44 protein-coding genes and 4 tRNA genes (1 of these 48 running past the window's edge) are annotated in these 57,671 nt (G+C 63.9%); 10 read left to right on the forward strand and 38 right to left on the reverse strand.

The features are described from left to right. Together CAG18_RS23965 and CAG18_RS23970 are read right to left on the reverse strand one after the other, a co-directional pair. Nucleotides 1-856 (reverse strand): IS5 family transposase gene (locus tag CAG18_RS23965; protein ID WP_085986357.1). Its coding sequence is split into 2 segments (ribosomal slippage), with 854 coding nucleotides annotated over them: nt 1-512 and nt 515-856; the frame shifts between segments, so codons are not numbered across the junction. This gene is flagged as partial in the annotation. 43 nt (nt 857-899) lie between these two features. Beyond that, nucleotides 900-4,847, reverse strand: coding sequence for an RHS repeat-associated core domain-containing protein (locus CAG18_RS23970; RefSeq protein ID WP_256573441.1), 3,948 nt, complete (start codon nt 4,845-4,847; stop codon nt 900-902). Nucleotides 4,848-5,154: 307 nt separating this feature from the next. Between CAG18_RS23970 and CAG18_RS23975 the strand changes: the two genes are divergently transcribed. Genes CAG18_RS23975 through CAG18_RS23985 form a run of 3 tightly spaced genes read left to right on the forward strand, consistent with a single transcriptional unit; the run spans nt 5,155 to nt 10,624 of the window. Continuing rightward, nucleotides 5,155-6,393 carry an exonuclease SbcCD subunit D C-terminal domain-containing protein gene (locus CAG18_RS23975; protein ID WP_085721696.1) on the forward strand — a complete coding sequence of 413 codons (1,239 nt, stop codon included), beginning with the start codon at nt 5,155-5,157 and terminating at the stop codon, nt 6,391-6,393. Continuing rightward, nucleotides 6,390-10,034 (forward strand): AAA family ATPase, encoded by a 3,645-nt coding sequence (locus tag CAG18_RS23980; protein ID WP_085721697.1) that lies wholly within the window; start codon nt 6,390-6,392, stop codon nt 10,032-10,034. The genes CAG18_RS23975 and CAG18_RS23980 overlap by 4 nt, the downstream gene beginning before the upstream one ends. Then, nucleotides 10,031-10,624, forward strand: a complete 594-nt coding sequence (locus tag CAG18_RS23985) for a glutathione S-transferase (protein WP_047932973.1) — start codon at nt 10,031-10,033, stop codon at nt 10,622-10,624. Before CAG18_RS23980 ends, CAG18_RS23985 begins: the two co-directional genes overlap by 4 nt. Before the next feature lie 121 nt (nt 10,625-10,745). Here the strand turns inward: CAG18_RS23985 and CAG18_RS23990 are convergent, their stop codons facing one another. The 11 genes from CAG18_RS23990 to CAG18_RS24040 all read right to left on the reverse strand — a co-directional run bounded on the left by CAG18_RS23990 (nt 10,746) and on the right by CAG18_RS24040 (nt 22,799). After that, nucleotides 10,746-10,925, reverse strand: coding sequence for a hypothetical protein (locus tag CAG18_RS23990; RefSeq protein WP_012271225.1), 180 nt, complete (start codon nt 10,923-10,925; stop codon nt 10,746-10,748). Between the two features lie 122 nt (nt 10,926-11,047). Beyond that, on the reverse strand, nt 11,048-12,178 hold the full coding sequence (locus tag CAG18_RS23995) for a lactonase family protein (protein ID WP_223998072.1): 1,131 nt from the start codon (nt 12,176-12,178) through the stop codon (nt 11,048-11,050). Next, complete coding sequence (locus CAG18_RS24000; RefSeq protein WP_015269450.1) at nt 12,144-12,434, reverse strand: DUF5629 family protein; 291 nt, start codon at nt 12,432-12,434, stop codon at nt 12,144-12,146. The genes CAG18_RS23995 and CAG18_RS24000 overlap by 35 nt, the downstream gene beginning before the upstream one ends. Nucleotides 12,435-12,585: 151 nt before the next feature. After that, a complete protein-coding gene (locus CAG18_RS24005) occupies nt 12,586-14,961 on the reverse strand; it encodes an RND family transporter (RefSeq protein WP_085721735.1) in 2,376 nt (791 codons plus the stop codon). A gap of 20 nt (nt 14,962-14,981) precedes the next feature. Further along, nucleotides 14,982-16,001 (reverse strand): YCF48-related protein, encoded by a 1,020-nt coding sequence (locus tag CAG18_RS24010; protein ID WP_085721699.1) that lies wholly within the window; start codon nt 15,999-16,001, stop codon nt 14,982-14,984. A 289-nt stretch (nt 16,002-16,290) separates the two neighbouring features. Further along, a complete protein-coding gene (gene pepN, locus CAG18_RS24015; protein ID WP_085721700.1) occupies nt 16,291-18,948 on the reverse strand; it encodes an aminopeptidase N in 2,658 nt (885 codons plus the stop codon). Between the two features lie 13 nt (nt 18,949-18,961). After that, nucleotides 18,962-19,792 (reverse strand): DUF2797 domain-containing protein, encoded by an 831-nt coding sequence (locus CAG18_RS24020; protein ID WP_015269447.1) that lies wholly within the window; start codon nt 19,790-19,792, stop codon nt 18,962-18,964. Next, nucleotides 19,789-20,049, reverse strand: a complete 261-nt coding sequence (locus CAG18_RS24025; protein ID WP_003260154.1) for a YeaC family protein — start codon at nt 20,047-20,049, stop codon at nt 19,789-19,791. Before CAG18_RS24025 ends, CAG18_RS24020 begins: the two co-directional genes overlap by 4 nt. A gap of 13 nt (nt 20,050-20,062) precedes the next feature. After that, nucleotides 20,063-20,941 (reverse strand): rhomboid family intramembrane serine protease, encoded by an 879-nt coding sequence (locus CAG18_RS24030; protein WP_085721701.1) that lies wholly within the window; start codon nt 20,939-20,941, stop codon nt 20,063-20,065. Then, nucleotides 20,938-21,909 (reverse strand): metallophosphoesterase, encoded by a 972-nt coding sequence (locus tag CAG18_RS24035; protein WP_013971625.1) that lies wholly within the window; start codon nt 21,907-21,909, stop codon nt 20,938-20,940. Before CAG18_RS24035 ends, CAG18_RS24030 begins: the two co-directional genes overlap by 4 nt. Beyond that, nucleotides 21,909-22,799 (reverse strand): NAD(+) kinase, encoded by an 891-nt coding sequence (locus tag CAG18_RS24040; protein WP_013971624.1) that lies wholly within the window; start codon nt 22,797-22,799, stop codon nt 21,909-21,911. The genes CAG18_RS24035 and CAG18_RS24040 overlap by 1 nt, the downstream gene beginning before the upstream one ends. Nucleotides 22,800-22,887: 88 nt before the next feature. On the opposite strand from CAG18_RS24040, the gene CAG18_RS24045 reads away from it, so the two are divergent. Both CAG18_RS24045 and CAG18_RS24050 read left to right on the forward strand, forming a co-directional pair. Next, nucleotides 22,888-23,820 carry a DUF1853 family protein gene (locus tag CAG18_RS24045; protein ID WP_085721702.1) on the forward strand — a complete coding sequence of 311 codons (933 nt, stop codon included), beginning with the start codon at nt 22,888-22,890 and terminating at the stop codon, nt 23,818-23,820. A 224-nt stretch (nt 23,821-24,044) separates the two neighbouring features. Next, nucleotides 24,045-24,590 (forward strand): cytochrome b, encoded by a 546-nt coding sequence (locus CAG18_RS24050; RefSeq protein ID WP_003260150.1) that lies wholly within the window; start codon nt 24,045-24,047, stop codon nt 24,588-24,590. Here the strand turns inward: CAG18_RS24050 and CAG18_RS24055 are convergent. Together CAG18_RS24055 and CAG18_RS24060 are read right to left on the reverse strand one after the other, a co-directional pair. Then, complete coding sequence (locus CAG18_RS24055; protein WP_085721703.1) at nt 24,581-25,471, reverse strand: 1-aminocyclopropane-1-carboxylate deaminase/D-cysteine desulfhydrase; 891 nt, start codon at nt 25,469-25,471, stop codon at nt 24,581-24,583. The genes CAG18_RS24050 and CAG18_RS24055 overlap by 10 nt on opposite strands. 153 nt (nt 25,472-25,624) lie before the next feature. Continuing rightward, a complete protein-coding gene (locus CAG18_RS24060) occupies nt 25,625-27,661 on the reverse strand; it encodes an NADPH-dependent 2,4-dienoyl-CoA reductase (protein ID WP_015269443.1) in 2,037 nt (678 codons plus the stop codon). A 191-nt stretch (nt 27,662-27,852) separates the two neighbouring features. Here CAG18_RS24060 and CAG18_RS24065 point away from each other — a divergent pair, with 191 nt between their 5' ends. Both CAG18_RS24065 and CAG18_RS24070 read left to right on the forward strand, forming a co-directional pair. Further along, nucleotides 27,853-28,971, forward strand: a complete 1,119-nt coding sequence (locus tag CAG18_RS24065) for a nitrilase-related carbon-nitrogen hydrolase (RefSeq protein ID WP_013971619.1) — start codon at nt 27,853-27,855, stop codon at nt 28,969-28,971. Between the two features lie 4 nt (nt 28,972-28,975). Beyond that, complete coding sequence (locus CAG18_RS24070; protein ID WP_015269441.1) at nt 28,976-30,016, forward strand: AraC family transcriptional regulator; 1,041 nt, start codon at nt 28,976-28,978, stop codon at nt 30,014-30,016. Nucleotides 30,017-30,366: 350 nt separating this feature from the next. On the opposite strand, the gene CAG18_RS24075 is transcribed toward CAG18_RS24070, so the two are convergent. Then, nucleotides 30,367-31,776: a PLP-dependent aminotransferase family protein gene (locus CAG18_RS24075; RefSeq protein WP_085721704.1), complete on the reverse strand. Its 1,410-nt coding sequence runs from the start codon at nt 31,774-31,776 to the stop codon at nt 30,367-30,369. A 121-nt stretch (nt 31,777-31,897) separates the two neighbouring features. On the opposite strand from CAG18_RS24075, the gene CAG18_RS24080 reads away from it, so the two are divergent. Next, nucleotides 31,898-32,767, forward strand: a complete 870-nt coding sequence (locus tag CAG18_RS24080; RefSeq protein WP_013971616.1) for a DMT family transporter — start codon at nt 31,898-31,900, stop codon at nt 32,765-32,767. Nucleotides 32,768-32,974: 207 nt separating this feature from the next. Here CAG18_RS24080 and CAG18_RS24085 read toward each other — a convergent pair whose 3' ends face one another. From CAG18_RS24085 to leuC, 22 genes are all read right to left on the reverse strand, one after another. Beyond that, entirely contained in the window at nt 32,975-33,814 is an 840-nt protein-coding gene (locus tag CAG18_RS24085) for a DUF2242 domain-containing protein (protein ID WP_085721705.1), read from the reverse strand. A gap of 200 nt (nt 33,815-34,014) precedes the next feature. After that, nucleotides 34,015-34,091: transfer RNA gene (locus tag CAG18_RS24090), tRNA-Asp, on the reverse strand. A gap of 141 nt (nt 34,092-34,232) precedes the next feature. After that, nucleotides 34,233-34,309: transfer RNA gene (locus tag CAG18_RS24095), tRNA-Asp, on the reverse strand. A 99-nt stretch (nt 34,310-34,408) separates the two neighbouring features. Next, nucleotides 34,409-34,485: transfer RNA gene (locus tag CAG18_RS24100), tRNA-Asp, on the reverse strand. A 65-nt stretch (nt 34,486-34,550) separates the two neighbouring features. Beyond that, nucleotides 34,551-34,626, reverse strand: a tRNA-Val gene (locus CAG18_RS24105). A gap of 229 nt (nt 34,627-34,855) precedes the next feature. Then, nucleotides 34,856-35,629: an SDR family oxidoreductase gene (locus CAG18_RS24110; protein WP_013971614.1), complete on the reverse strand. Its 774-nt coding sequence runs from the start codon at nt 35,627-35,629 to the stop codon at nt 34,856-34,858. Beyond that, nucleotides 35,626-36,837 (reverse strand): O-succinylhomoserine sulfhydrylase, encoded by a 1,212-nt coding sequence (locus CAG18_RS24115; RefSeq protein ID WP_085721706.1) that lies wholly within the window; start codon nt 36,835-36,837, stop codon nt 35,626-35,628. The genes CAG18_RS24110 and CAG18_RS24115 overlap by 4 nt, the downstream gene beginning before the upstream one ends. A gap of 16 nt (nt 36,838-36,853) precedes the next feature. Beyond that, the gene (gene purF / locus CAG18_RS24120; protein ID WP_013971613.1) at nt 36,854-38,359 is read right to left on the reverse strand and encodes an amidophosphoribosyltransferase; all 1,506 of its coding nucleotides are present in this window, start codon (nt 38,357-38,359) and stop codon (nt 36,854-36,856) included. Between the two features lie 42 nt (nt 38,360-38,401). Continuing rightward, entirely contained in the window at nt 38,402-38,959 is a 558-nt protein-coding gene (locus CAG18_RS24125) for a CvpA family protein (protein WP_013971612.1), read from the reverse strand. 228 nt (nt 38,960-39,187) lie between these two features. Next, on the reverse strand, nt 39,188-39,853 hold the full coding sequence (locus CAG18_RS24130) for an SPOR domain-containing protein (RefSeq protein ID WP_085721707.1): 666 nt from the start codon (nt 39,851-39,853) through the stop codon (nt 39,188-39,190). Continuing rightward, complete coding sequence (gene folC / locus CAG18_RS24135; protein WP_085721708.1) at nt 39,837-41,144, reverse strand: bifunctional tetrahydrofolate synthase/dihydrofolate synthase; 1,308 nt, start codon at nt 41,142-41,144, stop codon at nt 39,837-39,839. The genes CAG18_RS24130 and folC overlap by 17 nt, the downstream gene beginning before the upstream one ends. After that, nucleotides 41,144-42,037 (reverse strand): acetyl-CoA carboxylase, carboxyltransferase subunit beta, encoded by an 894-nt coding sequence (gene accD / locus CAG18_RS24140; RefSeq protein ID WP_013971609.1) that lies wholly within the window; start codon nt 42,035-42,037, stop codon nt 41,144-41,146. Before accD ends, folC begins: the two co-directional genes overlap by 1 nt. Before the next feature lie 221 nt (nt 42,038-42,258). Beyond that, nucleotides 42,259-42,879, reverse strand: a complete 621-nt coding sequence (locus tag CAG18_RS24145) for a phosphoribosylanthranilate isomerase (RefSeq protein ID WP_085721709.1) — start codon at nt 42,877-42,879, stop codon at nt 42,259-42,261. 61 nt (nt 42,880-42,940) lie between these two features. Further along, nucleotides 42,941-43,801: a tRNA pseudouridine(38-40) synthase TruA gene (truA, locus tag CAG18_RS24150; protein ID WP_085721710.1), complete on the reverse strand. Its 861-nt coding sequence runs from the start codon at nt 43,799-43,801 to the stop codon at nt 42,941-42,943. Nucleotides 43,802-44,013: 212 nt separating this feature from the next. Continuing rightward, nucleotides 44,014-46,737 (reverse strand): FimV/HubP family polar landmark protein, encoded by a 2,724-nt coding sequence (locus tag CAG18_RS24155; protein WP_085721711.1) that lies wholly within the window; start codon nt 46,735-46,737, stop codon nt 44,014-44,016. 71 nt (nt 46,738-46,808) lie between these two features. Further along, complete coding sequence (locus tag CAG18_RS24160; RefSeq protein WP_085721712.1) at nt 46,809-47,813, reverse strand: aspartate-semialdehyde dehydrogenase; 1,005 nt, start codon at nt 47,811-47,813, stop codon at nt 46,809-46,811. 80 nt (nt 47,814-47,893) lie between these two features. Next, the gene (locus CAG18_RS27030) at nt 47,894-48,034 is read right to left on the reverse strand and encodes a hypothetical protein (RefSeq protein WP_158090335.1); all 141 of its coding nucleotides are present in this window, start codon (nt 48,032-48,034) and stop codon (nt 47,894-47,896) included. Nucleotides 48,035-48,750: 716 nt separating this feature from the next. Beyond that, a complete protein-coding gene (gene asd / locus CAG18_RS24175) occupies nt 48,751-49,863 on the reverse strand; it encodes an aspartate-semialdehyde dehydrogenase (RefSeq protein WP_003260268.1) in 1,113 nt (370 codons plus the stop codon). A 63-nt stretch (nt 49,864-49,926) separates the two neighbouring features. Beyond that, nucleotides 49,927-51,009, reverse strand: a complete 1,083-nt coding sequence (leuB, locus tag CAG18_RS24180) for a 3-isopropylmalate dehydrogenase (RefSeq protein ID WP_015269433.1) — start codon at nt 51,007-51,009, stop codon at nt 49,927-49,929. Nucleotides 51,010-51,063: 54 nt separating this feature from the next. Further along, on the reverse strand, nt 51,064-51,828 hold the full coding sequence (locus tag CAG18_RS24185; RefSeq protein ID WP_015269432.1) for a class I SAM-dependent methyltransferase: 765 nt from the start codon (nt 51,826-51,828) through the stop codon (nt 51,064-51,066). A 147-nt stretch (nt 51,829-51,975) separates the two neighbouring features. Further along, the gene (gene leuD, locus CAG18_RS24190; RefSeq protein ID WP_015269431.1) at nt 51,976-52,620 is read right to left on the reverse strand and encodes a 3-isopropylmalate dehydratase small subunit; all 645 of its coding nucleotides are present in this window, start codon (nt 52,618-52,620) and stop codon (nt 51,976-51,978) included. Further along, on the reverse strand, nt 52,617-54,050 hold the full coding sequence (gene leuC / locus CAG18_RS24195) for a 3-isopropylmalate dehydratase large subunit (protein WP_054573330.1): 1,434 nt from the start codon (nt 54,048-54,050) through the stop codon (nt 52,617-52,619). The genes leuD and leuC overlap by 4 nt, the downstream gene beginning before the upstream one ends. Nucleotides 54,051-54,181: 131 nt before the next feature. Between leuC and CAG18_RS24200 the strand changes: the two genes are divergently transcribed. Beyond that, entirely contained in the window at nt 54,182-55,060 is an 879-nt protein-coding gene (locus CAG18_RS24200; RefSeq protein ID WP_015269430.1) for a LysR family transcriptional regulator, read from the forward strand. A gap of 62 nt (nt 55,061-55,122) precedes the next feature. Beyond that, nucleotides 55,123-57,671: the 5' portion of a PAS domain S-box protein gene (locus CAG18_RS24205; RefSeq protein ID WP_015269429.1), read on the forward strand. It continues 748 nt past the right edge of the window; the window shows 2,549 of its 3,297 coding nt (coding positions 1-2,549); its start codon is at nt 55,123-55,125; the stop codon falls past the right edge of the window.

Raw genomic sequence — 57,671 nt, forward strand, 5'->3', positions numbered from 1 at the left:
TAGGCTCTGTACGAAAAGAGATGTCGCAGACACCGCATGGAACAAGCCAGTGAGACCATGGCGGCATAGCTTTTCGCGAGCTTGTCGAAGCGCGTCACGATGCGGCGGTTCTCTTTCAGCCAGCCAAACATGCGCTCGATGATGTTGCGCTGTCGATATTTGGGCCGATCAAACAATCTGGGTAAGCCAGGCTTGGGTTTGCGCTTCATTGAGCGCATCGGGATGACGGGTTGCATGCGGTACTGGTCGCAGTAGCGGCGCAGCGCTTCGGCATCGTAGCCTTTGTCAGCAAGCAGCCATTTGCAGCGCTTGCGCGGACGACCTCGTTGGCTTGATGGAATGCTGACTTCGTCCAGCAGTGGCTGGGCGTAGCTGATGTCACTGGCTTGACCGCCAGAGAGAAGGAAGCGCAACGGTGTTCCGTTGGCGTCGCAGAGCATGTGGATCTTGGTTGTCAGGCCGCCGCGACTGCGGCCTAGAGCGTGATCGGCAGGCTCGTCAGGCCCCCTTTTTTCCCGGCGCCAGAAGAGGCTCGGGTTGCGCGTACAGCAGTTGAGTCGATCATCCAGGTTTGCAAATCGATCAAGCCTTGCTCATTCAATTTCAGGTGCAAGCGTTTGAGCATCTGATCGAACGTCCCCTGGTTTCGCCAGTCCCGGAACCGTTGATACACCGTTGACCACGGGCCAAATCGCTCCGGCATATCTCGCCACGCAGCACCCGAGCAGAGCACCCAGAGCACGCCATCGAGCATCAGCCGATCACTCAGGCGGGGCCGCCCCCGACCATGGGTTTCAGTGAAGAGATCGGCAACCAAAGCCCAAGCCTCATCCGAGAGTTCGTAACGCTTAGCCATCACAGAATTCCTTTCCGTAGATGGCGGATGACTCTACAAAATCTCAGCGTTCAAGGGGCAGCGATCGGGTTTCTCGGGATTTCGTACAGAGCCTAGATAGCTGCTGCGGGATAATATGATGCTTCTGGAAACCATCTATCGCAGGCATCGTATTATAGGTAATCCATCCCAAAGGATCCAGCCAGCTAACAGGGTTCGGCGCATATTGATATAAGTTTATTCCGCCTAACAAGCCTATTGGGTCATGCGATATATATTTACCGACCTCCGAATCATAGTAGCGGAACGTGTTGTAGTGCAGTCCCGTTTCGCTATCAAAGTACTGACCTTGGAAACGCAAATTCTGCTCGATCTCATTGATCGGCAGACTCTCTATTGCCCCCCACGAGCGATACGTCGCCTGCCAGACGATCTTACCGTCACTGTCCGTGACCTCCAGCGGCGTACCAATCTGGTCAGTATGGAAATAATAAAGCTTCTGCTCCTCTCCTTCCGCCTGATCAACCCGCGCCAACGGCGCATAGCTACCCGGCTCATACAGGTACAGGATGCTCTGCCCGGGCGTTTCCTCGCGCAGCATCCTCAGCCCTTGCCAGAGGAAGCGCTTCTGCTCGACCTGCCCATTGATCTCAGCCAGCTTGGCCACCCGCCGCCCCAGGCTGTCATAACGGTAGTGCCCGGCACTCTCCAGCTTGCCATTGCCCCATGTCTCCGCCCGCACCAGCCGGTTTTCACCGTCATAACCGAAGCGCTGCAACCGGTTGCCATATTCCGAGCATTTTTCGATCAGGTTGCCCCACGGGTCGTAACGGTACTCCTGGTCCCGCCAGTGTGTGATGCGGTTGTCCCTGGACTTGGCAAATTGCCGGGCATTGAAATCCAGGCGGTTGCCCGCAGGGTCGTAACGAAACTCTTCGCTGCCAACCAGCGAGCCCGTATCGCGGCTGCGCAACTGGCCGTTCGCTTCGTACTCGTACTTGATCTCGCCACACAGCTTGTCGAGCGTACGCACCAGTTCACCTGCCGGGTCGTACTGATAACGGCGGTGAATCGGGTTGTAGGCATGCTCCACCAGCAGCGAGGTATTGATGCCAGTGTTGTGCACTTGCGACAGCTTGTCGGCCGGCAGCATCGATGCGTATTGCCACGCCTTGCGCCCCATCGCGTCATAACCGAAACAACTGGTGAGCTTGCCTTGGGTCCGGTACACCTCCCGGTGCAGGTCGTCACGCTCCATGTCGCTGATCACCTGGCCATCCAGGTTCAGCTGGTGCAGGTGCCCGCTGCCGTAGTACAGGTGGTTGACCTTGCGGCCATCCGGCAGGGTCAGCGTAGTCAGGTTGCCGAGCGGATCGTACTCGTAGCCGAGCGTGCCGTCGGGGGTGATTTCTTTGGTCAGCCGCCCCAGCAGATCGTAGGCGTACTCCAGCTTCTCTTCCGTGATCCCTAGCTGCTTGCCGATCCCGGTCGGCTGCCGCTCGATGCTCAGCAACCGGTCTCCGTCGTCGTACGCGAAGGTCTGGCTCGCATCGCGGTTGATCTTGGCGACCAACCGGCCAATGCTGTCACGCTCGAACAGCGTATGCCGCTCCGGCCGCTCGGCATTTTCGCCATAACCAATCTCATCCAGCCGGGTCAGATGGCCGCCGAGGTTGTAGCTGAAACGCCGGGTCAGGTTATCCACCCGCACTTCTTCAGTCAGCCGGTCCGAGGCGTCATAGGCAAAGCGGTACGTGGCGTTGTTCTCGTTCACCAACCCGGTCAGGCGCCAAGCCTTGTCGTACTCGTAACGAACCACACCTCCTTTCGGGTCCCGGCGGTTACTCGGCAAACCACGGGAAGTGCGTAGCAGGCGGGTGATCTGGCCTTTGCCATCGGTGTGGTCGAGCACCTGACCAAGGTCGTTGTAGGTGAAAGTTTCCGCCGTGCCGTCGGGGTGACTGATGCGCAGCACCTCACCGTCAGGCTTGCGCTCCAGCGTGGTGGTCTGGTTCAGCGCATCGGTTACCGCGTCGAGGTGCTGGCGTTCGTCGTAGCGGTAGTAGGTGTTCTTGCCCGAACAATCCTGGTAACGCTCGACCTGGGCCAAGGTGTTCCACCACAGGTACTTGGACTTGTAGGTCGCGTCGATGATGGTGTGCGGCAGGCCGTCATCGCTGTTCAGGTATTCGGTCATTTGACCCAGGGCATCGAATTCGGCGAGCAGGTTGCCCTTGGCGTCGTAGCGCGCCCGCCAGGTGCTGCCATCCGGGTAACTGACCTGGGTCACCAGCGTGGTCAGGTGGTGATATTCGTAGGTGGTCTTGCGGCCCAGCGGGTCGGTCTCTTCGAGCAGACGGGAGAATTCGTCGTACTTGAATTGCAGGCAGCTACCGTCCGCCAAGGTCAGGTCGACCATGTTGCCATTGTCGTCCAACTCGGCGGCGTAGCGTTCGCCGCCGTAGTCGCGGCTGGCGATCACCCGGTGGTCGGGGTTGTACTGCACTTCCAGCTCGCGGCCGAGCACGTCGGTGGCCCAGCTGGTGCGGGCGTCGAGGCCGTAGCGGAAGTGGAAGCGTTCGCCATCGGTGGTCCAGTGCTCGACCACCCGCGGCTGGCCGCCGAGAGTTTCCCAACGGTAATGGCAGCTCAGGCCCAGTGCGTTGCTGTGGGTCACCATCAGGCCTTCGGCGTAGCTGAAACTGCGCACGGTGTGGCCGTTGCGGTTGATCACCGCGCTCAGCTGGCCGTGTTCATCGTAGCGGTACTGGGTGAGCGTTTCGACGGCCTGGTCGTTCACCACGCGCTTGATGTCGGTCAGGCGGCCCAGCGGGTGGTCGTAGTGCAGGTGCACGCGGGTACCGCCGGTGGCGCTGATGTCGGTCAGCGTACCATCGGGCGTGCGGGTAAAATGCAGGAAGTGACCGAGAACGTTCTCGATGCGTTGCAGCGGCACTTCGGTGTTGGTGTCTGGCACTTCGCCGAAGTAGAAGAACAGGTTGTCCAGCGTTTGCAGGATGTAGTGGCCGCCCTCGGTGCACACCAAGTACACCTGCTCGTGCGGGTTGTAGATCCGTTCGCCCGGTTGCAGGGTCACGAACGGGATTTCGCGGCCCTGGTTGTCGGTGAGGTAGATGAACGAGCCCTGGCGGCGCAGGGTCTGCTCCCAAGGCAGCACCCAGCCGCGCCCGAGCACGCTGTCGACGGTAAGGTCGCTGGCGTAGAAACGTGACCACTCGATCGGCATCAGCCCGGGCAGGCTGAAGTCGATCTCGTCGGGGATCAGCTTGCGACCGGTGGTGAGGTCGACCGGGTTGCCAACCAGTCCACCCAAAACCCTGCGTGCCATGGGTTCGACCATGTAGCGGGCGGCCACTTCGCCGGCAATGAAGCCGGCCGTGAATTTCAGGGCACAAGGTAGGGCGGCCTTCATACCGGCCTGGGTACCCATCTTGAGCACATTCGCGAGGCCACTGGCTGCGCCAGCAATCGCCATCAGCACATCCACGGTGGTGCGCAGCCAATCCGGGACTTCGTCATCCACGGGCAGGTAGCGGTAAGTGCCACCGCCGATGAAGACGTTGTTCGAACCCCCGGAAATGGTCGCGCCGCAGGTCAGCTTGTCGCCCTTGCGCGCCGCCGCGACGCCATTGATGAAGACATTGGTCGAGCCTTCGGCGATCTGCACCGGGCCAGGATGTTTGTCGCAGGCGCCGATGCTTTTTTCGACGCGGTCGGCCTTGCGGCTGTTGATGAACACGTTGGGTGAGGCAGTCGTTATCGTCCCTGAGGGGGATGAGAACAGACTTCCCAGTGCCTCGCCGGCAGCGGTCAGCAAGCTGCCCCCGAGACCTGCTGCGAGGCCGGCCAGCAAAGCCACGCCTAACCCGCAGGTGAAGGTGGCGATGGCCACCGTGGCCACCAGTGCGATACCCAGAGCAGCGCCCAGCAGGAAGCCGCCCAATGCGCCGGTGTGTGAAATCTCGTCGCCAAACCTGGCCGCTTCGAACATGAGGGGTTACTCCTGTTCGGCCAAGTTGTGCAACGTGAATGAACGACAAGACTGAAGCAGCGAGCGCTCGGTCAGATCCTTGATCATTGTTGCGTCCTTGAGGCTTGAAACCCAAGGACGCTAGGAAAACGCCGTTAGGCCGTCAATGAACAAGGCGTTCAGTGCGCGGACCTGCTTGTAGGAAAGCACTTACCCGCCAGGAGCGACTGCCTTGCCGCATAGGCTTGGGTTACCATACCGCCCTTGCGCAACACCCATCACCCAAGCCAAGCCCCCGCTTGCTCGACTCGACACCAACAGGTCATCCATGCGTCTGTTTCATACCTCCGACTGGCACCTGGGCCAAAGCCTGCACGGCCAGGAACGCGACTTCGAACACGCCTGCTTCCTCGACTGGCTGCTCGGCCAGCTGCGCCTGCGCCAGCCGGATGCGCTGCTGATCGCCGGCGATATCTTCGACACGGTCAACCCGCCGGTCAAAGCCCAGGAACGTCTCTACGACTTCATCGTCCAGGCCCACGAGCAACAGCCGAAGCTGGACATCGTGATGATCGCCGGCAACCACGACTCCGGCTCGCGCATCGAGCTGCCCGCGGCGCTGATGCGCCGCCTGCGCACCCATGCCCTGGGCCGTGTGCACTGGCTGGACGAGGGCCAGCTGGACGCCGAGCGCCTGCTGATTCCGCTGACCAACGGCCGCGGCAAGGTCGCCGCCTGGTGCCTGGCCCTGCCCTTCCTGCGCCCGGCCGAGGTGACCGGCCCGCAATTGGGCGACGACTACCTGCAAGGTATCACCCAGGTGCACCAGCAGCTGATCGCCGCCGCGCAAAAGAAGCGCAAGAAGGACCAGGCGCTGATCGCCATCAGCCACGCGCACATGGCCGGTGGCGCGGTGTCGGAGGACTCCGAGCGCAGCCTGATCATCGGCAACGCCGAGGCGCTGCCGGCCAAGCTGTTCGACAAGGCCATCAGCTACGTCGCCCTGGGCCACCTGCACAAGCCGCAGAAGGTCAACCGCGAAGAACGCATCCGCTACAGCGGCTCGCCGATCCCGCTGTCGTTCGCCGAAATCAACTACCCGCACCAAGTGCTGGAAGTGGAGCTGGACGGCACTGGCCTGGTCAGCGTCGAACCGCGCCCAGTACCGCGCGCCGTAGCCCTGCAACGGGTCGGTCCGGCACCACTGGGCGAACTACTGGAACAGTTGGCCGACCTGCCAGTGATCGACCTGCTCGAAGACCCCAACCGCCAGCCCTGGCTGGAGGTGCGGGTGATACTGGACGAGCCGCAACCCGACCTGCGCCAGCAGATCGAAACCGCACTGCAAGGCAAGGCCGTGCGCTTGATCCGCATCAGCGCCGAATACGCCGGCCGCAACAATGCCGAAGACGATGACCTGGCCTTTGTCGAACTGGCCCAGATGACCCCGCAGGACCTGTTCAGCCGCGCCTGGGAGCAAGCCTATGGCAACCCCGCCGACGAACAGGCGCTGGCCGACTTCGCCCTGCTGTTGCAGGACGTGCAGCAGGAAGAGGAACAGCCATGAAGATTCTTGCCATCCGCCTGAAGAACCTGGCATCCCTGGCCGGCCCGGTCGATATCGATTTCACCGCCGAACCGCTGGCCAGCGCCGGCCTGTTCGCCATCACCGGGCCTACCGGGGCGGGCAAAAGTACCCTGCTCGACGCCCTGTGCCTGGCGTTGTTCGGCACCGTGCCACGGCTGAACGACATTGGCCGCGAGGCCAAGGTGCCGGATGCAGACGGTGAAATCCCTACCTCCGACCCGCGCAACCTGCTGCGCCGCGGCACCGGCAGCGGCTTTGCCGAAGTCGATTTCGTCGGCATCGATGGTCGCCGCTACCGCGCCCGCTGGGAAGCCAACCGCGCCCGCGACAAGGCCAACGGCAAGCTGCAGCACAGCCGCCAGAGCTTCTACGACCTGGACAGCGAGCAGGTACTGGGCAGCGGTAAGAACGAGTACAAACAACTGGTCGAAGCCCGCCTGGGCCTGAACTTCGAACAGTTCACCCGCGCGGTGATGCTGGCCCAGAGCGAATTCGGCGCCTTCCTCAAGGCCGACGACAAAGAACGCAGCGAGCTGCTGGAAAAGCTCACCAACACCGCCATCTACACCCGCCTGGGCCAGCGGGCCTTCAGCAAGGCACGCGAAGCCGGCGAGGCCCACAATGCCCTGAAGGACCGTGCCAGCCATCTGCTGCCGATGGCCGCCGAAGCGCGCGCCGAGCTCGACCAGCGCCTGGAGCAGGCGCAACAGCAGTTCAAGGCCGACCAGGCTGGCGAGCGCCAGCTGGAGCAGCAACGCAACTGGCTGAACGAGCAGCGCCAGCTGCAGGCCCAGCACGCCGAAGCCGGCACCGCGCTGCAGGCCGCCGAGCAGGGCTGGCAACAACTGGCTGACCAGCGCCTGGACCTGGTGCGCCTGGAGCGCCTGGCCCCACAGCGCCACCAGTTCCACCGCCAGCAGGCACTGACCGCGCAACTGGCACCGCTGGCAGCGAAGATCGCCGAGCAACAGCAGCAGCAAGCCGAGCTGCAAGTGCGCACCAGCGAGCTCGAACAGGCGCTGGACGCCGCGCGTCAGGCACTTGCCGATAGCCTGGCCCAACACAGCGAGAACGCCCCTCGCCTGCGCCAGGCCTTTGCCGCCCAGGACAACCTGGCCCGCCTGGAGCAGGAGCTGGCAGCACAGCGCAGCGCAGGCCAGCAGGCCGAGCAGCAGGTCGCCGAAGGCCAGCAGCACCTGCAGCAGCTGGAAGACAACCAGCAGCGCAGCCTGCAGCAACTGGCGCAGATCGACACCGCGCTCGCCGACAGCCAGCACCTGGCGGGCCTGGCCAATGCCTGGCACGCCTACCTGCCGCAACTGAAGCAAGTGATGCTGATCGGTGGCCGCCTGGCCAAAGGCCGTGAAGAGCTGCCCGGCCTACAGGCCCAGGCCAGCCAGGCCAATGCGCACTTGCAGGCCGAGCGCGATGCCTTCGAGCTGCTGTTCCGCGAAGCCAAGGCCGAACCCCAGGCCCTGGCAGAACAGATCGACCTGCTGGGTGGCATGCTGCAGGACAACCGCAAGCAGCAGCGCGCCGTGGAGGAACTGTCACGCCTGCATGGCCGTGAACTGGAACTGCGCCAGCAGCTGGAGGCCGTGCGCCTGCGTCAGCAGCAGGCCATGCAGCAGCGCCAGCAGCTGATTACCGAAGGCACCGCCGCCAAGGCCGAGCTGGAGTCCGCCGAGCAAGCGCTCAACCTCACCCGCCAGTTGCTGGAACGCCAGCGCCTGGCACGTAACACCAGCGTCGAAGAGTTGCGCGGCCAGTTGCGCGACGGCGAACCCTGCCCGGTGTGCGGCAGCGCCGAGCACCCGTTCCACCAGCCTGAAGCGCTGCTGCAAAGCCTGGGTCGCCATGACCAGGCCGAAGAAGACGCCGCGCAGAAGCAGGTCGAAACCCTCAACAGCAAGCTGGTGGAGCTGCGCACCCAGCTGGGCGTGGTCAACGCCCAGCTCAAGGATTACCAGCAGCAACAGCAGCAACTGGGCGACCAGCTACAACCGCTGGTGGCCCAGGTGCAGGCGCACAGCCTGTGGCCCGCCCTGGCCCCGCAGGACGACAATGCCCGCAGTGCCTGGCTCGACAGCCAGCTGCGACGCCTGGACGAAGAAATCGGCCAGGACGAGAAACGCCAGAGCGCCCTGCTCGCCCTGCAAAAAGATGCAGCCCGTCTCAACCAGCAACTGCAGGCCGCCCAGCAGGCGCAACAGCAGGCCCAGCGCCACCTGGAGCAACAGCACCAGGCCCTGGCCAGTGACGAGCAGCAGTTGCAGCAAGGCCTTGAGGACCTTGCCGGCGTATTGCCCGAAGAGGCCCTCAAGGCCTTGAACGACGAACCGGCCAATGCCTTCCTCGCCCTGGACCAGCAGATCGCCCTGCGCCTGCAGCAACTGGAGCAGCGCAAGGACGAACAGGAAGAACAGCAAGCCCGCCAGGCCCAGCTGGACAAGCTGCGCGACCAGCAGCAGGCACGCGTGCAGACCCAGCAGCAGTTGCAGCAGAAACTTGCCGCCCTCGACGAGCAGCGCCAACAGGCCCAGGCTTCGCTTGGCGAACTGCTTGGCGGGCATGCAAGCGCCGAGGCCTGGCAACAGCATATGGACGCCGCGCTGGAGCAGGCCCGCGCCCTCGATGCCGACACTGCCCAGCGCCTGCAGGACTTGCGTACCCAAGGCGTGCAACTGGCCAGCGAACTCAAGGCCAACACCCAGCAGCAGCAGGCGCTGGACGCTGAGTGCCAGCAGTTGCAGGGCCAGATCGCCCAGTGGCGCGCAGAACACCCGGAACTGGACGACGCCGGCCTGGATCGCCTGCTGGGCATGGAGGACGCGCAGGTAAATGAGCTGCGCCAGCGCCTGCAAGGCGCCGAAAAGGCCATCGAACAGGGCCGCGTGCTGCTGCAAGAACGTGAACAACGCCTGCAGCAACATGCCGCGCAAATGACTGTGGACACCTCGGCAGACGCCCTGGAACAGGCCCTGACCGAACTGCGCGAACGCCTGGCCGGCCATGAGCAGCAATGCGCCGAACTGCGTGCACAGCAGGCCGATGACCAGCGTCGCCAACAGGCGCACCAGGCGCTGGCGGCGGAAATCGAACAGGCCCACCAGCAGTGGCAACGCTGGGCTCGCCTGAACGCCCTGATCGGCTCGGCCTCGGGCGATGTGTTCCGCAAGATCGCCCAGGGCTACAACCTCGACCTGCTGCTGCACCACGCCAACGCCCAGCTGCGCCAGCTGGCCCGCCGTTACCGCCTCAAGCGCGGCGGCAGCGCCCTCGGCCTGCTGGTGCTGGACACCGAGATGGGTGACGAACTGCGTTCGGTGCACTCGCTGTCTGGCGGGGAAACCTTCCTGGTGTCGCTGGCCCTGGCCCTGGGCCTGGCCTCGATGGCCTCCAGCACGCTGCGCATCGAATCGCTGTTCATCGACGAAGGCTTCGGCAGCCTCGACCCCGAGTCGCTGCAACTGGCCATGGACGCCCTCGACGGCTTGCAGGCCCAGGGCCGCAAGGTGGCGGTGATTTCCCACGTGCAGGAAATGCACGAACGCATCCCGGTGCAGATCCAGGTGCGCCGCCAAGGCAATGGCCTGAGTGACGTGGAGGTGTGCGGGTGATCCTCTACTCGTTCCGCCGCTGCCCCTGGGCCATGCGCGCGCGCCTGGCCCTGCGCTATGCGGGGTGCGAGGTGGAGATTCGCGAGGTAGCGATGAAGAACAAGCCGGCAGAACTGCTGGCCTTGTCACCCAAGGGCACGGTGCCGGTACTGGATACCGGCGCCGGGGTGCTCGAAGAAAGCCTGGACATCATGCGCTGGGCGCTGGCGCAAAACGACCCGCAGGACTGGCGGCTGCAGGCCGACCCTGCGGCGGCGCAGCAGGCTGAAACACTGATTGCGCGCAACGACAGCACGTTCAAGGCGCAGGTGAACCTGTACAAGTATGCCGAGCGCTACCCCGAGCATACCCGCGAGCATTACCGCCAGCAGGCCGAGGCCTGGCTGGCGGAGCTCGAAGGCCTGCTGGCGGGCAGGCCCTACTTGCTGGCCACGCACCCGAGCATTGCCGATGCCGCGTTGCTGCCCCTGATGCGCCAGTTTGCCGGGGTCGAACCGCAGTGGTTCGCCGAGGCGGCTTATCCGCGGGTGCGGAGCTGGCTGGAGGGGTGGTTGGCTTCGGAGCTGTTCAGGTCAGTCATGGCCAAATGAACGCTGTTTCCTGTACTGGCCCTATCGCCGGCAAGCCAGCTCCCACAGGTACGGCGCTGGACCTGAGGCCTGCTCAACCCCTGTGGGAGCTGGCTTGCCGGCGATAGGGCCAGTACAGGATTCAGTGGTTGTGTTTGCCACTCAATGCCGCATGGAAGTTGGCACTCTGGCGCAGGTACTGTTCGGTGTAGCTATGGGTAGCGGACGCCTTGCCGCTGCTGTCGGCATGGGCATGCGCTGGCAATACGACCGAAGCGGAAATGGCGGATGCGGCAATGACCGGGAAGAGATTGAAGTTCATCTGGGCTGACCTCGACGGCGGTGGTTTGACGTTGGCCCGTTTGGGCCTTGGGTCAAACTTACGCCGCCGAAGCCGCAGGCAAAAATTCATTGCGGCAGTATCGATTATCACGCCGATCGATATCACTCGATGAACTTCAGGTCCGACGGTGCCTCCTGCTTCAGCTTCTGCACCGTCTCCAACAACTTGCCGCTGCGCGGATCGCGGCGTATCACCACGATCTGGTTGCTCTTCTGGTTGGCCACCAGCAGGAAGTTGTCACTCGGATCGAGGGCGAACTCGCGGGGATGATCCCCCTCCACCGAACGGCGCTGCAGGAACGTCAGTTGGCCATCCTGCTTGCCCACGCTGAACGCCACGATCTCGTTGGCCGTGCCGCGGTTGCTCACATACAGAAAGCGCCCGTCTGCCGACAGGTGCAAGCCACCTGCCGCTTTCGCCGCAGCTTCCTTGCTCTCGGTCAGGGGCAGGCGCTGGCGTTCGACCAGGTTGCCCTCCTGCACGTCGAACATCACCACTTCGGCACTCATTTCCAGGGTCAGGTAGGCGTGACGGCCCTTGGCGTCGAACAACAGGTGGCGCGGCCCGCTGCCCGGCGGCAGGTCCACCGACGCGGGGATCGCTGGCGTCAACGGGTGGTCTGCGCTGGCACCGTCGTAACGGTAGATGAACACCTTGTCGGCACCCAGGTCGCTGGCATACAGGTGGCGGCCGTCCGGTGACAGCACCAGCGAATGCACATGGGCGCCGGCCTGGCGCTCGGGGTTGACCCCGCTCGCCTTGTGCCGGGCCTGTTGCACCACCGGCTTGAGCTTGCCGTCCTTGGCCACCGGAACTACCACCAGGCTGCCGCCGGGATCGGGCTTGACTGCGTAGTTGGCCACGAACAGATAACGCTGGTCCTGGCTGAGGCTGGCGTGGGTCGGTTGGTCACCTTGGCTGGTCACCTGGTTGAGTGCCTTGATCTCGCCTTTTGCACTGACGATGAAACTGCTGACATTGCCGTTCGGGGTTTCGTTGACCGCGAACAGTTGGCGTTGATCGGCCGACAGCACCAGCCATGAAGGGCTGACACTCTCCACCACCTGCTGCGGCGACGGGTCGATATGACCGGTCTTTTCGTCGAACCCGTAGCGGTAGATGCCCTCGCTGGCGCCATCGGTGTAACTGCCCACCAGCAAGGTGGCGGCGTGGGCATGGATGGTCAGGCTCATCAGGCTAGCGGTCAGCAGGCTCGTCCAGATCCGATTCATCTTCGTCATCATCCGGGGCGCGAAAGGCACTCATACAGACTAGTCGATGCGCGCCGTCGGCATCGTCGAGTTGCCACTCGTCACCCACGGCGATGGCAGCTGTGATCTGCTCGGGGGTGAAGGACCAGCGGCGGAGCTGGCGGCCGTCCATGCATTCGATGGTGAGGCCGGATTCATCGGAGGTGAAGTCGAAGGCGTGCAGGCCGTCGATCAGGAGCATGTCGCAGGACTGCAGGGCGGTGGCGAGGGGGGACATGGGGGTACCAATCTGAAATGAGTTGGCATTATAGCCTTGGGGCTGCCTTGCAGCCCATTCGAGCACAAGGCTGCTCCTACAGAAGGCTCGCGGTCCCCCCTGTAGAAGCAGCCTTGTGCTGCGAATGGGCCGCAAAGCGGCCCCCGGCAATTCAATGAGCGAAAATGGAGCCCCCCTCCTTGCCCACCATCTTCTCAGGCTTGATCAGGAACCTTGCCAGCGCCGGCAGCAGCCACAGCGCCCCGAACATGTTCCACAGCAGCATGAAGGTCAGCATCAACCCCATGTCCGCCTGGAACTTGATCGCCGAGAAAATCCAGGTGCACACGCCGATGGCCAGGCACAAGCCGGTGAACAGCACTGCCTTGCCGGTCGAGCGCAGGGTCTCGTAATACGCCTCCTGCAACGGCAACCCGGCGCGCAGGAAGCTTTCCAGCCGGCTGTAGATGTAGATGCCATAGTCCACGCCAATGCCCACACCCAGCGCCACCACCGGCAAGGTCGCCACCTTGACCCCGATGCCCATGTAGGCCATCAGCGCGTTGCCCAGCACCGAGGTCAGCACCAGCGGCAGGACGATACACAGGGTGGCGGCGAACGAGCGGAAGGTAATCAGGCACATCACCGCCACGCAGATGTACACCAGGATCAGGATGGTCAGCTCGGCCGACTTGATCACCTCGTTGGTCGCCGCTTCGATCCCGGCGTTGCCCGCCGCCAGCAGGAACTGCAGGCCTTCCTTGTTGTGGCTGTCGGCAAACGCCTTGGCCACGGCAGTGACCCGCTCCAGGGTTTCGGCCTTGTGGTCGTTGAGGAACACCAGCACCGGTGCCAGCGAGCAGTCGCCGTTGTACAGGCCATCGGCGCGGGCGATGGAGTTGTTGAGGATGTCCGGGTTGCGCGACAGGGTTTCCCATTTCAGGCTGCCCTCGTTCATGCCCTTGATCACCTGCTTGGACACGGTCACGAGGGAAATTGCCGACTGCACGCCTGGGGTGTTCTGCATGGTCCACATCAGCTCGTCGATCGGCGCCATGGTCGAGTGAATCGAGCAGCTTTCCGGCGGGGTCTTGACCATGATCACCAGCACATCGGAACTGGTCGAGTAGTTACTGATGATGAAGTTGTTGTCCTGGTTGTAGCGCGAGTCCGGGCGCAGCTCCGGCGCGCCCTGGTCGAGGTCGCCGATCTTCAGGTTCTGGCTGTACCACAGGCCACCGGCGAAGGCGACCAGCGCCAGGGCCACCGATACAGGCGCCACCTTGGCACTGGCGAAGTTCGACAACAGGCGCCAGAACGGGTGCTCGCGGGTGGCGTCCTGCTTGCTGCGCTCGACGGCCTTCTTGCTGATGCCGACGTAGGAGATGGCTACCGGCAGCAGGATGAGGTTGGTGAACACGATCACCGCCACACCGATGGAAGCACCGATGGCCAGTTCACGAATCACGCCGATGTCGATGATCAGCAAGGTGATGAAGCCCACGGCGTCGGCGAGAATGGCGATCATCCCAGGCAGGAACAGCTGGCGGAAGGTGCGCCGGGCAGCGGTCAGGGCGTTGTCGGCATCACTCGACTGCAGGGCGATACCGTTGATCTTCTGCACCCCGTGGGAAATGCCGATGGCGAAGATCAGGAACGGCACCAGCATCGAGTACGGGTCCAGGCCAAAGCCCACCGCATGCATCAGGCCCAGCTGCCAGACCACTGCCACCAGGGTGGTGATGAGCACGGCGATGGTGCTGCGGATGCACCAGGTGAACCAGTACAGCAGCACCCAGGTGATGGCCAGGGCGACGCCGAAGAACATCGCCACCATCACCAGGCCGTCGATCAGGTCGCCGACCTTCTTGGCGAAGCCGACGATGTGCACCTTCACGTTGGGGTTCTGCGCCTGGAACTTGTCACGGATCTTTTCTTCAAGCTGGTGCGAGAACTGCTGGTAGTCCAGCTTCACCTGCTTGCCCGGGTCCTGCGGGTCGGGGTAGCTCTCCAGCAGTGGCACATCGACGATGCTGGACTTGAAATTGTTGCCCACCAGGCGCCCCACCTGGCCCGACTTGAGCACGTTGTCGCGCAGGGTGTCGAGGCTGTCCTGCGAGCCGTTGTAGGTGTTGGGAATCACCTCGCCACCCGAGAAGCCTTCCTCGGTGACCTCGCTCCAGCGCACGCTGGGGCTCCACAGCGACTTCAACCCGGCACGGTCGACGCCAGGGATGTAGAACACCTCGTCATGGATCTGCCGCAGGGTCTCCATGTAGTCCTTGTCGAAGATGTCGCCATTCACGGCCTCCACCGAAATGCGCACGGTGTTGCCGAGGTTGGCCAGGTCGTTGCGGTGCTCCATCATCTGCTCGATGAACGGGTGCTGCAGCGGGATCATCTTCTCGAAGCTGGTGGACGGGCGAATCTGCGTGGCCTGCCAGAACAGGAAGATGCTGACCAGCACGCACAGGGCGATGACCATGGGGCGATTGTTGAAGATCAGGCGTTCGAGCAACGTGGCCTTGTCCTGGTGATGCGGATGCATGGTGATGCTCTCCCTGCTGGTCATGGACGCACCTCCTGGTCAGCACCCTGCGGGTCAGCCAGGTGCACGCCACCCTGCCCTACCAGCAGCAGGCCGCCATCGGCCAGGCCGCTGACGCCGGCCAGGGCAATGCGGTCGGCGCGGTTGTAGACACTGAAGGTCTGGCCGTCATCGGTACTGCGCAGCACGCTGCCGCCATTGCCGACCAGCACCAGGCTACCGTCCTCGACAAGCGTAGCGCCTGCCAGGCCGAATTCGAGGGTGCCACGTGCGGCCTTGAGCTCGATCGGTTGCCAGCTGTCACCGAAATCGGTGGAGCGGAACAGGTTGCCGCGCAGGCCGTAGGCCAGCAATGTGCGCGGCTGTGCAGTGCCGATCACGCCGAACAGCGATCCCTCGTAGGGGCCTTGAACCTTGGCCCAGGTCTGGCCGTTGTCGGCTGAGCGGAACATGCCGCCCTGCTCGCCGACAATGAACAGGCCCGCGTCACGCACCTGGGCGATACCGTTCAGGTGCAGCTGGTCGGGGTTGTCCAGGCGCTCGGCCACGTCCTGCCAGTGCTGGCCGCCGTCGGTGGTTTCCAGCAAGGCGCCGTAGGCACCTACGGCAAAGCCGTGCCGGGCGTCGAGGAAGGCGACATCGAGCAAGGGTGCTTCGCGGGGCAGGTCTTCGAACTGCTTGCTCCAGGTGGCACCACCATCGCTGCTGGCGAGCACCAGCGCATCGTGGCCGACGGCCCAGCCGCGCTTGTCGTCGAGGAAGAACACCGCGGTCAGCAGTTGCCGGGTGGGCACCCGCGCCTGGGTCCAGGTTCTGCCCTGGTCGTCGGAGAACAGGATATGACCGCGATCGCCCACTACCACCAGGCGCTTACCGGCATGGGTGGCGTCGATCAGCAGGCTTTGGCTGGCCTTGGCCGATTCGGTGGAATATTCGTCGGCGGCAGCGGCTTGCACGCTGTCAGCCCACACGCCGAGCCCCAGCGCCAGTACCGCGCTGGCTGCCAATGGCCAGGCAAAGCGCCTGTTCTGTTCCCTCATGACTGTCCCCCTGTTGTGTTCTTGTCTGGTGGGTCAATGCACTGCAGGTACTGCGAAAAGCCTGATCTAGAGGCCCGCAATAGCTTGAGGGGATCGTAGCGGGGATATTTGCGGGAACACAACGGGCGGGGTGTTATGTTTTGTTGTCGGCTGTAAAAAGCCGGGGGCCGCTGTGCGGCCCATCGCCGGCAAGCCAGCTCCCACAGGGACAGCACATGCCTTGACGGCAGTGGAGTACCTGTGGGAGCTGGCTTGCCGGCGATGGGCTGCAAAGCAGCCCCCTTGGCCCTTAAGCCAGGCTCTTGCTCACCACTTCATACACATCACTGGACAACTCACCAGAAGCCAGAATCCGCTCCAGCTCGCCCTTCATCAGGGCCTGACGCGCAGCGTCATACTTGCGCCAGCGGGTCAGTGGTGCCAGTTGCCGCGAAGCGATCTGCGGGTTCAGCGCATTCAGCTCGATCACCAGGTCCGCCAGGAAGCGGTAGCCCGAGCCATCCGCCGCATGGAAGTTGACCAGGTTCTGCCCGGCAAAGGCGCCGATCAGCGCACGTACCTTGTTCGGGTTCTTCAGGGTGAACGCCGGGTGCTGCATCAGCGCCTTGACCCGCGCCAGCCCGCCCGGCAGCGTACTGGCCGCCTGCACGCTGAACCACTGGTCCATGACCAGCGGGTTGTCCTTGAAGTGCTCGGCAAAGGCTTCCAGCGCCTTGGCCCGCTCGGCCTCGAACGGCGAGTTGACCAGCACGGCCAGGGCGGTAAGGCGCTCGGTCATGTTGTCACAGTGCTCGAACTGCTCCAAAGTCGCCTGCAGCACCTGCGGCTTGCCGCTCTGCATCAGGTACGACAGCGCGATGTTCTGCAGGCTGCGGCGAGCGAAATGCTCGGCCGAGGCCACGTAGGCGGTGCTGCGCGACACTTCGCGGTTGGCCTGGTAGCGCGCCCACAGGGCTTCGAACAGCTTCTCGGCGATCTGCTGGCGGGCGAACTCGCGGGCGGCGTGGATGGCGTCCACATCGGCCACCTGGCTGATTTCGGTGAGGTAGGCCTCACCCGGCAGCGAGAGCATTTCGGCAACCATGGCCGGGTCCAGCGACTCGTTGCCGAGCACGGTGCCCAGGGCGGTGATCAGGCGCTGGTCGAGCTTCAGTGCTTCGCCGCGCTGATGCTGGCCGATCAGCTCCTGCAGCACCTGCACCGACAACTGCTGCCCCGCCTCCCAGCGGTTGAAGCCGTCGCTGTCGTGTTGCATCAGGAACATCAGCTGGTCGCGGTCGTAGGGGAAGCTCAGCTTGACCGGTGCACTGAAACCACGCAGCAGCGACGGCAGCGGTTTGGCCTGGATACCCTGGAAGGTGAAGGTCTGCTCGGCCTCGGTCACCGACAGCACGCGGCTGGTGCCCTGCGCCGTATCTTCACCGGCCAGTTGCAGCGGCAGGTCGTTGCCTGCAGCATCCAGCAGGCCAAGCTCCACCGGGATCACGAACGGCAGCTTTTCGGCCTTGTCCGGGGTCTGCGGGCAGCTTTGGCGGAAGGTCAGGCTGTAGGTTTGCGCGGCCGCGTCATAGGCCTCGCTGACTTCCAGGCGCGGGGTGCCGGCCTGGTTGTACCAGCGCTTGAACTGGGTGAAGTCGACGCCGTTGGCGTCTTCCATGGCCTTGATGAAATCGTCGGTGGTCACCGCCTGGCCATCGTGGCGTTCGAAGTACAGGTCGCTGCCCTTGCGGAAGCCGTCGGCGCCCAGCAGGGTACGAACCATGCGCACCACTTCGGCGCCCTTCTCGTACACGGTCAGGGTGTAGAAGTTGGAGATCTCGATGAAGCTGTCCGGGCGCACCGGGTGGGCCATGGGGCCAGCGTCTTCGGCGAACTGGTGAGTACGCAGGTAGGCCACGTCTTCGATGCGCTTGACCGTGCGCGAGTTCATGTCGGCGCTGAACTCGGCATCGCGGAACACCGTGAAGCCTTCCTTCAGCGACAGCTGGAACCAGTCACGGCAGGTGACGCGGTTGCCCGACCAGTTGTGGAAATACTCGTGGGCAACCACGCCTTCGACGCGCTGGTGGGCGGCATCGGTGGCGGTTTCGGCACGGGCCAGCACACAGCTGGAGTTGAAGATGTTCAGGCCTTTGTTTTCCATGGCGCCCATGTTGAAGTCGTTGACCGCGACGATCATGAAGATGTCCAGGTCGTACTCGCGGCCATAGACTTCTTCGTCCCAGCGCATGGACTTCTTCAGGCTGACCATGGCGTGGTCGCACTTGTCGATGTTCTCGGGCTCGACATAGATGCGCAGGGTCACGTCACGGCCGGACTGGCGGGTGAAGCTGTCCTCGACGCACCACAGGTCACCGGCCACCAGGGCGAACAGGTAGGCCGGCTTCATGAACGGGTCTTCCCAGGTCGCCCAGTGGCGACCATCGTCTGCCGGCCCGCTGCCGATCGGGTTGCCGTTCGACAGCAATACCGGGTAGCGATGCTGCTCGGCGATCACCGTGGTGGTGAAGGTGCTCATCACATCCGGACGATCGAGGTAGTAGGTGATCTTGCGGAAGCCTTCGGCCTCGCACTGGGTGCAGAACATCTTGCCCGACTTGTACAAGCCTTCCAGCGCGGTGTTGCTCTCGGGGTGGATCTTCACGCTGGTGTCGAGGGTGAAGCGCTCGGCCTTGGGCTGCACGGTCAGGCTGTCGGCGTCGAGCTGGTAGTCGCCCGGCTGGAGTTCCTGGTCATCCAGCGAGGCGCGCAGCAGCTCAAGCTGCTGGCCATCGAGTACCAGTGGCGGCAGGCCGGCACCGCGTGCCGGGTTGCGGCGCATGACCAGTTGCGCGTGAACCAGGGTATGGTCCTCGAACAGCTCGAAGGTCAGGTGCGTCTCGTCGATCAGGTACTCGGGCGCCTGGTAATCCTTGAGGTAGATCACTTGCGGTTGTTCGGTACGCATGTGCAGGTCCTTTTTACTGGAGTACGGCCAACTGGTAGGCCGTGTACTTGCGAATATTGATCACACCGGTGTCGAAGATCAGGTACTGGCCCTTGATGCCCAGCAGCGTGCCTTCCACTACCGGGTCCTTGTCGAGGTTGAAGCTGACGATCTTCGATGGGTAGGCCTCGACCGGGTACTTCATCTGCACCACTTCGGCATCGGCCAGCGGCTGAACCGCCTGCAGGCCGAAACGCCCCTGCAGCTCGCGCAAGCCATCGGCACAGGCGTCGAAGACCTGTTCACGAATGGCCACCAGGTCGAGCTCCTCGGCATCGCCCTTGAGCAGGGCGCGCCAGTTGGTGCGATCCGGCACCTGGCTGCGCAGCAAGTCTTCGACCAGGCCGGACTGCTGGCGGGTGGCCACGCGCACGATCGGCAAGGCCTGGCTGGCGCCCTGGTCGAGCCAGCGGGTGGGCAGCTGGGTGGCGCGGGTGATACCGACCTTGATCCCCGACGAGTTGGCCAGGTAGACCACATGGTCGGTCATGCAGAACTGTTCGCCCCACGACGGTTCGCGGCAGGTGCCGGCGTCGTAGTGGCACTTTTCCGGGGCCATGATGCACACGTCGCACTGGGCCAGTTTGGTCATGCACGGGTAGCAGTAACCCTGGCTGAAGCTGGTCTTGGTGCGCTTGCCACAATGGCTGCAGTGAATGGCGCCAAGGTACTCAAGGCGCAGGCGCTGGCCGATCAGCGGGTTGACCGGCACCTGCGTGTCATCAAGGCGAAAGCTGTACTGCACCACTGGCGCCTGCAGGCTTACCGCCATCTTGCTCAACGAGCCACGAGCGAGTTCGATCAATGTACCGAGTCCGACTTGAACAGAATGTTGGCGATCGGCGCGGACTTCGAGGCGCATTCCTGCGGGCCCATGTAGCCGGTACGCTGGTCTTCGGGCAGGTTTTTCATCTCCCAGGCGATTACCGCCTGCAGCGACAGCTCTTTCTGCTCGGCAGTGAGCTTGCGGCCATCCGACCATTTGCCGATTTCCACGGCCAGTTTCAGGCTCTCGTAGATTTCCGGGGTGATGTTTTCGATCATTTGCGCGAAAGTGGACATAGTGTCTCCTGATTCAAGCCGACAGTTTACGCCGGGCCAGCGCCCCACCCAAGAGCCCGGTCAGGCATCCGATGAGCAGCCCGCCGACGTGGGCAGCGTTGGCGATCTGGCCAAGGCCCAGGGTGTCGATCACGCCGCTCAGGCACACCACCAGCCAGATCAGCATCATCACTAGCACGCCCTTGGGCAGGTTGAAGTAACGGTCGGGTGCCAGCCACTGGTACAGCCAGATGTGCCCGAGCAGGCCGTACAGCACGCCGGACAGGCCGCCGAACAGGCTCGGCCCGCTGCTGTAATGCTGGGCCAGGTTGGACACCAGGCTGAACAGCAGGGTCAGGCCCAGCAGCGCCCACGGGCCCTGGCGCAGTTCGATGCGTTTGCCCAGCTCCCAGTACCACAGGCTGTTCATGGCCAGGTGCAGCACGCCGAAATGCAGCAGCATGGGCGATACCAGGCGCCACCACTGGCCTTGGTCCAGGCTTTGCGCCAGCGGGTTGAAGTACAGGTAGTCGCCCTGGACGCGGAAATCGAGGAAGGTGAACCAGCTGATGGTGGTGAAATTGTCGCCAAGGCCGGTGAGGCCGGCGACGATGAAGCACAGCAGCAGGGTGATAGTGGTGACTTTGCAGGCTTTGGCCTGTTCTGCCAGGGAGGGCCCTTTCGCGGGCTCGCCCGCTCCCACAGGATCGGTGGTGGCCGGCAGGTCGGCGTTGCCGTCGGGGTAGCGCTGGTAGAGTTCGCGGACGTCTGCGGCCAGGGTGTCGGGGGCCCAGAGCACCTGGGCATCGCCCTCCTCGCTGACCCGGTGCGGCACCTGCAAGCGCTGCAGCAGGTGAACGAAGCCGCTGAGGTCGACCGACAGCGGCAGGCGCATCACTTCGATAATGTTCATTGGTTGGCCTGTGGGCGGTCGACGTCGACCCAGACGAACTTGTGCGGGTCGATGCGGGTTTCATCATCCAGCCGGTAGGCTGCCAGCTTGCCATAGAGCACGGCGCTGTAGTCCAGGCAGGCCAGGTTGGCGCGGATCGGCGCCGGGCGGCCGCTGCGCCAGTAATGGCCGACGAACAGCATGGGCTCGTCTTCGGCATAGCGCAGCAAGGCGTTCTTCTGGCTGTGACTGAGCGGGGTGCTGGCCACTTCCGCGGGCAGGGCGTCTGGCTGGAACACGATGTCGCCGTAGGTTTGCGGGTCTTCTTCCCAGAACTTGGTACGGAAGAAGGCACGGGTCAGGCCGTCGCCACCGGTGAGGGTCAGGCCGTCCGGCAGGCGCATGTCGGTACCGCGCAGCAGGCGGTTGCACACGGTGGCGGCAAAGCTGCCGTTCACCGCCGAGGCCTGGATGAAGTGTTCGTCGATGCGCCCGTCGGGGTACTGCTGGCGCAGCGGCTCGATCAGCCGCGGGTCCCAGCAGGCATGCACCAGGCGGAAACGCCCGGCGTCGACGAACAGCGGCAATTCGTAGAACCAGTTGACGAAGTCGTGCCAGTCAGCGGGGTGGTGGGCGAACTGGGTCAGGGTTTCGTCGATCAGCCGGGCGTGGCGTGGCGTATGCTCGCGCACAAAGGCCTTGCCGCTGCCAGGCAGTGCCGGGGTGACCCAGCCCAGCGCGTTGTACTCGTGGTTGCCCATGATGCAGAACGCCTGGCCGGCCTCGACCATGTCGTGGACGATGTGCAGCGCCTCGCGGATGCGTGGCCCGCGGTCGACGATGTCGCCAAGGAACAGCGCCTGGCGCCGCGGGTGGCGCCACACGCCTGCCACACGCTTGTAACCGAGGGCGTCGAGCAGGCGTTCAAGGGTCAGCGCACAACCGTGCACGTCACCGATGATGTCGAAACTACGCGCCGGATCGAGCATCAGTCGTCCCTGCTCCCCAGCCGGCTGCCCCAGCCGAGCTTGGTGCGGCAGACCTCGTAGTAATTGTGGTCCAGCGGGTGGATCAGGCGCAGCTTCTGCGGTTTCTTGCTCACCGTGATGGTGTCGCCGGGGGCACAGGTGAAGTGGTTCTGGCCGTCACAGGATACCTGCGGGTAGATCTGCAGGTCCTTGGACACCACGATCTTCAGTTCGCTGTTGCCGTCGACCACGATCGGCCGGCCTGACAGGGTGTGCGGGTACATCGGCACGATGACGATGGCGTCGAGCTTGGGGTGCATGATCGGGCCGCCGGCCGACAGCGCGTAGGCGGTGGAGCCGGTGGGGGTGGCGACGATCAGGCCGTCGGCCTTCTGGCTGCAGACGAACTGGCCATCGATGTAGATCTCGAACTCGATCATGCGCGTGGACTTGCCCGGGTGCAGCACCACATCGTTCAGCGCATCACCCTGGCCGATGGCTTCGTTGTGGCGGCGTACCTCGGCCTGCAGCAGGAAGCGGTTTTCCACCAGGTAGTGGCCGTCGAGCACTTCGGCGACCTTCTCTTCCAGCTCGTCGGGGCGGATGTCGGTGAGGAAGCCCAGGTTGCCACGGTTGATGCCCAGCACCGGAATGTTGTGCCGGGCCAGGGCGCGGGCGGCGCCCAGCAGGCTGCCGTCGCCGCCGACCACGATGACCAGGTCACAGACCTCGCCCAGCAGCTTGCGGGTGGAAGTTTGCAGGCCATGGCCAGGCAACACTTCGGCGATGGTGTCCTCGAGGATCACGTGCAGGTGGCGCTCGATAAGAAATTTTTTCAGTCGGCGAATGGTGTCGAGCACCTGGGAGCTGCCAAGGCGGCCAATGATACCGATATTGCGAAATTGCTCCATGGGGCTCCTGCGAGGCTCTGCGGCGGGTGACTATGCCGCGATTATGGGCGAAACCACCGGGTAGCGGCAAACCGGCTATGCTCGCAGGATGATGCCATTCGCCCTGCTCCACGACCTGCCCCGGCAGCTACGCCGCCCCAACGTGCGCGACCTGGCCTGGGCCCTGCTGTCGCCCCCGTTGCTCAGCGCCCCGCCCTGCCCCCAGCGCCACCCGCTGGCGGGTAGCCTGTGGGCGGACCAGCCACAGCGCCTGGCAGACTGGCTGCGGGCGCTGGATGACGATGATCGCCCACTGCGCGACTGGCTGGCGCAGCTAGGCAGCCGGCGCCTGGGGCACTACTACGAACGGCTGTGGCAATTCGCCCTGGGCCAGGCCCCGGGCATCGAACTGCTGGCGGCCAACCTGGCGATTCGCGAAGGCGGGCGCACCCTGGGCGAGCTGGATGTGGTGCTGCGCGACCGCGATGGTGTGCACCACCTGGAACTGGCCATCAAGCTGTACCTGGGTCCGGAACACCCCGGGCACGACCCCGACACCTGGCTAGGGCCAGGCTGCCATGACCGACTGGGAAGCAAACTGGCGCACCTCGCACGGCACCAGTTGCCCATGTCGGCGGGGGCGCACAGCCGCGAGGTGCTGGCCCGGCTGGGGGTGGAGCAGGTGCAGGCGCATGTGTGGCTGGGTGGCTATCTGTTCTACCCGTGGCCCGGGCATGCGCAGCCACCACAGGGCGCCAACCCGCAGCACTTGCGCGGGCGCTGGCTGCGGCGGCGGGACTGGGTCATGGGCGAAGGTGAGCAATGGCAGCCGCTGCAACGGCATGCCTGGCTGGCGCCGGCGCGGGTCGAGGCGCATGAGTGCTGGGCGGTGGAGCAGTTTGCGGCGTGGCTGCATTTGCTGGAACGGCAGGCTCCGGCGCAGTTGCTGGTGAGGTTGGAGCAAGAGGCTGACGGGGCGTGGCAGGAGGCCGAGCGGGTGTTTCTGGTGGCTGACAGTTGGCCATTTACATCCAAGGCATGATGCAGGCTGTTCCGGCCTCTTCGCGGGCTTGCCCGCTCCCACAGGTACTGCACAGGTCTCTGGCTCAGCGCTGTGCCTGTGGGAGCGGGTTCACCCGCGAAAGGACCGGTGCAGACAACACAATTTTCACAGACCTGGCGCAAAGATTTGTTACCCCGTAGCCACTACAGTACTTCCTGAGCGCCGGCAAGAGCGCTATTCCGACCTGATGACGAGGACCGATCATGGTTTCATCCACCCCCGCGACCCATTACGCGCGCCTGTCCATCGCCCTGCACTGGCTGATGCTGGTGCTGCTGGCCGCTGTCTACGCCCTAATCGAACTGCGTGGCCTGTTCCCCAAGGACAGCGTCGAACGCAACCTGATGAAGGACCTGCACTTCATGCTCGGGCTCAGCGTGTTCGTGCTGGTCTGGTTGCGCCTGGCCATCCGCCTGAGCCGCCCGACTCCACCCATCGTGCCCAAGCCTGCGGCCTGGCAGACCGGCCTCGCGCACCTGATGCACCTGGCATTGTACCTGCTGATGATCATCCTGCCGCTGGCCGGCTGGCTGATCCTCAGCGCCGCCGACAAACCAGTGCCGTTCTTCGGCCTGGAGCTGCCGCACCTGATCGGCCCGAACCCGGATCAGGCCAAGTTCATCAAAGGCTGGCATGAACGCATCGGCAGCTGGGGCTACTGGCTGATCGGCCTGCACGCGCTGGCCGGGCTCTATCACCACTATGTGCAGCGCGACAACACGCTGCTGCGCATGCTGCCCTACAAGTAACCGCGCCGGCCCTGCAGGCCGCCGGTGTGCACCACGATCAGGCGGGTGCCGGGCGCGAACAGCCCGGCCTCGACCTTCTCACGCAGGGCCAGCAGGGCCTTGCCGGTGTAGAGGGCTTCGAGCGGCACGCCGGTGTGCCGCTCGCAATCAGCGATGAACGCCAGCAGATCAGCGTCGAATTTGCCGAAACCGCCACGGCAGGCGTCGTGCAGCTTGTAGCCATGCGCGCCGGCCAGTGCTGCTACCGCCTCCGGCACGCCATGGTCCCTGGGTACCGCCAATGCACCATGCACCACATGTGCGCCCGCCTCGGCCATTACCAGACCGGCCAGGGTAGTCCCCGTTCCGGCAGCCAGCCACCAGGCGTCGTAGCCCGACCAGCCCAACGCCGCGATCTGTGCCCGTGCCTGCTGCATGATCAGCGCGCAGCCCTGTGCACCGGCAAGCCCGCCTCCCCCTTCGGAGATGCAGTGCCAACCCGGGTAGCGTGCCTGCCAAGGGTCCCAGAAACCCGCTTGGTTTCGTGCGCGGTAGCCGCCATAGCCCAGCCAGTGCAGTTCCATGCCCAGCGCCTGCAGGTCACGCACGGTTGGCGTGTCCTGGGCGTGACCACGCAGCAGGCCGGCGGTGGCGAAGCCGAAGCGCTTGCCGGCAGCGGCCAGGGCGTGCAGGTGATTGGAATGGTTGCCGCCGAGGCTGATCAGGCCCGAGGCGTTGCTGGCGCTGGCCTGTTGCAGGTGATGGCGTAGCTTGAACCATTTGTTGCCGCTGATCAGCGGATCGATCAGGTCCAGGCGCAGGATGGCGGCTTCTACCTGGGCTTGTTGGAGCCAGGGCAGGGTCAGGGGCTGCAGGGGGGGTTGGGGGAGGTCAAATTGCATCGCGCGAGTTTACCAGTGAACGCCTGGGGGCTGCTTTGCAGCCCATCGCCGGCAAGCCGGGCTCCCACAGGTACAGCGCCAACCTCAAGCATCACGCTGTACCTGTGGGAGCCCGGCTTGCCGGCGATGGGCCGCAAAGCGGCCCCGGCGATCTCAGAGCTCAGCCGCCAATCTCGAACCCTGGTTGATCGCCCGCTTGGCATCCAGCTCGGCCGCCACATCGGCCCCACCAATCAGGTGCACCGACTGCCCCGCCGCCACCAGCCCGTCCTGCAGCTCGCGCAGCGGTTCCTGCCCGGCACAGATCACTACGTTGTCCACCGCCAGTACCTGCGGCTCGCCATCGGCCACGCGAATGTGCAGGCCCGCATCGTCGATGCCCAGGTACTCGACGCTGTTGAGCATCTGCACCCGCTTGTTCTTCAACCCGGTGCGGTGAATCCAGCCAGTGGTCTTGCCCAGGCCGTCACCCACCTTGGATTTCTTGCGCTGCAACAGGTACACCTGCCGCGCCGGGGCATGCGGCTCGGCCTTGATCCCGGCCACGCCACCACGCGCCTGCAGATGGGTGTCGATACCCCACTCCTTCCAGAACGCCTCTCGGTCCTGGCTGGTGGCAACGCCCTGATGCACCAGGTACTCGGAAACGTCGAAACCGATGCCACCCGCGCCAATCACCGCGACAGCCTTGCCCACCGGCTTGCGCTCGAGCAGCACGTCGAGGTAGCTGAGCACCTTGGCATGCTCGACACCGGGGATGGCCGGTGTGCGCGGGGCGATGCCGGTGGCCAGGATGATCTCGTCGTAGCCACCGTCCACCAGGGACTGCACATTGACCCGGGTGTTCAGGCGCAAGTCCACGCCCGTGCTTTTGACCTTGTTGCGGAAGTAACGCAGGGTTTCATGGAACTCTTCCTTTCCCGGTACCCGCTTGGCCACATTGAACTGCCCGCCGATCTCGCTGGCGGCATCGAACAGGGTCACCGCGTGGCCGCGCTCGGCCGCCACCGTGGCCGCCGCCAGGCCGGCCGGGCCTGCGCCGACCACGGCAATGCGCTTCACGGTGCGCACAGGCAGGTAGTTGAGCTCGGTCTCGTGGCAGGCACGCGGGTTGACCAGGCAACTGGTCAGCTTGCCGCCGAAAGTATGGTCCAGGCAGGCCTGGTTGCAGCCGATGCAGGTGTTGATCTCGTCGCCGCGGCCAGCAGCGGCCTTGTTGACGAAGTCCGGGTCGGCCAGGAACGGACGTGCCATCGAGACCATGTCGGCATCGCCTTCGGCCAGCACCGCCTCGGCCACCTCCGGAGTATTGATGCGGTTGGTGGTGATCAGCGGAATGTTCACCACGCCGCGCAACTTGGCGGTGACCTTGCTGAATGCCGCGCGCGGCACCTTGGTGGCAATGGTCGGTATACGCGCTTCGTGCCAGCCGATGCCGGTATTGATCAACGTCGCGCCGGCCTTCTCGATGGCCTTGGCCAGCAGCTCGATTTCATCCCAGGTGCTGCCGCCCTCGATGAGATCGAGCATCGACAGGCGGAAGATGATGATGAAATTCGGCCCGACCGCGCCGCGCACCCGGCTGACGATCTCCACCGCCAGGCGCATGCGGTTTTCATAACTGCCACCCCAGCGGTCGGTGCGGTGGTTGGTGTGGGCGGCGAGGAACTGGTTGATGAAGTAGCCTTCCGAACCCATGATCTCGACGCCGTCGTAACCGGCGCGCTGGGCCAGCACCGCGCAATTGACGAAGTCGGCGATCTGCTTCTCGATACCCGCCTCGTCCAGTTCCTTGGGCTTGAACGGGTTGATTGGCGCCTGGATCGCGCTGGGCGCCACCTGGCGCGGGCTGTAGGCGTAGCGCCCGGCATGCAGGATCTGCAGGCAGATCTTGCCGCCGGCAGCGTGTACCGCCTCGGTGACGATGCGGTGCTTGTCGGCTTCTTCCTCGGTGCTGAGCTTGGCCGCCCCGGAATACACCCCACCCTCATCGTTGGGCGCGATGCCGCCGGTGACCATCAGGCCGACGCCACCGCGGGCGCGCTCGGCAAAGTACGCCGCCATACGCTCGAAGCCGCCCGGGCGCTCTTCGAGGCCGGTGTGCATCGAGCCCATCAGGGTGCGGTTGCGCAAGGTAGTGAAGCCCAGGTCCAGCGGTGCGAGCAGGTGCGGGTAGCGGTCGGCGGCCATGGAAAGGTCCCCAGGTGGCGTATTCACGGAATGCGGGTGCCTCACCGGCTGGCGGACCCCGTCGTTTGTCTGCCTGCGACATTAAACAGACGTTTGAACGGGCTCAATGATCGAAACTGACAAGTTATTGATCCTCGCGCACAGCGCGACTACCCTAGGAAACTCTTGTTTCCAAGGCGCTGTCCTGCTTCATGCGAAAACTCCTGGCAAGCGCCCTGGCGCTGGTGATGATCGCCGCCCTCTGCGGCTACGGTTTCTGGACCCAGCAGCGCCCGGAAGGCCATTACCTGTCCGACCTGCGCATCGAACTAGCGCTGAACCATGGCGTGCCGGGCGAGCACGGCAACCTGCTTGGCGTCGAACCGCTGCTGTTCCCGGGCGACTACCAGAACCTGCAGCGCCTGCACCGCAAGCTCGCGGCCTACCTGGAGCAAGCCCGCACCCAAGGGCTGGTCGGCCCGCGCACGGTGGTGGTGCTACCCGAGCACATCGGCACCTGGCTGTGGGCGCGTGGCGAAAAGAACGAGCTTTATCAAGTCACGCAAAGCCGCGAAGCCCTGCAATGGCTGGAACTGAGCAACCCGCTGCGCTATGGCCTGGCCATGCTCCGTGCCGACGGGGACGACTGGCGCGCCGACGCGCACCTGCGCATGAAAGCCGAGCAGATGGCTGCGGACTACCAGCAACTGTTCGGTGGCCTGGCCAAGGAATTCAATGTCACCCTGGTGGCCGGCTCCATCGTACTGCCCGCCCCCTACGTGAAACAGGGCGTGCTGCATGCCGGCAGCGGCCCGCTGTTCAACAGCAGCGTGGTGTTCGCCGGCGACGGCTCGCTGCTGGGCCAACCGCAACGCCAGCAGTTCCCCGACAGCGAAATGCGCCGCTATGTACATGATGGCCGCCAGCACCCGCTGCAGGTATTGCAAACCCCTGCCGGGCGCCTGGGCGTGCTGGTGGGCAGCGACAGCTGGTACCCGGAAAACCACCAACAACTGGCCCAACAGGCAGTACAACTGATCGCCAACCCGGTGTTCCTCAGCGGCAAGGGCAGCTGGCAAGCGCCCTGGCGCGGCAATCGCCATCAGGATGCCAGCGCCGGGCTGCCCTTGCGGCGCGGCGAAGTCAGCGAACAGGCTGCATGGCAGCGACTGACCCAATCGGCCGGAACCAGCGTCAGCAGCATGAGCGTGTTCATGCGTGGGCAGTTCTGGGAACAGGGCAGCGACGGCCAGGGCTTTGCCCGCCAGGCGGGTGAATTGCTGGCAGGCACCCCCAGCCCTGGAGCCCGCCTGTTGAACCTGTGGTTGTAAGCCCATGGCCCGCCCCCGCGTGCGCCTGGGTGACCTGTCGGTTGGTTTTGTCCAGCCGCTGACCGAGGCCCTGCGTGAACTGGGCCACGACCCCGAGCCGCTGCTGCGCCGCTATGGCCTGGACGCGGCACGCCTGGGCGAAGCCGGTGCGCGCTTGTCGATCCCGCGCTACATGCACCTTGGGCACGCTGCCATCGAGCTGTGCGGCGAGGCCGCACTGGGCCTGCACATGGGGCGCCTGAGCCGCCTGGCGCATGCCGGCCTGGCCGGGGTCACCGCTGCCCAGGCACCGAACCTGGGCGAGGCGGCACGTACCCTGTTGCGCTTTGAGCCGCTGTATGCGGCCAACTACCGAGGCCACTCCAGTTTTCAGGAAGATGCCCAGGGCGCCTGGCTGCGCTTCTACTCCATCAGCCCCTACAACGCTTACAACCGTTTCGTGGTCGATTCGCTACTTGCCGGCTGGCTCGCCCAGCTTGCCGACCTGGCCGGTACGGCGGTGCAGGCCGAACATATGGACATCGAGTTCGCCGCACCCGCCTATGCCGCGCGCTACCAGCCGCTGTGCAGCACACCCGTGCAGTTCGCGGCCGCTGGTAACCAGCTGCGCCTGAGCCGGGCCACGCTGCAGCTGGCCAACCCCAGGCATTGCCCGAGCACCTGGCAGCACCTGCTACAGCTGTGCGAGGCGGAAATGCTGCAGCGTACGCGGGTGCGCAGCCTGGGTGAGCGCATTACCCACCTGCTGGGCCCGTTGCTAAATGGTGGCCGTGAACCGGACCTGGAAGAAGTGGCGCTGCACCTGCAACTGCCGACCTGGACCTTGCGCCGCAAACTGGCCGAGGAAGGCACGCGCTTTCGCGACCTGCTCAGTGAAACACGGCGCGACCTGGCCGAGACCTATATTCGCGATACGGAGTTGGCCTTCGGCGAGATTGCCTATCTGCTGGGGTTTGCGTCGGCCGAGGCCTTCCAGCGCGCGTTCAAGCGCTGGACGGGCCTTACACCGGGAGAGTTTCGCCGCAGCCAGCGGCGGGCGGGCTAGAGCTCTGTAGCGTCGTCAGCCGGTTCCGGGGTGTCCAGTTCATAAGCCTGGAATTCGAGAAGTTCTTCTTGGTATTCGTCCATAGCCCTAAGCCCTCTTCACTCATTTTTCCTGGTAACTGTCGCCTCACCCTAGGCAGGAAGGATGAAGGAATCATGACAAGCTTATGATCCGGTGCCCAGCAATCGTTAGCCCCGTGCTACTTGATATTAGCCGTTTGTAGGTCATGCAGGCTTTATACGGCAGGCCCAAGCCGAACTACGCGTGCGCAGTGCTGGCTGCGCTCCCTCGTGCAGTGCGCAAGCATGCCATAGCCATTTCTGTCGCCGCAGGTGTGCCCCATGACAAGCTCAGCCAGGCACTAAGTGCTCTGGCGACTGCGCACTCAGCGCCCTTTTCAACACTTCGTAGAGTTTGCCGTCACCCGATTGAGCAACGTTGAAGCGCAGGAAATCCCCCGCCGTCATGGACTGGCTGAACGCATTACCGGGCGCCAGCACTACACCTTCATTCAGGCAGGCCCTGGCCAGCGTTGCTGCATCCTTGCCTTGAGGGAGTTGGCACCAGAGGTACATGCCTGCCTGGGGAATCATCCACGGCTTGATACCAATGGCCTGAAGCCTCGGCACCGTTCTGTCCATTGCCTCGCCTAACCGGTGGCGGACACCTTCCATGTGTTTTCGGTACCCGCTATCCGTAATCGCTTGATAGATGATGTCCGCGGCCAAGCGTCCGCCGCCGAAGGTGGTCGCGATCTTCAGGTCGACCAGGCTCTCGATCCATTCACCACGGGCGGCGATGTAGCCGCATCGGATTGAAGCAGAGATGGTCTTGGAAAAGCTGCCTATCTGAATCACACGCGAGAGGCCGTCGAAGGCAGACAGCCGTGGCGCGGGCGTATTCTCGAAATCCGCGAAGATGTCGTCCTCCACGATCACCAGGCTAGAGGTGTCGGCCAGCTTCAGCAGCCTGTGCGCGGTGACCGGGGACAGGCTGGCCCCGGTTGGGTTGTGGATGCCGGAATTGGTGATGTACAACCTGGGTGCGTGCCTGAGCAGGGCTGCGCCGAACGCCTCGATGTCCGGGCCCGTGTGCGTGTAGGGTACCCCGACAATGTTCACCCTGTGGGCTTTGAGCAGTGCGTGAAAATTGAAATAGCAGGGGTCGTCGACCAGGACCGTGTCCCCCGGTTCCAGCAGAAAACGGCAAATCAGGTCGATGGCGTGGGTGCCCGATTCGGTGAGCATGATCTGTTCCAGCGGGGCTTCGATGCCGATGCCAGCCAGCCGTCGCGACAGGAACTGCCTGAGCGGCGGATGCCCGAGCGGCGACGCGTACTCGGCCAGTTTTACCGTGTCGGAACGGGCAGCGACTCGCAGCGCTTTACGCATGCCGGCTTCGTACATCCAGGAGGCAGGCAGCCACCCGCACCCTGGTTTCAGCGCATCGCTGGAGGTTTCAAGAGACTGGCGCGAGATCCACAGCGGGTCGACCTCACGATCGAGCCTGGGGCCGAGTTCGGTCAGTGCCAAGGGCGCCACGGGCCCTGCCACGTAGTAGCCAGAGCCAGGGCGGGCGCTGAGCACCCCCTCTGCCATCAACCGTTCATAGGCCTCAAGTACGGTAGAAACCGATACCTGCATGGCCTGCGCCATTGCCCGGACCGAAGGGATCCGCGCACCGGGCGTGTAGGTCCGGGAGGCTATCCTCGCCTGCACCTCACCCATGACGGTCCGAATCAGCGTTCCACTGCGTTTCATCGCACCTTCAACTGTGCTGGATTAATGTGCATAACAGTTCGGTCAAACTGTATTGGATTGTACATGGCCTTGGTGAACGCGTCAGTGATGTACTGAACCCAGACTTATCGAGGACTGGGCGATGGAAAAATCAACAAGCGGATGGATCAACGGCTTCATAGGCGTCGCCATCTTCGCCGGCTCGCTGCCGGCCACCCGTGTGGCAGTGACGGCCTTCGAACCGACGTTCCTGACCTGTGCCAGGGCAACGATTGCCGCTCTGTTGGGGGCGCTTTTCTTGCTTGTGCTGCGCCAGCCTCGCCCTGAACGCGGTGACCTGTGGTCATTGGCGGTAACAGCGTTGGGCGTGGTAATCGGTTTCCCGCTGCTGACGGCACTGGCCCTGCAGCATGTAACCTCTGCGCATTCCATTGTCTTTGTCGGGCTGCTGCCGCTGTGTACCGCAGGGTTTGCCGTGCTGCGGGGCGGTGAGCGACCTCGGCCACTGTTCTGGTTGTTCTCGTTGACGGGTGCCGGAATCGTCGTTGGTTATGCGCTTATGAATGGTGGGGAGGCATCGGCGCTGGGCGATTTACTGATGATGGCGGCGGTCATCGTCTGTGGGTTGGGTTATGCCGAAGGGGCGCGGCTGTCGCGGACGTTGGGGGGTTGGCAGGTGATCAGTTGGGCGTTGCTGGTGGCGTTGCCGCTGATGCTACTACTGACAATCACTAATCTTCCGACACCAGATGCCTTCGCCAAAGTAAGCGCCCCTGCGTGGTTCAGCCTCGGCTACGTTTCACTGTTCAGCATGCTGATCGGTTTTGTGTTCTGGTACCGAGGGCTGGTCCAGGGTGGCATTGCAGCAGTGGGCCAGTTGCAACTCTTTCAGCCGTTCATGGGGCTTGGGCTGGCAGCGTTGCTGCTGCACGAACAGGTCAGCTGGATGATGCTTGTGGTGACGCTGGGGGCTGTCATCTGTGTTGCCGGGGCCAAGAAGTACGCCTTGTAGATGTCGATCCAGAAAAAAGCGCATTGGGAAGGCTTCGCCAAGCCGCAGCGCGCCTTGGGGACCTCCGTAAGCTGTTCGCACCGGGGCAGTTGCACAGCACAGGGCCAAGTTCATGGGCACGGAGGATTTTGCCCCATGGCGGTACTGCGCAGATGTTGAGAACTGCGTAGTACCTGTGGGAGCGGGTTTACCCCTACAGGCAAGCCATCAGAGGGCGGGGGACGCGGGCTCAGCGGCCTCGGCAGGCTGTGCTTGCTGTTGTACTTCAATAGGCGCAGCCTCAGCCGGCGGTGCCACTGGCTGCGAGCCCTGGCTGTCATCCAGCACCGGCGCTGCTACCGCCTCGCTGGCCGGGGCTACAGGGGCCGGGGCTGGCGCCGCATCAACCAAAGGCTCAGCAACCGGGGCCGGTGCCACCGGCGCTGCGGCGGCCGGCTCCGGCAGCCCCAAGGCAGCCGCTGGCGCGTCGACCTGCTGTGCGGGCTCCTCGACCTTGGCCTTGCTCTCCTGCCTAGCCTTGGGCTTTGGCAAGTAGCTCTCAACCAAGGCGAAATAGCGATCATAGAACTGCGCCGCTGTCACAGTCTCGCTGGCCACCTTGACCATCGAGTCGTCGCTGGAGCCGATCGGCATCGATACCGACCCCAGTACACCAACGCCCAGGCTGGCGGAGGTGTTAGACTTTTTCAGGGCGTAGCGGTCCTGCAGGGCGTTGGCAAACATGGTCGAACGCTGCTCGTCGCTTACATCCGGCGCACAGGTGACGTTGAAACTGATCTGCAGGTGGTTCTCGCTGTTCTGCTGGAAGCTCTTGTTGCCCACCACCTGGTTGGCGCCGCTGCTGGTGATGATGTAACCCTGGCTGAGCAAGGCGCGTCGGGCGGCCTCGCAGGAGCCGGCATCGCTCACCGGGAAGCTGCGCGAGAAGGTGCCCGAGTCATCGAAGTTCTCGTGCTCGTAGACGGCGGCTTTTTTCGAGGAACAACCGGTCACGCCCGCCAGCACCAGGGCCAGCCCGAGCGCACCAAAGACGGAAGATCTGGTCATTGCGAATTCCGGGTAAGTCAAGAAGGTGCCTATTGTGCAACACAGCAGGCAGGCACAGGAACCGCTGATCGGTGAAGAGTCTGTCAGGTTCGTGTAAATCTGGGTCAAGGGCGGCAATTGCCAGACGCAGAAACGAAAAAAGCGACCCTAAGGTCGCTTTCTCGTTGCTTCGAGACGTTCAAGGGGCCTCGAAGTGAAGATGGCGCAGCGGACGGGACTCGAACCCGCGACCCCCGGCGTGACAGGCCGGTATTCTAACCGACTGAACTACCGCTGCGTATCATTCAGGCTTGCGCCCGATTGAAACCTGGGTCTACCCTTCCGGCGTGATGGCCTCAGGACAGGCACAAAAAAAGCGATAACGTGATCGCTTCTTTTGTGTTTGCTTCAAGGTGTTCAAGGGACCTTGAAACGAAGATGGCGCAGCGGACGGGACTCGAACCCGCGACCCCCGGCGTGACAGGCCGGTATTCTAACCGACTGAACTACCGCTGCGTATCGTTCAGGCTTTCGCCCGATTGAAACTGGGATCAGCCCAAGGCGTTTACCTTGTGGCTTCAGACCGGTGCCAGGCACCCATCTGATACTGAAAAATGGCGCAGCGGACGGGACTCGAACCCGCGACCCCCGGCGTGACAGGCCGGTATTCTAACCGACTGAACTACCGCTGCGCAGCGCGTTCCTCTCTGGCTATCGGTTCTTGCGAAACCTGAAGCACCAGGAACATCTCAGGAAGTGGTGGGTGATGACGGGATCGAACCGCCGACCCTCTGCTTGTAAGGCAGATGCTCTCCCGGCTGAGCTAATCACCCTCGCGATGTTGCTTGTTGCGTTTGCTTCGCTGAGGCCGCGAAATTTACGCAGGTGGCGAAGCTAAGTCAATAGCCCCATTGAATTTTTTTCAGAAAATAGCAAAAGCCTGTGGCGGCCTCTTCGCGGGTAAACCCGCTCCCACAGGTACTGCACAGGCCTTGAGAACTGCGCAGTACCTGTGGGAGCGGGTTTACCCGCGAAGAGGCCGGTACAGGATATGCAGAATGCTCAGGTGTAGATCATCTTGCGGGTCATGCCGCCATCGACCACGAACTCCTGGCCGGTGACGAACGCCGCTTGCCGAGACAACAGCCAGGCAACCATGGCCGCCACGTCTTCCACCGTCCCTACCCTGCCCGTCGGGTGCTGGGCATGGTCCGCCTCGGTCAACGGCTCGGCACGGCGCTGCGACGGATCACGGGCATCGATCCAGCCCGGGCTCACCGCATTGACGCGAATCTCCGGGCCCAGGCTCATGGCCAAGGCATGGGTCAAGGCCACCAGGCCGCCCTTGCTCGCTGCGTAGGCCTCGGTATCGGGCTCGGACTGCCGCGCCCGGGTGGAGGTGAGATTGACGATCGCCCCATTGTGCGCACGCAGGTACGGCGCACAATGCTTGGCCAGCAGCATCGGGCCGTTGAGGTTGACCGCCAGCACCCGGTTCCACTGCGCCAGGCTCAGGCTTTCCAGGGTCTGGTTGTGCGGGTTGGCGATGGCCGCATTGCACACCAGCGCGTCCAGGCGACCAAACTGCCCCAGCACCTCCGACACCCCGGCGCTGACCTGGGCCTCGTCGGCAACGTCCATGGTGATGAACCAGGCATTGTCACCCAGCGCCTTGGCCGCCTTTGCGCCGCGCTGGCGGTCAAGGTCGCTGAGCACCACCTGCCAGCCTTCGCAGATCAACCAGGCGGCAATACCCAGGCCGATGCCGCGTGCGGCACCGGTCACCAGGGCTACCCGGCCGTTATGGCCGGGCGTACCGCCGCGGATTTCAATCACAGTGCCGCCAACCCGCGCGCCAGGTCGGCCTGCAGGTCGGCCACATCTTCCAGGCCCACGGCAACCCGGATCAGGCTGTCGCGGATACCCGCGGCCTCACGCTCCTGCGGCGTCAGACGACCGTGGGAGGTGGTGGCCGGGTGGGCGATGGTGGTCTTGCTGTCACCCAGGTTGGTGGTGATGGAAATCACCCGGGTAGCGTCGATGAAGCGCCAGGCGCCTTCTTTGCCACCCTTCACCTCGAAGCTGACCACCGCACCGAAGCCACTCATCTGGCGCTTGGCCAGTTCGTGCTGCGGGTGGCTCGGCAGGCCGGCGTAATGCACCTTCTCCACGCCCTCCTGCTGCTCCAGCCATTCGGCCAGCAGCTGGGCGCTTTCGCAGTGCGCACGCATGCGCAGGCGCAGGGTTTCCAGGCCCTTGGTGAAGATCCAGGCGTTGAACGGGCTGAGGGTGGGGCCTGCGGTACGCAGGAAGCCCACCACTTCTTTCATCTGCTCGGCACGGCCGGCAACCACGCCACCCATGCAGCGGCCCTGGCCGTCGATGAACTTGGTGGCCGAGTGGAACACGATGTCGGCACCCAGCTTCAGCGGCTGCTGCAGCGCCGGGGTGCTGAAGCAGTTGTCCACCACCAGCATGGCGCCGTGGGCATGGGCGATTTCGCTGAGCGCGGTGATATCGACCAGCTCTGCCAGCGGGTTGGACGGCGATTCGACGATCAGCAGCTTGGTATTGGCCTTGATGGCCTTTTCCCAGCCGGCGAGGTCGACCAGCGGCACGTAGTCCACCTGCAGGCCAAAGCGCTTGAAGTACTTCTCGAACAGGCTGATGGTCGAGCCGAACACGCTCTGCGAAACCAGCACATGGTCACCGGCACTGCACAGCGACATCACCACGGCGAGGATCGCCGCCATGCCGGTGGAGGTGCCCACAGCCTGCTCCGCGCCTTCCATGGCCGCCAGGCGCTCCTCGAAGGCACGCACCGACGGGTTGGTGTAGCGCGAATAGACGTTGCCCGGCGTTTCGCCGGCAAAGCGTGCGGCCGCATCGGCAGCCGTGCGGAACACATAGCTGGAGGTCAGGAACAGCGCTTCGCTGTGCTCGGCCTCCGGTGTACGGTTTTGACCAGCGCGCACCGCCAGGGTGTCGAAACCGACACCCTCGAGGTCACTGTCCAGTCGTCCGGCATCCCATTGATCCGTCATGCCGTCGCTCCCGAAATCAGTTGTTGTAGAGGTCGATGATCGCACTGACCGCCTGGTTCTTGGCCTTGGCCAGGTCGTTACGAGCCTGCTCGATGCGGTCGAGGTAGGCTTCGTCGATATCGCCAGTGACATACTCACCGTTGAACACGGCACAATCGAACTGATCGATCTTGATCTTGCCGCCACCGACCGAGTCGATCAGGTCCGGCAGGTCCTGGTAGACCAGCCAGTCGGCGCCAATCAACTCGGCCACCTGTTCGGTGGTACGGTTGTGGGCGATCAGTTCGTGAACACTCGGCATGTCGATGCCGTAGACGTTGGGGTAGCGCACGGCAGGAGCTGCGGAGCAGAAGTAGACGTTCTTGGCGCCGGCTTCACGGGCCATCTGGATGATCTGCTTGCAGGTGGTGCCGCGCACGATCGAGTCGTCCACCAGCATCACGTTCTTGCCGCGGAACTCCAGTTCGATGGCATTGAGCTTCTGGCGTACCGATTTCTTGCGCGCGGCCTGGCCTGGCATGATGAAGGTACGGCCGATGTAGCGGTTCTTGACGAAACCTTCGCGGAACTTCACGCCCAGACGGTTGGCCAGCTCCAGGGCCGCGGTGCGGCTGGTGTCCGGGATCGGGATGACCACGTCGATGTCATGCTCGGGACGTTCGCGCATGATCTTGTCGGCCAGTTTTTCACCCATGCGCAGACGGGCCTTGTACACCGACACACCATCCATGATCGAGTCCGGACGGGCCAGGTAGACATGCTCGAAGATGCACGGCTGCAGCTTTGGTGCTTCGGCGCACTGCTTGGTGTACAACTGGCCTTCTTCGGTGATGTACACCGCTTCGCCCGGCGCCAGGTCGCGGATCAGGGTGAAGCCGAGGACGTCCAGGGCCACGCTTTCCGAAGCGATCATGTATTCCACGCCTTCGTCGGTGTGACGCTGGCCGAACACCACCGGGCGGATGCCGTTGGGGTCGCGGAAGCCGACGATGCCGTAGCCGGTGATCATCGCCACCACGGCGTAACCGCCAACGCAGCGGCTGTGCACGTGGGAAACCGCGGCGAACACGTCTTCTTCGGTCGGCTGCAGCTTGCCACGCACCGCCAGCTCATGGGCGAACACGTTCAGAAGTACTTCCGAGTCGGAGTTGGTGTTGACGTGGCGCAGGTCGGACTCGTAGATCTCCTTGGCCAGCTGCTCGACGTTGGTCAGGTTGCCGTTGTGTGCCAGGGTGATGCCATACGGCGAGTTGACGTAGAACGGCTGCGCCTCGGCCGAGGTCGAGCTGCCCGCCGTCGGGTAGCGCACGTGGCCGATACCGATGCTGCCGACCAGGCGCTGCATGTGGCGCTGCTGGAACACGTCGCGCACCAGGCCATTATCCTTGCGCAGGAACAACCGGCCGTCATGGCTGGTCACGATACCGGCAGCGTCCTGGCCGCGGTGCTGGAGGACCGTAAGCGCGTCATACAGCGCCTGATTGACGTTCGACTTACCGACGATACCGACGATGCCACACATGCGACGCAACCCCTACTTTGACGAAACTTGAGTGAATAGTGCTCAGGGCTTTGCCGGCCCGAGCAACTGTTCCTTGAACGGAAGATCAGCTGGAGTGCCGATCAGCCCACTGGGTGTCCACTGGCCGGTAAAACCCAGGATCAGGTTTTTCGACCAGTCGGCAACCAAGAGAAATTGTGGTATCAGGCGTGATTCCTGCCACCAGGTGTCTTGTTGAACCGGCCCCAGGCTGATCAGCCCGATGGCCACCACCACCAGCAAGGCCCCGCGCGCGGCGCCGAAGGCCATGCCCAGGAAACGATCGGTGCCGGACAGCCCGGTCACGCGAATCAGCTCGCCGATGAGGAAGTTGATCATGGCCCCCACCAGCAAGGTGGCGACGAAAAGAATGGCGCAGCCGGCGATGACGCGCATCGACGGCGTCTGGATGTAGCTTTCAAGATACACCGAGAGCGAACCGCCGAACATCCAGGCAACCGCGCCGGCAATGATCCAGATGAGCAAGGACAAGGCTTCCTTGACGAAGCCGCGCTTGAGACTGATCAGTGTGGAGACGGCGATGATCGCGATGATCGCCCAATCAACCAAGGTAAATGCCACGGTGTTGCCTGCAGACGTTTGAGGCGGCGCATTTTAACAGAGCGGCGGGCTGGGAGTAAGCGGAATGTCGGGTGGATTAGCATGCGCACTTCTGTAGGAGCGGCCTTGTGTCGCGATCGGGCCGCACAGCGGCCCCAAGGGTCTCGGACACAGCCAAAATCGCCGGGGCCGCCATGCGGCCCGATCGCGACACAAGGCCGCTCCTACAAGGGCCCGAGTCAGCCAGACTCAGCTGCGCTCAGGCTGGAAGCGCACCACGAAACCCTTGAGGCTGTTCTGGCGGTTGATGGCGTCGCGCACGCGCTCGGCCTCGGCCCGCTCGATCAGCGGCCCCACGTACACGCGGTTCATGCCACCCGCCGAGCGGATATAGGCGTTGTAACCCTGGCTACGCAAGGTTTGCTGCAGCTTTTCGGCCCCGGCACGGTTGGACAGGCTGGCCAACTGGATCGACCAGCTGACCGGCAGGCCATTGACGTCGATCTTCGATGGCGCCGCCGGTGCGGCCGGCTTGGCTGCCGGCTGAGGCTCGACCTTGGCCACAGGCGCCTGCGGCTTGGCAGGCTGAGGCTGGGGCTGCACCTGCACTTGAGGCTGGGTCTGCGGTGACGGTGCAATCGGCTGGCTGGGCGTGCTCGCCGGCGCGGTGGACTCGTCCACCACCACCGGTGGCTGTTGCGGCTCTTGCGCAATGGCCTGCGGCTCCGGCACGGCGACCGGCTCCACCTTCACTTCCGGCAGGCTTGGCATGGCCGGCGCCTGCGGGGCATCGACGCGCACCTGACGCATCTCGTCCTCGCGGGTGAACAGCATCGGCAGGAAAATCACCGCCAGCGCCACCAGCACCAACGCACCCACCATGCGCTGTTTCATCCCTTTATCCAGCACTGCCATCTACTCCACCCTCCTGGGCGTGCCGCGCCAGCCATTCCAGTGCCTGGGCAACACAGAAAAACGAACCGAACAGCAAGATCTGGTCATCTGCCGTTGCCTGCGCGCATTGCCCTTCAAGGGCAGCGTCGACGCTGGCATAAGACTTCACCGCGGCGCCGACGTTCGTCAAGGCCGTGGCCAGCTCCGCAGCCGGGCGGCTGCGCGGGGTATCCAGTGGCGCCACTGCCCAGTCGTCGACCAGCCCCTGCAGCGGCGCGACAACACCGTCCAGGTCCTTGTCGGCGAGCAGGCCGAACACCGCCAGGCGGCGCCCCTTCAGCGGCCGGGCCGCCAGGCGCCGGGCCAGGTACTCCGCGGCGTGCGGGTTGTGCCCGACATCCAGCAACAGTTCCACCGGCTTGCCCTGCCAGCTCAGCTGGCGACGGTCGAGGCGACCCGTGATTCGGGTATCCAGCAGCGCCTGGCGAATCTGCCCGGCGTCCCAGGGCAGACCCATCAGCAGGTAGGCCTGCAGGGCCAGCGTGGCGTTTTCCATGGGCAGGTCGAGCAAAGGCAGGCCAAGCAGCTCTACCGGCGCTCCATCAGCCGCAGTACCCCGCCAGTTCCAGCTGCCATCGGCAATGGCCAGGTCGAAGTCACGATCACGCAGGAACAGCGGCGCAGCCAGTTCGGCGGCCTTGTCCAGCAGCGGCTGAGGCGGATCCAGGTCACCGCACAGTGCCGGCTTGCCCTGACGGAAGATGCCTGCCTTCTCGAAGGCCACCAGCTCGCGGGTATCACCCAGGTAATCGACATGATCGACGCCGATGCTGGTCACCAGGGCCAGGTCGGCATCCACCACGTTCACGGTGTCCAGGCGGCCACCAAGCCCCACCTCCAGCACCACGGCATCCAGCTGCGACTGGTAGAACAACCAGAACGCGGCCAGAGTGCCCATCTCGAAGTAGGTCAGGGAAATTTCGCCCCGCGCCGCCTCGACGGCGGCGAAGGCTTCGCAAAGGCGCTCATCGCTGGCCTCTTGGCCATCGATCAGCACCCGCTCGTTATAACGCAACAGGTGCGGCGAGCTGTACACGCCAACCTTCAATCCCTGGGCACGCAGCAGCGAGGCCACGAAGGCACAGGTCGAGCCCTTGCCGTTGGTGCCGGTCACCGTCACCACACGTGGCGCCAGCTTGCCCAGCGCCAGCCGGGCAAGCACCTTCTGCGACCGCTCCAGGCCCATGTCGATGGCCGAGGGGTGCAACTGCTCGAGGTAGGCGAGCCATTCGCCCAGGGATCGTTGTTTCATCACGCGACGGCAGCCGCCTCACGCGCTTGCTCCGGGGTTTCCTGGCCGGTCATCTGCGCCAGCAGGCGGGCCAGACGCGGGCGCAGCTCGCCACGAGAGATGATCAGGTCGATGGCGCCGTGCTCCAGCAGGAACTCACTGCGCTGGAAGCCTTCCGGCAGCTTCTCGCGCACGGTCTGCTCGATCACGCGCGGGCCGGCGAAGCCGATCAGTGCCTTCGGCTCGCCGACGATCACATCACCGAGCATGGCCAGGCTGGCGGAGACACCACCGTACACAGGGTCGGTCAGTACCGAGATGAACGGGATGCCTTCTTCGCGCAGGCGCGCCAGCACGGCCGAGGTCTTGGCCATCTGCATCAGCGAGATCAGCGCTTCCTGCATGCGTGCACCGCCCGAGGCGGAGAAGCAGACCATCGGGCAGCGGTGCTCCAGGGCATAGTTGGCCGCGCGCACGAAGCGCTCGCCGACGATGGCACCCATGGAGCCGCCCATGAACGAGAACTCGAAGGCGCTGACCACGATCGGCATGCCCATCAGGGTGCCGCTCATGGAGATCAGGGCGTCCTTCTCGCCGGTTTGCTTCTGCGCGCCAGCCAGGCGGTCCTTGTACTTCTTGCCATCACGGAACTTCAGGCGATCGACCGGCTCCAGGTCGGCGCCCAGTTCGGCACGGCCATCGGCGTCGAGGAAGATGTCGATGCGCGCACGTGCGCCGATGCGCATGTGGTGGTTGCACTTGGGGCAGACATCCAGGGTCTTTTCCAGCTCCGGACGATACAGCACGGCCTCGCAGGCCGGGCATTTGTGCCACAGGCCTTCAGGCACCGAGCTCTTCTTCACCTCGGAACGCATGATCGAAGGGATCAGTTTGTCGACTAACCAGTTGCTCATGCTTTCTTTCTCCAGTATTGGCAGGCGTGGTCCGGTGTCGCCGGCCCTACCCTGCCCTTGAGCTCAAAATCTTTATGAAACGATGATGGACCGGCCGCCGGGACTACCAGCGCGCCACCCCACCGCTAATGTGTTGTGTTGCCGCCACAGGCGCAGGCGGCTGCCCCGCAGGGCTGCGAAAGCTATGGACGATGGCGCGCAGCCAGCCGTCACATCTGCCATCACGCCTGTTTCACCGCACGCATGAAGGCCTCGATCTGCGCCGCATCCTTGATGCCCTTGGCTTGCTCCACGCCGCCACTGACATCCACCGCGTACGGCCGCACCTGGGCGATGGCCTGGCCGACGTTGTCGGCAGACAGCCCGCCCGCCAGAATGATCGGCTTGCTCAGGCGCGCAGGTACCAGCGACCAGTCGAATGCTTCACCGGTGCCTCCGGGTACGCCCGGCACGTAGGTGTCCAGCAGAATGCCGCGGGCACCAGCGTAAAGCCGGCAGGCCGCCTCCAGGTCGTCGCCCGGGCGTACGCGCAGGGCCTTGATCCAGGGGCGGTGGTAGCCTTCGCAGTCCTGTGGGGTTTCGTCGCCGTGGAACTGTAGCAGGTCCAGCGGAACCACTTCGAGGATCTCGTTCAGCTCGCAGCGCGAAGCATTGACGAACAAACCGACCGTGGTCACGAACGGCGGCAGCTCGGCAATGATCGCCCGCGCCTGGCGCACGTCCACGGCGCGCGGGCTCTTGGCATAGAAGACGAAGCCGATGGCATCGGCCCCCGCTTCGGCAGCGGCCAGTGCGTCTTCGATGCGGGTAATCCCGCAGATCTTGCTGCGAACATTGCTCATGGACAGCGAACCCTGCTTGTGACGGTGAAAGGCCGGATGTTAGCAAATGACTTTTCGCCCGTCAGTCTGCCAATGCTTCGTAACCGGTCAAAAAGTGTGGACCGATGTAACGCTTGGGCAGCGCGTACTCCTCGGGGTACTCCACCTGCACCAGGTAGAGGCCGTATGGGTGCGCCGTGACCCCACCTTCGCGGCGGTTGCGCCCTTCCAGCACCTCACGCGCCCAGGTGACCGGGCGCTCTCCGGCACCGATGGTCATCAGTACACCGGCAATGTTACGCACCATGTGGTGCAGGAAAGCCGTGGCGCGCACGTCCAGCACGATCATCTGGCCATGGCGGGTGACGCGTAGGTGGTAGATGTGCTTGATCGGCGACTTGGCCTGGCACTGGCTCGCGCGGAAGGCACTGAAGTCATGGGTACCAAGCAGGTACTGCGCGGCTTCGGCCATGCGTTCGACATCCAGCGGGCGGTGGTTCCAGGTGACTTCCTCGGCCAGGTGGGCCGGGCGGATCGGGTCGTTGTAGATGACGTAGCGGTAACGCCGGGCGCAGGCCTTGAAGCGGGCATGGAAGTCGGCCGGCATCGGCCGCGACCAGACCACGCTGATGTCATGGGGCAGGTTGAAGTTGGTGCCCATGGTCCAGGCGCGCTCATCGCGCACGGCGCGGGTGTCGAAGTGCACGATCTGCCCGCAGCCATGCACACCGGCGTCGGTGCGCCCGGCGCAGATTACCGAGATGGGCTCGTTGGCCACCTTGGACAGCGCCTGCTCCAGGGCCTGCTGGACACTGGGCACGCCACTGGCCTGGCGCTGCCAGCCACGGTAGCGCGCGCCTTTGTATTCCACGCCCAGGGCGATGCGGGAGTAGCCTTCGGCCGCGGACTCGGCGGCGGCGGTGTCGATGATGTCCAAGAACATGAAACCTGTGGGGGTGTACGGAATGGCGGGGATTATAACGACAACGGCAGCCGTGTAGGGCTGTGGGAGCGGCCTTGTGTCGCGATAGGGCCGCATAGCGGCCCCGGCGATATTGGCGGTATGACTGAAATCCTGGGGCCGCTTTGCGGCCCTATCGCGACACAAGGCCGCTCCCACAATGACCGCGCTGGAGCCAATATTGGCTCCAACTTTCAGACCAACCGGGAGAGCATGTCCTCGGCCTCCTGACGCTGGCTGTCGTCGCCATCCTTGACCACTTCATCGAGAATGTCGCGTGCGCCCTGGTTGTCGCCCATGTCGATATAGGCGCGGGCCAGGTCAAGCTTTGTGGCCACTTCGTCGCTTCCGGAGAAGAAGTCGAAGTCCAGGTCGTCCAGTGGCTCGGGCTCGGGCTGGGCAGCCGCATCCTCGCTGGTGAAATGCGGCTCCAGCGACGGCGACTCGAGGCTCTGCGACAGCTTGTCCAGCTCAGCGTTGACGTCGTCCAGCTCCGAGGTAAAGCTCTTGGCTGCCGGCGAATCGTCTTCCAGCGACAGCGAAAGATCGAAGTCGGATGGCAGATCGAACTCGGAAAGCGGGTCGAACGCTGGCTCGCTGTCGAAGGCAGCCAACTCGGCGGCGACATCCACCGGGGTTTCGTCGACCGCAGCCGGGGCGGCCGGGGCAACCGGCTCGCTGATGTCGAGGTCGAAGTCGGACAGGTCCACAGCGGGCTGTGGCTCGGCCTGCGCCAGCATGGCCTCGAATTCGGCGTCAGCGTCGGCCTGTAGCTCCGCGTCCACCGCAAACGGCTCGTCTTCCGGCTGAACCGATTCCAGCACAGGTTCATCCAGTACCGGCTCTTCGACTACAGGTTGCTGGGCCACAGATTCGTCCAGCAGCGGCGCTGCCAGCGGGTCTTGCTCGGGCAGGTCGTCACCCAGGCTCAGGTCGAAGGCACTGTCCAGGTCCTGCTCGTCCAGGCCCGGCGCATCGAGGGTCGGCACTTCATCGAAGGCATCCAGCTCAGCATCCAGGTCAACTTCGGGTTCGAGCGCTGCTTCAGGTTCCGCCAGGGCAACGGCCTCTGGTTCAATCGCCACCTCTGGCTCGACCGCCGGCACTTCCTCCGGCGCTACATCGGCAACCACTGGCGTATCAGACTGATCCTGCAACAGCTCCTGCACGTACTGCTCATCCATCTCGGCAGCCAGGGCCGCCGCGCCCAGGCCGGCAGCAGCCAGGCCGAGCATGGCCGGGTAGCGCTCTTTCAGCCCGGCAACCGCTGCACTGTTCTGCTCACTGGCCGGCAACTTGCGCTCCTGCTCGACGAACGCGCTCTGGTCACCCTGGCGGGCGTACACATCCATCAGTTTCAGGCGCAGGTCGTCACGCTGCGGCGCGGCGGCCACGGCAGGTTCCAACAGGTCGGTAGCGCGGTTCAGGCGGCCTTCGGCCACGCACTGCTCGACTTCCGCCAGCAAAGCGGCGTGGGGGTCGGCTTGCGGTTCAGGTTGCGCTTCGACAGCGGGTGCCGCCGTTTTTTCCGCGGCAGTGGCGGCGGCAGCCGAAGCGGCGACCACGGCCGGCGACAGGGTTACGCTCGGCGCCGAGACTTCCACGCCATCGAAGCTTGCGCTATCGCTGTCAAAGCCTGCGCCCTGCTCTTCTTCCAGCGCCCGCGCCATGCGCAGGTGCTTTTCAGCCTCCTGCTGGGCCTTGCGCTTGCGCGCCAGCAACAGCAGCAGAAGCAGCAGTACGAGGAAGGCGCTACCGGCAATCAGCCCGAGCAGCAGCGGGTTGCCCATGATTTCGTCGATCACGCTGTCAGGCTGACCGGCAGGTGCGGCCTCGGCGGCGGGCACCGGCTTGGGTGCGGTATCGACGGCGGCAGGCGCAGGCTTGGCGACCGGTTCGGCCGGTGCAGCCGCCCCCTGGGCTTCAAGGCGGGCCAGCTGGTTGTTCTTCAACTCGATCAGACGCTGCAGCTTGTCCAGCTGGCTCTGCAGGTCGGCCATGCGGCTCTTGAGCTCTTCGTTGTCGCGACGACTGGTGTCCAGGCTTTCCTGGGCCACCGCCAGCTTGTCATTGAGGGCCTTGGCCTGGTCGGCACCGGCCTGGTTGCCCGGGCTGACCAGGCGCAGGTTGTCGCCCTGGGCGATACGCGCCGGAGCTGCCTCGGCAGCACCGCGGCGGGTGGCGTCCAGCTGGCGGGCACGCGGGCCCAGGCGACGGCCTTCACGCCAGGCAGCATACTGCTCGGCCACCTCGGCGGTCGCCTCGCTCTGCGGGATGTTCTGGATCTGCTGCTGGTCGGGCAGGCGCAACACCTGGCCAACCTTCAGCTGGTTGATGTTGTTGCCGATGAAAGCGTCCGGGTTCAGGGCCTGGATCGCGATCATGGTCTGCTGGATCGAACCACCCTGGGTATTGCGCGCGGCAATCTGCCACAGGGTGTCCCGGCGCTGGGTGGTATAGCTGCCGGCAGCGGTCACCGCTGGCGCGACATTGCCTGCCGCAGGCTTGTCGCCCTGGGCCTTGGCCTGGTCGAGCAGCACGCTGTAGTCACGCAGCAGGCGGCCCTGCGGCCACATCACCTGGACCAGGAACTTTACCACCGGCTCCGGCAGCGGCTGGCTGGAGGTAACACGCAGCACGCTCTTGCCGTTGGGGTTGATCACCGGCGTGAAGGTTAGGTCTTCGAGGTAGGTTGGGAATGCCACCCCGGCCTTGCTGAAATCTTCCGGCGGCGCCAGGCTCGGTGCCACTTCGGCAGCGGTGAGGTCGCGCACGTCGAGCAGTTCGATCTCGGCGTCCAGGGGCTGGTTCTGTGCCGATTTGAGGGTCAGTTCCCCCAGGCCCAGGGCATTCGCCATGCCCGACGACAGCGCCGATGCTGCAGCCATGGCCAGAACCAGTTTGCGAATTCGAAGCATGACCTCTTCCCTTGTATGAAGCGTCCTGAAACCTGCATGCAGAGCAGGACAATAGTGCTCGCCAGTATCTTTTACGGCATGTGTTTAATCAACAATTGCGCCACTTGCACAGCATTGAGCGCGGCGCCTTTGCGCACGTTGTCGGTGGTCAGCCAGAGGTTGAGTTGCTGGTCTTCATCAACACCATGCCGTACACGACCAACATAGACCACGTCCTGGCCTACTGCGTCGCCTACCGGAGTTGGATAATCGTCGCGCTCCACCAGTTCGACGCTGTCAGCCGCCTCGAGGGCCTGGTTGACCGCCTCCAGGTCGACCGGGCGACGGCTCTGTACCGCCACACTGAAGCTATCGCCGAAAAATACCGGGACTTGAACGCAGCTCACGGAAATCTTCAGTTCAGGCAGGCCCAGCAGCACACGCAGCTCGCCGACCAGGCGGCGCTCCAGGGCGGTGTGGCCTTGCACATCGGCTGCACCGACCTGGGCCAACATGTTGAACGCCACCTGGCGATCGAAGAAGCGCGGTTCCAGGGGCCGGGCATTGAGCAGCTCGGCAGTTTGCCGGGCGAGTTCGTTGACAGCTTCCCGACCTTGTGCGGACACCGCCAGTGCGGCCATCACCTGCACCCGTTCGATATCCAGCAGGCGCTTGAGCGGTGCCAGAGCAACGGCCAGGGCAACCGCGGCCGAGCACGGGCTGACGATGCGCGCGGGTAATGCCAGGTCAACCAGGCGTTCGGCGTTGGCTTCGGGCACCAGGGCCAGGGCGTCGTCCAGACCAGCGGACAGGTCGATGACCGTGCAACCTGCCTGCAGCGCCTTGCTGGCAAAGCTTCGGCTGACTGCGGCGCCTGCGGCGAAAAAGGCCAGCTTGACCTGGGCAAAGTCGAAGCTGTCCACCTCACGTACCTTCAGCTTCTTGCCGGCGAACATCACGCTACTGCCCGCCGATTCCATGCTGGCCAGCAGGTGCAGGGTGGCGACCGGGAAATCCAGTTCTTCGAGGATCTGCACCAGGGCTTCACCGACGCTGCCGGTGGCGCCGACGACGGCGATGTCCAAAGGGTGTGTCATGGAAGGGATCCTTTTGCTGAAAACGGCGGGGGGGCGGCACTTTACTCGGATTGTAGAGTTTTGTCTGTGCTGGCCCAAACCTAGAGCTGCGCTGCGCTGCTCTTGCTCTTGCTCTTGCTCTTGCTCTTGCTCTTGATCTTGCTCTTGATCTTGATCTTGATCTTGATCTTCGCGACTTCAGGAGGCCGAGCAGAGGTCTTGCGGAGGGAGGTGACGGGCATGGATGCCCGTCAAGCGCTGAGGCCCCATGGATGGGGCCTGCAGCGCGTACTCCCGGGAGCAAGACCGGCGCGAGGGAACCCCGTAGCGTAGCGGAGGGGCCGGATGATGGGAGCGCAGCGTTTTTTGGTTACTTTTTGTCGCGTTTGACAAAAAGTGACTCGCCGTAAGGGCGAAAAGGTGAATCAGCGTCGCCATCGCAAACGGACTGTTCGCCATATCAAAACCGTCGCTTAAGCTTTTTGGCTTTTTGGCTTTTTGGCTTTTTGGCTTTTGGATGTGGGCATTCGCATCGAGTAGACATTCATTCGCGATGGTGGCGCCAAGTCACCTTTCCGCCCTTACGGCGGGTCCCTTTTTGTCGTGGCAAAAAGGAACCAAAAACCGTCGGCTCCCATCATCCGGCCCCTGCGCTACGCTCCGGGGTCCCCTCGCTACGGGCTTGCTCCCGGGAGTACGCGCTGCAGGCCCCATCCATGGGGCCTCAGCGCTCGACGGGCATCCATGCCCGTCACCTCCCTCCGCAATCCCTTCGCTCGGCCTCCTGAAGTCGCAATCGGCGGCGCCTGAACTATCGCGCGCCTAGAAGCAAAAGCAAAAGCAAAAGCAAAAGCAAAAGCGAAAGCGAAAGCAGAGAAGAGCCGGGCCGGCCGGGATGGATCGGAAATAAAAAAACCCGCGCTGTCGCCAGCGCGGGTTTTCGGTCAGGCCGGAGCGATCAACGCTCCAACAGAATCCGCAGCATGCGGCGCAGCGGCTCGGCCGCGCCCCACAGCAGCTGGTCACCTACGGTGAACGCGCCCAGGTACTGGGACCCCATGTTCAGCTTGCGCAGGCGGCCAACCGGGATGTTCAGGGTGCCGGTAACCTTGGTCGGGCTCAGCTCCTGCATGCTGATTTCACGCTGGTTAGGTACCAGCTTCACCCAAGGGTTGTGCTGGCTGATCATGCCTTCGATGTCGGCCAGCGGCACGTCCTTGTTCAGCTTGATGGTCAGCGCCTGGCTGTGGCAACGCATGGCGCCGATGCGCACGCAGATGCCGTCGACCGGGATCGGGCTCTTGAAGCGGCCGAGGATCTTGTTGGTCTCGGCCTGGGCCTTCCACTCTTCACGGCTCTGACCGTTCGGCAGTTCCTTGTCGATCCACGGGATCAGGCTGCCAGCCAGTGGCACGCCGAAGTTCTCGGTCGGGAACGCTTCGCTGCGCATGGTCTCGGCAACCTTGCGGTCGATGTCGAGGATGGCGCTGGCCGGGTTGGCCAGGTCATCGGCGACGGCAGCATGGGTAGCACCCATCTGCTTGATCAACTCGCGCATGTTCTGCGCACCGGCACCCGAGGCCGCCTGGTAGGTCATGGCGCTCATCCACTCGACCAGGCCGGCTTCGAACAGGCCACCCAGGCCCATCAGCATCAGGCTGACGGTGCAATTGCCGCCGATGTAGTTCTTGGTACCCGCGTCCAGCTGCTGGTCGATGACCTTGCGGTTGACCGGGTCGAGGATGATCACCGCGTCATCCTGCATGCGCAGGGACGAGGCGGCGTCGATCCAGTAACCCTGCCAGCCGGCTTCACGCAGCTTGGGGAAGACCTCGTTGGTGTAGTCGCCGCCCTGGCAGGTCAGGATAACGTCGAGGGTCTTGAGTTCTTCGATCGAATAAGCATCCTTGAGCGGTGCTGTATCCTTGCCCACGTTCGGGCCTTGGCCGCCAACATTGGAGGTGGTGAAGAACACCGGCTCGATGAGGTCGAAATCCTGCTCCTCCAGCATCCGCTGCATGAGCACGGAACCGACCATACCGCGCCAACCGATCAGACCTACACGTTTCATCGCAACTACACCTTTGCTAAAAGTGGGCCGCCACCGGGAATTTTGGGTGGCGGGCCAGAGAGATTACAGATTCCGCAGCGCTGCGACTACTGCGTCGCCCATTTCCTGCGTACCAACTTTGCGGCAGCCTTCCGAGAAGATGTCGCCGGTGCGCAGGCCCTGGTCCAGGACCAGGCTCACGGCCTTCTCGATCGCCTCGGCGGCAGCCGACTGATTGAAGCTGTAACGCAGCATCATCGACACCGACAGGATGGTCGCCAGCGGGTTGGCGATGCCAAGGCCTGCGATGTCCGGCGCCGAGCCGTGGCACGGCTCGTACATGCCCTTGTTGTCGGCATCCAGCGACGCCGAAGGCAGCATGCCGATGGAACCGGTCAGCATGGAAGCTTCATCCGACAGAATGTCACCGAACATGTTGTCGGTCACCATCACATCGAACTGCTTGGGCGCACGCACCAGCTGCATGGCGGCGTTGTCGACGTACATGTGGCTCAGTTCAACATCCGGGTAGTCCTTGGCCACGTCCTCGACCACTTCACGCCACAGCTGGCTGGAAGCCAGGACGTTGGCCTTGTCCACCGAGCACAGCTTCTTGCCACGCACGCGGGCCATGTCGAAGCCGACACGGGCAATGCGGCGCACTTCGCTTTCGCTGTACGGCAGGGTGTCGTAGGCCTGGCGCTCGCCGCCTTCCAGCTCGCGCTGGCCACGCGGGGCACCGAAGTAGATACCGCCGGTCAGCTCACGGACGATGAGGATGTCCAGGCCGGAAACGATCTCTGGCTTGAGCGACGAGGCATCGGCCAGTTGCGGGTAGAGGATGGCCGGGCGCAGGTTGGCGAACAGGCCCAGTTGCGAACGGATTTTCAGCAGGCCGCGCTCGGGACGGATGTCCCGTTCGATCTTGTCCCACTTCGGCCCGCCCACGGCGCCCAACAGCACGGCATCGGCCTTGCGCGCACGTTCCAGGGTCTCGTCGGCCAGCGGCACACCGTGCTTGTCGATGGCGGCGCCACCGATCACGTCGTGCTCCAGGTTGAAACCGAGCTGGAACTTGTCGTTGGCCAGCTCCAGCACCTTGACCGCCTCGGCCATGATTTCCGGGCCGATACCGTCACCTGGGAGAATCAGAATCTGCTTGCTCATGCTTTCCTCTATCCATTCACGCGGCGCGGCCAAGCGGGCCCCACCGAAAAGTTCTTAACGCTCGGCCCACAACACCAGCACATCGGTGCTGAACGAACCATCGGCCTCGATCTGGTAATACTGCCGTACTTCTTCGCCCATCGCTTGCTGCAATTGGCGAATTGCCACGCGCATTGGCTCGGGGGTGCGCATGCGCTCGACCCAGCTGGAAAACTCCAGGCGCAGCGGCTGGCGGGTGTGGCTGCGTACATGCAGGCCAGCCTCGCTGACCTGGCGTTGCCATTCGGCAGCGGAATAATCGCGCACGTGGCTGGTGTCGCGCAGTACTTCGACCGTTTGCAGGTAGGTGTCGAGCAGCGGGCTGCCCGGCGACATGACGTCGATGAACGCCGCCACGCCACCCGGCTTGAGCACTCGGCGCACTTCGCGCAGGGCCAGCCCCAGGTCGCTCCAGTGGTGTGCCGAGTAGCGGCTGAAGACGAAGTCGAACGAGGCGTCGGCGAACGGCAGGCGTTCGGCCGCACCGCGTTCGGTGGTGATATTGGCCAGGCCGCGCTCGGCGGCGGCACTGGCGACCACGTCGAGCATGGCTTGCGAGAGGTCGTAGGCGACCACTTCGGCAACCAGAGGGGCGACGTGGAAACTGACATGACCGGCACCGCAGCCAAGGTCGAGCACGCGGGCATGGCCCCGCCCTGCCAGCGCGTCTTGCAGCAGGCCGAATTCACTGCCTTGGGCGTGCACGGCGCTGCTGAGGTAGGCGCTGGCCTGTTCGCCGAACTGGCGTTGGACCACATCGGTGTGCTGGGTGCTGGTCATGTCTCGATCCTTTTGGTTTTGGGTTGTCTCTACTGGCCCTATCGCCGGCAAGCCAGCTCCCACAGAGAACCCACAGTCTTCAGACCTGTGGAGTTCCTGTGGGAGCTGGCTTGCCGGCGATGAGGCCAGCAAACCCAACTACATCATTCAGGCATCACGGAACAGCCAAGGCTGCCCGGCGCGGTGCTTGCCCTCGAAGGCCTTGATCGCATCGCTGTCCTGCAGGGTCAGGCCGATGTCGTCGAGGCCGTTGAGCAGGCAGTGCTTGCGAAACGCATCGATCTCGAAGTGCAGCACCTTGCCATCCGGACGGGTCACCGCCTGCGCCTGCAGGTCGATGGTCAGCTGATAGCCCGGGATGGCTTCGACCTGCTTGAACAGCTCGTCGACTTCCTCGTCGCTGAGGATGATCGGCAGCAAGCCGTTCTTGAAGCTGTTGTTGAAGAAGATGTCGGCAAAGCTCGGCGCGATCACGCTGCGGAAGCCGTACTCGTCCAGCGCCCATGGGGCGTGCTCACGGCTGGAGCCGCAACCGAAGTTCTCCCGCGCCAGCAATACGCTGGCACCCTGGTAGCGTTCGTGGTTGAGCACGAACTCCTTGTTCAGCGGGCGCTTGCTGTTGTCCTGGTAAGGCTGGCCCACGTCCAGGTAACGCCACTCGTCGAACAGGTTGGGGCCGAAGCCGGTGCGCTTGATCGACTTCAAAAACTGCTTGGGGATGATCTGGTCGGTGTCGACGTTGGCACGGTCCAACGGCGCGACGAGGCCAGTGTGCTGGGTAAAGGCTTTCATGCTGCGCTCCCTTGGATCAACTCGCGGACATCGATGAAGTGGCCGGTCACCGCGGCGGCGGCGGCCATGGCCGGGCTGACCAAGTGGGTGCGGCCACCGGCCCCCTGACGGCCTTCGAAGTTGCGGTTGGAGGTAGACGCGCAATGCTCGCCGCTCTCCAGGCGGTCCGGGTTCATCGCCAGGCACATCGAGCAGCCTGGCTCACGCCATTCGAAACCGGCCTCGAGGAAGATCTTGTCCAGGCCTTCGCGCTCGGCCTGGGCCTTGACCAGGCCCGAGCCCGGCACCACCAGCGCCTGCTTGACGTTGGCAGCGACCTTGCGGCCCTTGGCGATTTCGGCGGCAGCGCGCAGGTCTTCGATACGCGAGTTGGTGCACGAACCGATGAACACGCGGTCGAGCTTGATATCGGTGATCGCCTGGTTGGCGGCGAGGCCCATGTACTTGAGGGCACGCTCGATCGAACCACGTTTGATCAGGTCAGGCTCGGCAGCCGGGTCCGGCACGCGCTGGTCGACAGCGAGGACCATCTCCGGCGAAGTGCCCCAGCTGACCTGCGGCTTGATTTGCGCAGCGTCGAGCTCGACCAGGGTGTCGAACACCGCGTCAGCGTCGGAGACCAGGCCTTTCCAGGCTTCGACCGCCTGCTTCCACTGCTCGCCCTTCGGCGCGTACGGGCGGCCTTCGACATAGGCAACAGTGGTGTCGTCCACCGCCACCAGGCCTACGCGGGCACCGGCTTCGATGGACATGTTGCAGATGGTCATGCGGCCTTCCATCGACAATTCGCGGATGGCGCTGCCAGCAAATTCCATGGCGTGGCCGTTACCACCGGCGGTACCGATCTTGCCGATCACGGCCAGGACGATGTCCTTGGCGGTTACGCCGGCAGGCAACTGGCCTTCCACGCGCACCAGCATGTTCTTCATTTTCTTGGCGACCAGGCACTGGGTAGCAAGCACGTGCTCCACTTCGGAGGTGCCGATGCCGTGGGCCAGGGCACCGAAGGCGCCGTGGGTGGAGGTGTGCGAGTCACCGCAGACCACAGTCATGCCAGGCAAGGTGGCACCCTGCTCCGGGCTGATGACGTGGACGATGCCTTGACGCTCGTCATTCATCTTGAATTCGACGATGCCATATTCGTCACAGTTCTCGTCGAGGGTCTGCACCTGCAGGCGCGACACCTGGTCGACGATGGCCTCGATACCGCCCTTGCGCTCTGGCGTGGTCGGCACGTTGTGGTCAGGCGTGGCGATGTTGGCGTCGATGCGCCAAGGTTTGCGGTTGGCCAGGCGCAGGCCTTCGAAGGCCTGGGGCGACGTCACTTCGTGGATGATGTGACGGTCGATGTAGATCAAGGACGAGCCGTCATCACGGCGCTTGACCTCATGGGCTTCCCAGAGTTTGTCGTAGAGCGTTTTGCCAGCCATCAGACTGTTCCTCATCAGCGTCTTTCTATGCCAAAGACCCCTTGGCTTGTGCGGTCGATGCTAGGGGGTTAGATTGAATAACTCAAATTCATAATTTTTATGCTTTGGATAACCAACAGGAATGCGACCCCATGGATCTGGCCAACCTTAGCGCCTTCATCGCAATTGCCGAAACCGGTAGTTTTTCCGGGGCGGCCGACCGCCTGTTCCTGACTCAACCGGCCGTCAGCAAACGCATCGCCGGACTGGAACAGCAACTGGATGTGCGCCTGTTCGACCGGCTGGGCCGCGAGGTGACCCTGACCGAGGCGGGCCGCGCCCTGCTTCCCCGCGCCTACCAGATCCTCAACGTCCTCGATGATACCCGGCGCGCGCTGACCAATTTGACCGGGGAAGTGAGTGGTCGGCTGACCCTTGCCACCAGCCACCATATCGGCTTGCACCGCCTACCCCCGCTGCTGCGGGCCTTCACCCGGGAATACCCTGCAGTGGCGCTGGATATTCAGTTCATGGATTCGGAAGCGGCCTACGACGAAATCCTCCATGGCCGCGCGGAGATTGCCGTTATCACCTTGGCACCCGAGCCGCACCACCTGGTCAAGGCCGTGCCGGTATGGGACGACGCCCTGGACTTCGTCGCCGCTCCCGAGCACCCGCTGGCCAACAACAACACGGTCAGCCTGGCCGACGTCGCCCGCCACCCGGCCGTGTTCCCGGGCGGCAACACTTTTACCCACCACATTGTTCAGCGCCTGTTCGAAAGCCAGGGCCTGACGCCGAACATCGCCATGAGTACCAACTATCTGGAAACCATCAAGATGATGGTGTCCATCGGCCTGGCCTGGAGCGTGCTGCCGCGCACCATGCTCGACGAACAGGTTGCACCCATCGCCTTGCCGGGCATACAGCTGTCTCGCCAGCTAGGCTACATTTTGCACACGGAGCGTACGCTTTCGAACGCGGCCAGGGCATTCATGGCCCTGCTCGACAGCCACGCAGGGCCCGCCTGACCGGTCGTCAGCCCGGTATTGCCACCTCCAAGGACGCGTCATACGCCAAAGGTCTGGTACCGATGCCCAAATCAGCGAATCGCTTTTTGCGCCTGCCGCGCATACCAGCGGCCGACCCTCAGGAGTCGGAACAGGCCTGGCAGAACGCCCCACAGTTGCTGGCCGCACTCAACGGCGCACGGCTGGGAGCCTGGCTATGGGATATCGACAGCGGCCGGGTGAGCTGGTCACGGGGCACCCAGGCTCTGTTCGGCTTCGACCCGCAGCGCCCGCTCCCCGCAGATATCGACTACCTCGACCTGCTGCCGGAGGAAGACCGTGCGCGCACACGCCAGGTGTTCCAGGCAGTGTTCAACGGCGAACCGGTGGAGCAGGCCATGCGCCACCGCATCCGCTGGCCGGACGGCAGCCTGCACTGGCTGGAGATCAACGGCAGCCTGACCCACGACCCGAACGGCCGGCCGCAGATGATCGGGGTGATCCGTGAAATCACCCGCCAGCGCGAGCGGGAAACGGCGTTGATCAATTCGGAAAAACGCTTCGCCACCCTGTTCCACCTCAGCCCCAATGCCATTTTGCTCACCCGACGCCACGACGGCATGATCTTCGAGGTCAACCAGCACTTCGAAGACATGTTCGGCTGGCCCGGTAGCCAGGTGATCGGCAAGACCAGCCTGGAGCTTGGCCTGTGGGCAAACCCCGAACAGCGCCACCAGTTGCTGGAGTCGACCCGTGGCAACACTGGCCCTTTGATAATGGAAGTCCAGTTCCGCGCTACCAGCGGCAAGGTGCATGACGGCATCCTCTGTACCCAGGGCATCGAACTGGAGGGCGGAACCTTCCTGCTCAGCACCTTTATCGACACCACCGAGCGCAAACGTGCCGAGCAGGCCTTGAAGGACAGCCAGGAGCGCCTGGACCTGGCGCTGGATTCGGCACAGCTGGGCACCTGGGACTGGCATATTCCCAGCGGCATGCTGTACGGTTCGGCGCGCGCCGCGCAGCTGCACGGCCTGCCGCCCATCCCGTTTCACGAATCGTTCGACGCGTTTTTCGAAGGGGTCCCGGAGCAAGAGCGCAATTCCATGCGCCAGGCCTACCGTAGCCTGCGCGAAGGACCTGCCGGCAACTACCAGATCACCTACCGGGTACAGCTGGAAAACGGCATCTCGCGCTACATCGAAAGCCGCGCCCGGCTGTACCGCGACGAGCAGGGCAACCCGCTGCGCATGGCTGGCACTTTGCTCGACATCACCGACCAGGTGGAGCGCGAACAGCGCCTGAGCGCTTCGGAAGAGAAGTTCGCCAGCCTGTTCCAGGTCAGCCCCGACCCAATCTGTGTCACCCGCCAGGACACCGGGCAGTTCATCGAGATCAATCCGGCGTTCACCCAGACCTTCGGCTGGAGCACCGAGCAGGTGATCGGCCGCACCGCCGAGGAAATCGGCCTGTGGGCGGAGTCCATCGAGCGCGCGCAACGCATAGAGCGGGTAATCCGCGAGCAGGCCCTGAGCAACGTCGCCGTAGTGGTCAACCACCGCAATGGGGCACCGCTGACCTGCGTGATTTCCAGCCGCCTGATCACCGTCGATGACCAGCCTTGCAGCGTTACCACCCTGCGCGACATCACCCAGCAGCAGCGCGCCGAGGCGGCGCTGAAGTCCAGCGAGGAGAAGTTTGCCAAGGCCTTCCACTCCAGCCCTGACGCCATCACCATCACCGAACGCTACAGCGGTCGCTACCTGGAAATCAACGACGGTTTCTGCCGCCTGACCGGCTACAACGCCGCCGACGTGGTCGGCCGCACGGTGTACGAGATCGGCATCTGGGCCGACGACAAGCAGCGCAGCGCCCTGCTGGCCGAGTTGCGCGAGCGTGGCCGGGTGCATCATCGCGAGATGCTAGGGCGCAACAAGCGCGGCGACATCCTCACCGTGGAAGTGTCGGTGGAGCCGATCACCCTCAATGAGGTGGACTGCCTGCTGGTAACCGCCCGCGATGTCAGCCAGCTGAAAAACGCCCAGGCACAGATTCGCCACCTGGCCTACCACGACCCGCTGACCAACCTGCCCAACCGCGCCCTGCTGATGGACCGCCTGAGCCAGCAGATCGCCCTGCTCAGGCGCCACAACCTTCGCGGCGCCCTGCTGTTCCTCGACCTCGACCACTTCAAGCACATCAACGACTCGCTGGGCCACCCGGTGGGCGACACGGTGCTGAAGATCATCACAGCGCGGCTGGAAGCCAGTGTGCGCCTGGAAGACACCGTGGCGCGCCTGGGTGGCGATGAGTTCGTGGTATTGCTCAGCGGCCTGGAAGGCAGCCGCGAGCTGGTCGAAGAGAAAGTCCGCGGGCTGGCCGATACCCTGCGCGAACTGCTGGCCGAGCCGATGTCGCTGGATGGCCAGCGCCTGCAGGTAACACCCAGCATCGGCGTGGCGCTGATCCCTGACCACGGCGCCACCCCGGCAGACCTGCTCAAGCGTGCCGATATCGCCCTGTACCGTGCCAAGGATTCCGGGCGCAACACCACCCAGCTGTTCCATACCACCATGCAGAAGGCTGCCAGCGAGCGCCTGCGCATGGAAAACGACCTGCGCCTGGCCCTGGC

Source organism: Pseudomonas sp. B22(2017), from assembly GCF_002113105.1.
Lineage (GTDB): Bacteria > Pseudomonadota > Gammaproteobacteria > Pseudomonadales > Pseudomonadaceae > Aquipseudomonas > Aquipseudomonas asiatica.

Coding starts and splice junctions, on each gene's coding strand:
- CAG18_RS24045 (WP_085721702.1), top strand. CDS start 22,888: ATGATGCCATTCGCCCTGCTCCACGACCTGCCCCGGCAGCTACGCCGC.
- CAG18_RS27030 (WP_158090335.1), bottom strand. CDS start 48,034: ATGCCCGTCACCTCCCTCCGCAAGACCTCTGCTCGGCCTCCTGAAGTC.
- CAG18_RS24025 (WP_003260154.1), bottom strand. CDS start 20,049: ATGTCCACTTTCGCGCAAATGATCGAAAACATCACCCCGGAAATCTAC.
- CAG18_RS24060 (WP_015269443.1), bottom strand. CDS start 27,661: ATGGCCGCCGACCGCTACCCGCACCTGCTCGCACCGCTGGACCTGGGC.
- CAG18_RS23980 (WP_085721697.1), top strand. CDS start 6,390: ATGAAGATTCTTGCCATCCGCCTGAAGAACCTGGCATCCCTGGCCGGC.
- CAG18_RS24010 (WP_085721699.1), bottom strand. CDS start 16,001: ATGAGGGAACAGAACAGGCGCTTTGCCTGGCCATTGGCAGCCAGCGCG.
- CAG18_RS24185 (WP_015269432.1), bottom strand. CDS start 51,828: ATGACCAGCACCCAGCACACCGATGTGGTCCAACGCCAGTTCGGCGAA.
- CAG18_RS24200 (WP_015269430.1), top strand. CDS start 54,182: ATGGATCTGGCCAACCTTAGCGCCTTCATCGCAATTGCCGAAACCGGT.
- CAG18_RS24035 (WP_013971625.1), bottom strand. CDS start 21,909: ATGCTCGATCCGGCGCGTAGTTTCGACATCATCGGTGACGTGCACGGT.
- leuB (WP_015269433.1), bottom strand. CDS start 51,009: ATGAGCAAGCAGATTCTGATTCTCCCAGGTGACGGTATCGGCCCGGAA.
- accD (WP_013971609.1), bottom strand. CDS start 42,037: ATGAGCAACTGGTTAGTCGACAAACTGATCCCTTCGATCATGCGTTCC.
- CAG18_RS24005 (WP_085721735.1), bottom strand. CDS start 14,961: ATGCATCCGCATCACCAGGACAAGGCCACGTTGCTCGAACGCCTGATC.
- pepN (WP_085721700.1), bottom strand. CDS start 18,948: ATGCGTACCGAACAACCGCAAGTGATCTACCTCAAGGATTACCAGGCG.
- leuD (WP_015269431.1), bottom strand. CDS start 52,620: ATGAAAGCCTTTACCCAGCACACTGGCCTCGTCGCGCCGTTGGACCGT.
- CAG18_RS23990 (WP_012271225.1), bottom strand. CDS start 10,925: ATGAACTTCAATCTCTTCCCGGTCATTGCCGCATCCGCCATTTCCGCT.
- CAG18_RS24050 (WP_003260150.1), top strand. CDS start 24,045: ATGGTTTCATCCACCCCCGCGACCCATTACGCGCGCCTGTCCATCGCC.
- CAG18_RS24040 (WP_013971624.1), bottom strand. CDS start 22,799: ATGGAGCAATTTCGCAATATCGGTATCATTGGCCGCCTTGGCAGCTCC.
- CAG18_RS24130 (WP_085721707.1), bottom strand. CDS start 39,853: ATGGCAGTGCTGGATAAAGGGATGAAACAGCGCATGGTGGGTGCGTTG.
- folC (WP_085721708.1), bottom strand. CDS start 41,144: ATGAAACAACGATCCCTGGGCGAATGGCTCGCCTACCTCGAGCAGTTG.
- CAG18_RS24155 (WP_085721711.1), bottom strand. CDS start 46,737: ATGCTTCGAATTCGCAAACTGGTTCTGGCCATGGCTGCAGCATCGGCG.
- CAG18_RS23975 (WP_085721696.1), top strand. CDS start 5,155: ATGCGTCTGTTTCATACCTCCGACTGGCACCTGGGCCAAAGCCTGCAC.
- purF (WP_013971613.1), bottom strand. CDS start 38,359: ATGTGTGGCATCGTCGGTATCGTCGGTAAGTCGAACGTCAATCAGGCG.
- asd (WP_003260268.1), bottom strand. CDS start 49,863: ATGAAACGTGTAGGTCTGATCGGTTGGCGCGGTATGGTCGGTTCCGTG.
- CAG18_RS24085 (WP_085721705.1), bottom strand. CDS start 33,814: ATGACCAGATCTTCCGTCTTTGGTGCGCTCGGGCTGGCCCTGGTGCTG.
- CAG18_RS24000 (WP_015269450.1), bottom strand. CDS start 12,434: ATGTCCCCCCTCGCCACCGCCCTGCAGTCCTGCGACATGCTCCTGATC.
- CAG18_RS24160 (WP_085721712.1), bottom strand. CDS start 47,813: ATGACACACCCTTTGGACATCGCCGTCGTCGGCGCCACCGGCAGCGTC.
- CAG18_RS24080 (WP_013971616.1), top strand. CDS start 31,898: ATGGAAAAATCAACAAGCGGATGGATCAACGGCTTCATAGGCGTCGCC.
- CAG18_RS24115 (WP_085721706.1), bottom strand. CDS start 36,837: ATGACGGATCAATGGGATGCCGGACGACTGGACAGTGACCTCGAGGGT.
- CAG18_RS24145 (WP_085721709.1), bottom strand. CDS start 42,879: ATGAGCAATGTTCGCAGCAAGATCTGCGGGATTACCCGCATCGAAGAC.
- CAG18_RS23995 (WP_223998072.1), bottom strand. CDS start 12,178: ATGAATCGGATCTGGACGAGCCTGCTGACCGCTAGCCTGATGAGCCTG.
- CAG18_RS24070 (WP_015269441.1), top strand. CDS start 28,976: ATGGCCCGCCCCCGCGTGCGCCTGGGTGACCTGTCGGTTGGTTTTGTC.
- CAG18_RS23970 (WP_256573441.1), bottom strand. CDS start 4,847: ATGTTCGAAGCGGCCAGGTTTGGCGACGAGATTTCACACACCGGCGCA.
- CAG18_RS24065 (WP_013971619.1), top strand. CDS start 27,853: ATGCGAAAACTCCTGGCAAGCGCCCTGGCGCTGGTGATGATCGCCGCC.
- truA (WP_085721710.1), bottom strand. CDS start 43,801: ATGTTCTTGGACATCATCGACACCGCCGCCGCCGAGTCCGCGGCCGAA.
- CAG18_RS24055 (WP_085721703.1), bottom strand. CDS start 25,471: ATGCAATTTGACCTCCCCCAACCCCCCCTGCAGCCCCTGACCCTGCCC.
- leuC (WP_054573330.1), bottom strand. CDS start 54,050: ATGGCTGGCAAAACGCTCTACGACAAACTCTGGGAAGCCCATGAGGTC.
- CAG18_RS24075 (WP_085721704.1), bottom strand. CDS start 31,776: ATGAAACGCAGTGGAACGCTGATTCGGACCGTCATGGGTGAGGTGCAG.
- CAG18_RS24030 (WP_085721701.1), bottom strand. CDS start 20,941: ATGAACATTATCGAAGTGATGCGCCTGCCGCTGTCGGTCGACCTCAGC.